General features: G+C 54.1%; 40 protein-coding genes (1 of these 40 running past the window's edge). 4 read left to right on the plus strand and 36 right to left on the minus strand.

Features of this window, described 5'->3' with window-relative positions; all coding sequences use genetic code 11:
• Positions 1-175 precede the first annotated feature (175 nt).
• The 15 genes from RB620_RS15895 to RB620_RS15965 all read right to left on the minus strand — a co-directional run bounded on the left by RB620_RS15895 (position 176) and on the right by RB620_RS15965 (position 27,097).
• Positions 176-895, minus strand: a complete 720-nt coding sequence (locus RB620_RS15895) for a hypothetical protein (RefSeq protein ID WP_308095894.1) — start codon at positions 893-895, stop codon at positions 176-178.
• A gap of 290 nt (positions 896-1,185) precedes the next feature.
• Positions 1,186-5,643: an Ig-like domain-containing protein gene (locus tag RB620_RS15900; protein WP_308095896.1), complete on the minus strand. Its 4,458-nt coding sequence runs from the start codon at positions 5,641-5,643 to the stop codon at positions 1,186-1,188.
• Between the two features lie 168 nt (positions 5,644-5,811).
• The gene (metK, locus tag RB620_RS15905; protein WP_308095897.1) at positions 5,812-7,020 is read right to left on the minus strand and encodes a methionine adenosyltransferase; all 1,209 of its coding nucleotides are present in this window, start codon (positions 7,018-7,020) and stop codon (positions 5,812-5,814) included.
• Between the two features lie 184 nt (positions 7,021-7,204).
• On the minus strand, positions 7,205-7,486 hold the full coding sequence (locus RB620_RS15910) for an alpha/beta-type small acid-soluble spore protein (protein ID WP_308095899.1): 282 nt from the start codon (positions 7,484-7,486) through the stop codon (positions 7,205-7,207).
• 199 nt (positions 7,487-7,685) lie between these two features.
• Positions 7,686-8,225: a hypothetical protein gene (locus RB620_RS15915; RefSeq protein ID WP_308095901.1), complete on the minus strand. Its 540-nt coding sequence runs from the start codon at positions 8,223-8,225 to the stop codon at positions 7,686-7,688.
• 66 nt (positions 8,226-8,291) lie between these two features.
• The gene (locus RB620_RS15920) at positions 8,292-10,775 is read right to left on the minus strand and encodes a hypothetical protein (protein ID WP_308095903.1); all 2,484 of its coding nucleotides are present in this window, start codon (positions 10,773-10,775) and stop codon (positions 8,292-8,294) included.
• A 125-nt stretch (positions 10,776-10,900) separates the two neighbouring features.
• The gene (locus RB620_RS15925) at positions 10,901-13,750 is read right to left on the minus strand and encodes a hypothetical protein (protein ID WP_308095904.1); all 2,850 of its coding nucleotides are present in this window, start codon (positions 13,748-13,750) and stop codon (positions 10,901-10,903) included.
• Between the two features lie 514 nt (positions 13,751-14,264).
• Positions 14,265-18,425 (minus strand): S-layer homology domain-containing protein, encoded by a 4,161-nt coding sequence (locus RB620_RS15930; protein ID WP_308095906.1) that lies wholly within the window; start codon positions 18,423-18,425, stop codon positions 14,265-14,267.
• A 344-nt stretch (positions 18,426-18,769) separates the two neighbouring features.
• Positions 18,770-19,915: a glycosyltransferase family 4 protein gene (locus RB620_RS15935; RefSeq protein ID WP_308095908.1), complete on the minus strand. Its 1,146-nt coding sequence runs from the start codon at positions 19,913-19,915 to the stop codon at positions 18,770-18,772.
• Between the two features lie 224 nt (positions 19,916-20,139).
• Positions 20,140-20,898: a WecB/TagA/CpsF family glycosyltransferase gene (locus tag RB620_RS15940; protein WP_308095910.1), complete on the minus strand. Its 759-nt coding sequence runs from the start codon at positions 20,896-20,898 to the stop codon at positions 20,140-20,142.
• Positions 20,899-20,905: 7 nt separating this feature from the next.
• A complete protein-coding gene (gene csaB / locus RB620_RS15945; RefSeq protein ID WP_308095912.1) occupies positions 20,906-22,063 on the minus strand; it encodes a polysaccharide pyruvyl transferase CsaB in 1,158 nt (385 codons plus the stop codon).
• A complete protein-coding gene (locus tag RB620_RS15950) occupies positions 22,027-24,141 on the minus strand; it encodes a DUF5693 family protein (protein WP_308096063.1) in 2,115 nt (704 codons plus the stop codon). The genes csaB and RB620_RS15950 overlap by 37 nt, the downstream gene beginning before the upstream one ends.
• 40 nt (positions 24,142-24,181) lie before the next feature.
• Positions 24,182-25,891, minus strand: a complete 1,710-nt coding sequence (locus RB620_RS15955) for a phospho-sugar mutase (RefSeq protein WP_308095915.1) — start codon at positions 25,889-25,891, stop codon at positions 24,182-24,184.
• A gap of 36 nt (positions 25,892-25,927) precedes the next feature.
• A complete protein-coding gene (gene fabZ, locus RB620_RS15960; RefSeq protein WP_308095917.1) occupies positions 25,928-26,356 on the minus strand; it encodes a 3-hydroxyacyl-ACP dehydratase FabZ in 429 nt (142 codons plus the stop codon).
• 180 nt (positions 26,357-26,536) lie between these two features.
• The gene (locus RB620_RS15965; protein ID WP_308095919.1) at positions 26,537-27,097 is read right to left on the minus strand and encodes a CDP-alcohol phosphatidyltransferase family protein; all 561 of its coding nucleotides are present in this window, start codon (positions 27,095-27,097) and stop codon (positions 26,537-26,539) included.
• 172 nt (positions 27,098-27,269) lie between these two features.
• Here RB620_RS15965 and RB620_RS15970 point away from each other — a divergent pair, with 172 nt between their 5' ends.
• Both RB620_RS15970 and RB620_RS15975 read left to right on the plus strand, forming a co-directional pair.
• Positions 27,270-27,887, plus strand: a complete 618-nt coding sequence (locus tag RB620_RS15970; RefSeq protein WP_308095921.1) for a TetR/AcrR family transcriptional regulator — start codon at positions 27,270-27,272, stop codon at positions 27,885-27,887.
• Between the two features lie 35 nt (positions 27,888-27,922).
• Positions 27,923-29,383, plus strand: coding sequence for an MDR family MFS transporter (locus RB620_RS15975; protein WP_308095923.1), 1,461 nt, complete (start codon positions 27,923-27,925; stop codon positions 29,381-29,383).
• Positions 29,384-29,546: 163 nt separating this feature from the next.
• Here the strand turns inward: RB620_RS15975 and RB620_RS15980 are convergent, their stop codons facing one another.
• The 10 genes from RB620_RS15980 to RB620_RS16025 form a co-directional block, all read right to left on the minus strand.
• Positions 29,547-30,020 (minus strand): DNA-directed RNA polymerase subunit beta, encoded by a 474-nt coding sequence (locus tag RB620_RS15980; protein ID WP_308095925.1) that lies wholly within the window; start codon positions 30,018-30,020, stop codon positions 29,547-29,549.
• A 20-nt stretch (positions 30,021-30,040) separates the two neighbouring features.
• Entirely contained in the window at positions 30,041-30,880 is an 840-nt protein-coding gene (locus RB620_RS15985) for a flagellar hook-basal body protein (RefSeq protein WP_308095927.1), read from the minus strand.
• A 31-nt stretch (positions 30,881-30,911) separates the two neighbouring features.
• Positions 30,912-31,778: a flagellar hook-basal body protein gene (locus RB620_RS15990; RefSeq protein WP_308095928.1), complete on the minus strand. Its 867-nt coding sequence runs from the start codon at positions 31,776-31,778 to the stop codon at positions 30,912-30,914.
• A 349-nt stretch (positions 31,779-32,127) separates the two neighbouring features.
• Positions 32,128-33,117 carry a rod shape-determining protein MreB gene (mreB, locus tag RB620_RS15995; protein ID WP_308095929.1) on the minus strand — a complete coding sequence of 330 codons (990 nt, stop codon included), beginning with the start codon at positions 33,115-33,117 and terminating at the stop codon, positions 32,128-32,130.
• A gap of 149 nt (positions 33,118-33,266) precedes the next feature.
• On the minus strand, positions 33,267-33,554 hold the full coding sequence (spoIIID, locus tag RB620_RS16000) for a sporulation transcriptional regulator SpoIIID (protein ID WP_308095931.1): 288 nt from the start codon (positions 33,552-33,554) through the stop codon (positions 33,267-33,269).
• A 176-nt stretch (positions 33,555-33,730) separates the two neighbouring features.
• On the minus strand, positions 33,731-34,459 hold the full coding sequence (locus RB620_RS16005) for a peptidoglycan DD-metalloendopeptidase family protein (RefSeq protein ID WP_308095933.1): 729 nt from the start codon (positions 34,457-34,459) through the stop codon (positions 33,731-33,733).
• A gap of 73 nt (positions 34,460-34,532) precedes the next feature.
• The gene (gene spoIID, locus RB620_RS16010; RefSeq protein WP_308095935.1) at positions 34,533-35,759 is read right to left on the minus strand and encodes a stage II sporulation protein D; all 1,227 of its coding nucleotides are present in this window, start codon (positions 35,757-35,759) and stop codon (positions 34,533-34,535) included.
• 455 nt (positions 35,760-36,214) lie between these two features.
• Positions 36,215-37,387, minus strand: coding sequence for an ABC transporter permease (locus RB620_RS16015; protein ID WP_308095936.1), 1,173 nt, complete (start codon positions 37,385-37,387; stop codon positions 36,215-36,217).
• A complete protein-coding gene (locus RB620_RS16020; protein ID WP_308095938.1) occupies positions 37,329-38,090 on the minus strand; it encodes an ABC transporter ATP-binding protein in 762 nt (253 codons plus the stop codon). Before RB620_RS16020 ends, RB620_RS16015 begins: the two co-directional genes overlap by 59 nt.
• Complete coding sequence (locus tag RB620_RS16025; RefSeq protein WP_308095939.1) at positions 38,087-39,559, minus strand: efflux RND transporter periplasmic adaptor subunit; 1,473 nt, start codon at positions 39,557-39,559, stop codon at positions 38,087-38,089. The genes RB620_RS16020 and RB620_RS16025 overlap by 4 nt, the downstream gene beginning before the upstream one ends.
• A gap of 199 nt (positions 39,560-39,758) precedes the next feature.
• On the opposite strand from RB620_RS16025, the gene RB620_RS16030 reads away from it, so the two are divergent.
• Both RB620_RS16030 and RB620_RS16035 read left to right on the plus strand, forming a co-directional pair.
• The gene (locus RB620_RS16030) at positions 39,759-40,433 is read left to right on the plus strand and encodes a response regulator transcription factor (RefSeq protein ID WP_308095940.1); all 675 of its coding nucleotides are present in this window, start codon (positions 39,759-39,761) and stop codon (positions 40,431-40,433) included.
• Positions 40,430-41,983 (plus strand): HAMP domain-containing sensor histidine kinase, encoded by a 1,554-nt coding sequence (locus RB620_RS16035; protein WP_308095942.1) that lies wholly within the window; start codon positions 40,430-40,432, stop codon positions 41,981-41,983. The genes RB620_RS16030 and RB620_RS16035 overlap by 4 nt, the downstream gene beginning before the upstream one ends.
• A 151-nt stretch (positions 41,984-42,134) precedes the next feature.
• Here the strand turns inward: RB620_RS16035 and RB620_RS16040 are convergent, their stop codons facing one another.
• The 11 genes from RB620_RS16040 to RB620_RS16090 all read right to left on the minus strand — a co-directional run.
• The gene (locus RB620_RS16040) at positions 42,135-42,383 is read right to left on the minus strand and encodes a type II toxin-antitoxin system prevent-host-death family antitoxin (RefSeq protein WP_308095944.1); all 249 of its coding nucleotides are present in this window, start codon (positions 42,381-42,383) and stop codon (positions 42,135-42,137) included.
• A 74-nt stretch (positions 42,384-42,457) separates the two neighbouring features.
• Positions 42,458-43,858 (minus strand): alpha-amylase family glycosyl hydrolase, encoded by a 1,401-nt coding sequence (locus RB620_RS16045; protein ID WP_308095946.1) that lies wholly within the window; start codon positions 43,856-43,858, stop codon positions 42,458-42,460.
• A 91-nt stretch (positions 43,859-43,949) separates the two neighbouring features.
• On the minus strand, positions 43,950-44,834 hold the full coding sequence (locus RB620_RS16050; RefSeq protein ID WP_308095948.1) for a carbohydrate ABC transporter permease: 885 nt from the start codon (positions 44,832-44,834) through the stop codon (positions 43,950-43,952).
• Positions 44,835-44,858: 24 nt separating this feature from the next.
• The gene (locus RB620_RS16055) at positions 44,859-45,713 is read right to left on the minus strand and encodes an ABC transporter permease (protein WP_374121415.1); all 855 of its coding nucleotides are present in this window, start codon (positions 45,711-45,713) and stop codon (positions 44,859-44,861) included.
• Positions 45,714-45,996: 283 nt separating this feature from the next.
• Entirely contained in the window at positions 45,997-47,709 is a 1,713-nt protein-coding gene (locus tag RB620_RS16060; RefSeq protein WP_308095951.1) for an extracellular solute-binding protein, read from the minus strand.
• Positions 47,710-48,321: 612 nt separating this feature from the next.
• Positions 48,322-49,698: a response regulator gene (locus tag RB620_RS16065; RefSeq protein ID WP_308095953.1), complete on the minus strand. Its 1,377-nt coding sequence runs from the start codon at positions 49,696-49,698 to the stop codon at positions 48,322-48,324.
• Positions 49,695-51,419, minus strand: coding sequence for a sensor histidine kinase (locus RB620_RS16070; protein ID WP_308095955.1), 1,725 nt, complete (start codon positions 51,417-51,419; stop codon positions 49,695-49,697). The genes RB620_RS16065 and RB620_RS16070 overlap by 4 nt, the downstream gene beginning before the upstream one ends.
• Before the next feature lie 352 nt (positions 51,420-51,771).
• Entirely contained in the window at positions 51,772-53,172 is a 1,401-nt protein-coding gene (gene murA / locus RB620_RS16075; protein ID WP_308095956.1) for a UDP-N-acetylglucosamine 1-carboxyvinyltransferase, read from the minus strand.
• A gap of 288 nt (positions 53,173-53,460) precedes the next feature.
• Entirely contained in the window at positions 53,461-53,871 is a 411-nt protein-coding gene (locus RB620_RS16080) for a DUF1146 domain-containing protein (RefSeq protein ID WP_308095957.1), read from the minus strand.
• Positions 53,872-53,889: 18 nt separating this feature from the next.
• Complete coding sequence (locus RB620_RS16085) at positions 53,890-57,183, minus strand: S8 family peptidase (protein ID WP_308095959.1); 3,294 nt, start codon at positions 57,181-57,183, stop codon at positions 53,890-53,892.
• A 210-nt stretch (positions 57,184-57,393) separates the two neighbouring features.
• On the minus strand, positions 57,394-57,671 hold the 3' portion of the coding sequence (locus RB620_RS16090) for an RNA-guided endonuclease InsQ/TnpB family protein (protein WP_374121416.1). 1,186 nt of this gene lie beyond the right edge of the window; the window shows 278 of its 1,464 coding nt (coding positions 1,187-1,464); the start codon falls outside the window, past its right edge; its stop codon occupies positions 57,394-57,396.

Genomic DNA, 57,671 nt, shown 5'->3' on the forward strand with positions numbered 1-57,671 from the left:
GATACGCTTTTACGCACAGATTTCGCCATACGTAAGTATCCAAGCTACGCGGGGGCTTGGCCCCTCCCGCGACCGGACTTTCACCGGCTAGAAGATGCGTGCTTAGCTGGGCACGCGCGATCTTAAAAAGCCTTGGCCCGATGTGTATCGGACCAAGGCTTTGCTTGGATAACCCTTATTGATTTTCCTCGATCGATTCATCCGGCAAAGTCATCTCGTTTGGGTTCCCTTCAAGCTGCCGTTCCAGGTGAGTTGCCAAGTCGGACAACAACTGTTCGGATTGCTCGTCCGTCAGCGTACCTTCCTGGGTAGCAGCTTCGATTGCGGCGGCAACGGCGATTGTCAATTCATCCAACAATGCTTCTTTGTCCATGCCGGCTTCTTCGGCAATCTCGAGAAGCGTCATGCCGCTATCCAGGGATGTCATTATCTCATCTTCGTCAAGCCCGACAATGTCAGCAGTTAAAGTAATGATATCGTAGACCGGCTGTCCCATCGGGCCGCCTGGTGCTTGAACGTCTGGCGATGCGTTTGGTTCGTCGGTTGTTGCATCTGTTTCCTCGGTTATTGCATCCGATTCGTCCGTTGTTGCATCTGTTTCCTCGGTTATTGCATCCGATTCGTCGGTTGTTGCATCTGTTTCCTCGGTTATTGCATCCGATTCGTCTGTTGTTGCATCTGTTTCCTCGGTTGTTGCGTCCGAATCGTCGGTTGTTGCCGATTCCTCGGTCGATGCGTCCGATCCTGCAGTTTTGCCCAGCCTTGCGAACAAGTCGTTCAGTATTTCTTGCAGCTTGTCCGTTTGCGACTCCGTCTGTTGTCCTTCTTCTGCATTACCGCCAAAAAACATATCAGAAGCGGAGAGAAGCTCGTCCAAGAAACTTGCTCCGCCCATTCCATCCTCCGCTATCTTCATTGCTTGATTGGTATCGTTCGAATCATTGAGCGCAGCTGCGTATGCTGTTGAGTTCGAGCTTCCCGCATATCCTGCACCTAAAACGATTGACGTCGCGATACTCCCAATTACAATTTTCTTACTCAGTGTGTTCATCGATAACTTCCACCTTTCAGCTTGTTTTTTATTACGTAAATAAGGATAACGCAGTTTTCTTAAGTGAAACTTAAATCGGAGGATGGTAAAAAGTCCCCGTCACTGCTTCGCAAGCAGGACGGGGACTTTAATGGTTATGGCGTCAGAAAATCCGCTTTGACCAGCAAACGCATGATCATGACGGCGCCTTCCGCCCTCGATGCGTTCGTGGTCGGGCTGAGCGTCGTGTTCGTCTTGCCGTTGATGATGCCGAGATAAATCGCCTGCGCTACGTTCGTCTTCGCGTAAGAGCTTACTTTGCTCTTATCCGAGAAGCCTTGCAGGTAGGAGTCGGTCGAGTTCGGCAGCGACACCGATAGACCCGCCACCTTCGCCGCTCGCATCAGCATCGTCGCCATATCCTGACGAGTAATGGAATCGTTTGGCTTGAAGGATGTGCCGCTTACGCCGTTAACGATGCCAGCGGCCGAAGCTGCTCCGATGTAGGCGCCCATCACCGTATCCTTATTGACGTCCTTGAACTTGGCCGCTGCCGTCCTGTCGCCGGTCAGGCCTAGTCCTTTCGCGATGTAAGTCGCGAACTCGCCCCGCGTGATGGCCTTATCGGGATCGTATTTCGATACCGTATGTCCTTCCACGATGAACTTTCGCGCCATCATCTGCACCGTGCCTGCCGCCCAATGCGTGCCCATGTCGCTGAAGGAGGACGTGTTCTTGACCAGCGCGTAAGCGCTATTGCCCTTGCGCTTGAAGGTAGCCCGCGTTACGCCGTTCTCCGTTTTGAACGTCGTCGGTACATAGGAGAGCGTGCCTGTCACAGGATCCAGCCACACGGCCGCGGATTGCCCCGTGTTCACGCTTGACGACGTTTTGAGCGTCCGGGATACGTATCCGCTGAAGTTCGTCAGGGGCGCCTTCGTAGCGCCGTTCACGACGAACGTCTCGAAGCTGACCGGACCTTCGATAACTTGCGCCTTGGACGAGTTAAGCGCGGTCGACAAGGATGATGTTTTGTTATTCGCGCCTTGGTCGATCGCGATCAATAGGTGGTTGGAGATTCCGTTGCCGCCGGCCATGGCGGACAGCTCGGCGAAGTTCAGCGTTCGTAGCGAAAGCTCGAACGTCGCGCCGTTATGATCGACCGCGAACGTGACGTCTCCGCCTTGTTTGCTGGCCATCTCAAGCGCGATCAAGTTGATTGCCACAATCGCGGCGCGTTCGCTGTCCGGCACCTTGAACGCAATCCGCGGGCTGGCGATACCCGCGTTCCGCGAAGTCGTAACCGCCGCAATAAATTTGTCGTTATTGACCGTATAACGATTGGCGGTTACCCCTGCCGGGGACGTGTCTGTCGAGATGCTGGCCCCCGTATATTTGATAGCGATGCCGCCGCCTTCAGACGCTTCATAGTCACCCGTCAGCGTGTCGAGCAAGGTTGTTTGGTTCGCAACGTTGGCGTTCGTGAAGCCGCTCACCGATTGCCCTCCGAGCGTCACTAAGCCTGACGTATTTGCAAAGTAGGATATCGTAGCCGATTCTCCTACATTCGCAGGCGTCGTTAACGTAAGGATGACCGATTGCCCCGAGATTTGAACATTGGAGACGGCTCTAACCATCTCCTTGACCCGGACGAGAAATAGGCTGCTCGCCGGTACGATAGTTGGATTGAGCGGTTCGTTAAAGCTAAGCGTCAAGGTCTGGCCTTTAAGAATGGCGCCCTTCATCGTACCGGGTTGCCCCGTCCCCGTACCCGTGCCGCTGTTTGCGGCGATGTTCGTGAACGAAGCGGCCGCGTTGCCTTTATAGTCCGTGACCGTATTGCTCGTGCCGATATACGAGACCCGAATGTTCTGGCCTGTCGTAACGCTTGCGGTCAAGGTCAAGAATACGGTATCGCCCGAAAGAATGACGTTGCTGACCGATCTCGTACTGCCATCTGCCGTTATGCTGTACTGGTAGGTAGCCGGCGCGGTGCTTAAGCTGAGCGCTTCATTGTATTTGATCGATACTAACGTCCCGCTCGCCGTAATGTTCAAGACGTTCGGAGACAAATTATCTCCCGCTCCCCCGCCGGTTCCGCTGCCGTTCAAGGTATAATTGCTGAACGCGCCCACCGTATTGCCCGACACGCCGATGAGCGGGTAGCTGATCGGACTGTAGGATACGCGCACGGTCTGGCCGGTGGTCATCGACGCGTTCACCGTCATTTGGATGACGTTGCCGCTATGCCAGATGGACGTCGGGCTATAATTGTTGCCCCCAACGTTGACCGTGAACTGCGTATAAGCATACGTACTCACCGTCATCAGCGCCTCGCTGAAGTTTAGGACGACCGTACTGCCGTATGCGGAACCACTGGTGACGACCGGAGCCGTACTCGTCGATCCGTTCGATACTTCCATGTTCGAGATCGTGGCCGCCTGATTGCCGGATACGTCTTGCACAAGACCCGTCGCGGGCCTCGTATAGGATAAAATGACCTTTTGATTGCTGCCGGCGGAGCTGGCCAGCGTCAGAACGACCATATTGCCTTCGACTTTGACCGCGGTTACGTTGCGCGGGGCCCCTGCTACCGTAACGTAGTAGCTTGCAGGGGAAGGCTTTAGATCCGGGTTCAGCGGTTCATTGTAAATCAAACGAATGATCGACCCGCTGACTTCGGACTTGGAGACGGTCGGCGCCGTCGTATCGCCACCCATCGTTAAGAACGTCCATTGGTAGGTGTTCTGGATGCCGATGAAAGAGTTGCCAACCAAGTCGAGTACCGCATTTTCTTCAATATTGACGTAGTAGTTAGTATTGGCTGCTAACGGTTGGCTCGGCGTAATGATGATCCGCTTGTTATTCGCCGGGTCGACGCCAAACGTTCCCGCTACCGTTGGCGCGGAGCTATTCGCGCTGGCCGGGTAGAACGCGATGCCGCCCGGTCCTGTCATGATCGGCTTGTCGAAAATAGCCGAAAATTGCGATTGCACCGGCACAGCCGTCGATCCGTTCGCCGGGCTTAACGACTGGAGCATCGGACGTACGCCGTCCTGCGTAATCGTAAACGTCCAACCCGTCGCGCTCGAAATGCCGCTGTAGAAATTGCCCGCACCGTCTCTGATTGCGCGATTCCCGATCGTCACGTAGTATCGCGTATTGTTCACGAATGACTTAGCCGGGTCGGATGACGAAATGTATTTGTTCGGATCCACGATTAGCTGCTTCGTGCCGCCGCCCGTCACGCGCGCCGACGTGATCGGGATCGAGCGGAACAACGTGCCGCCGACGGATTGGCGAATCTCGATATTCCCGCTGTTCGGGTACACTTCTTCGTTGAACGTTAACGTAAGCAGCGTGCTCATGCCGCTTGCCGTCCCGTTATACGTCGGCGTCACGCCCGTTAAGACCGGCGCCGTCACATCGTTGCCGTACCCCGTCGTGAAATTCCAGATCGTAGCCGCCGAGATGCCGTAGAACCATTCCGCCGTGTTCGGACTCGGACGGGTAAAGGCTCCAGGATCAATGACGATATAATAGGCCGTGCTTGCCGCCAGATTCGACACCGGGTCGATCGTTGCAGTCGTATTGCCGTTGCTCAGCGTGACGCGTGAAGAGTTCGCCTGAATGCGCTCCACGACCGAGTTGTCGCTGACGCGGCGAATTTCGATGTATTTGGTGCTGCTGCCCGCCTGTATCGGCTGATCGAAACGAATGGTCAGATTCATGTCGATCGGCACAAGCGTGGCATCGTCCGCAGGCGTGAATGGCAAGGAGCTTGCCAGGTTCACTGGCGCCGAAGCGGTCGAGAACGACCAGGACATGCCGGCGAACGTATTGCCCGATGCATCCTGGAAGTTGTCGCTTGCGATCGTTGCCGTATACGTGGTATTCGGGAGCAAAGCTCCTTCGGGAACGATCGTCATCGTGTTCGTGCCGCTGCCCGTCACGTTGCCCGACGTCACGGGGATGTACCGCGTGTCGTCGGCCGAGCTTAACGTAATGAAGCCGGCTGCCGCATAAACCGGCTCGCTAAATGTCAGCGAGATCGGCGAAGTGATGGCATGCGTGCCGCCCTCTGGCGAACGAGTCGTATAGGTCGGTCTTACATTATCCTCAGTCAGAACGGTTCGGAAATTCCATCTGGTCGCATTTTGAATGCCTGCATAAGCTGCGCTGTTCGACACATTGACGAAAGCTCCCGCATCGATCAGCACATAATAGGCCGTGTTCAGCTCGAACTTATTACTCGTTGCGCTTAGCGATGGATTGATTGTCACTTCGCTAGGATTAGAATAGTTAACAGACACTTGACCCGACGTCGCGCTAATGGTTTCGACCAAGCTATTGTTGGATGATTTGTATATGGAAATAAAAGCGGTAGAAGAGCCGGCTCTTACCGGTTCATCGAACGTTAGGACAAGATTGGCACCGAGCGGCACCTCCGTCAAGTTATCCGCGGGCGACAAGCTCACCTCGACGGGACCTCCGGGAGCGGCCGTAACGGAAGAAACGCGATTCGTCCATCCCGAGGCAGGCAAGCTTAACTGCATCAGCAAGGCAAAGGAAAGGAACAGGGACAGCTTGCGGGTTTGATTCATTTTCGTCATTCACTCCTTAAGCAAATACACTCGTACCCTATTTGTCGGTTTTTGAGCTTGAAAAATTTAGGTTAACGACAAAAAACGCCGTTCTCCCGTTATGGAACATAACGGAAAGAACGACGTTTAGGTTGCGATTCGTATATACGATCTAAGGAGCTAATGCATTAACCGATCTTAAGCGATTACGCCTGCTTCGGCTTTCAGCTTCTCGGCTTTGTCAACGCGCTCCCAAGGAAGATCAACGTCCGTGCGGCCGAAGTGGCCGTATGCAGCGGTTTGGGCGTAGATTGGGCGGCGAAGGTCAAGCATTTTGATAATGCCTGCCGGACGAAGATCGAAGTTGCTCGTGATCAGTTCAACAAGCGTTTCTTCGGATACTTTGCCAGTGCCGTAAGTGTCAACGTTGATGGAAACCGGCTTCGCAACGCCGATCGCGTAAGCAAGCTGGATTTCACATTTTTCGGCCAGACCCGCCGCAACGATGTTTTTCGCCACGTAGCGTGCCGCGTAAGCCGCGGAACGGTCAACCTTCGTTGGATCCTTGCCGGAGAACGCGCCGCCGCCATGGCGAGCGTAGCCGCCGTACGTGTCGACGATGATTTTGCGGCCTGTCAGACCCGCGTCGCCTTGTGGTCCGCCGATAACGAAACGGCCAGTCGGGTTGATGAAATATTTCGTTTGCTCATCCAGCCATTCCGTAGGAACAACCGGCTTGATGACATGCTCCATGATATCCTGTTGGATTTGCTCCAAAGTGATTTCTTCCGCATGCTGCGTGGAAACAACGATCGTGTCGACGCGAACCGGCTTGCCGTCCACGTATTCGATCGTAACTTGCGTCTTGCCGTCCGGACGCAGGTAGCCCAGCGTGTCGTTCTTGCGAACTTCCGCCAAGCGGCGAGCGATGCGGTGCGACAACGCGATTGGAAGAGGCATAAGCTCAGGCGTTTCGTTCGTCGCGAAACCGAACATCAGGCCCTGGTCGCCAGCGCCGATATCTTCGTTTTCTTGTTTCATATCTTTGCCTTCACGCGTCTCAAGAGCTGCGTTAACGCCTTGGGCGATATCCGCGGACTGCTCGTTCAGCGATGTCAGAACAGCGCAAGTCGTGGAGTCGAAGCCGTACTTCGCACGTGTGTAGCCGATTTCTTTGATCGTCTTGCGAGCAATCGCCGAAATATCGATATAATCCGCGCGGCTGGAAATTTCGCCGATGACAAGCACGAGGCCAGTCGCAACAGAAACTTCGCAAGCTACGCGAGCGTTAGGGTCAGCTTCCAAGAATGCATCCAATACCGCGTCAGAAATCTGATCGCAAATTTTATCCGGATGGCCTTCCGTTACTGATTCCGATGTGAATAAGTGGCGTCCTTTTACCGACATCCGTATCAACCTCCTACAAACCTTAGTATTCAATAAGTGCTTTTGTTTTACACAAAAAATGAACCTTTTCCGCGAAGGAAAAGGTTGTTAGACAACTCTTCTTCTAAAAAAACATGATACCGAAAATGTCGCTTAGTGTCAATGGAAGCCGGACTTGCCAATTAATGTTCGGAACCACAAAATCTTAAAGCGTAAAGCCTCCGCCCATCACTTGTTCCGCTTGCGCGACTAACCTTCTTGTTATTTCTCCGCCAACGGAACCCGCTTGCCGCGTCGACAGCGACGACCATTGAACGCTTCCCGCACTTCCGCCGCTATGGGCTCCCAACTCACCGGCAAACTCGGTGTCTGCACCGGCGCCGCTATAACCACCGCTTACAAGACCGAATTCGGCAGCGATCTCATATTTCATTTGGTTCAATGCGGATTTACACTGTGGAACTACAACTTTATTGGAACGACTCATGGCTTACACCTCCGTATGAAATGAGATTACGACCTTATTGTGCTTCCTATAACTACGGCTCAAGCGTATAACCTTTTGTCATTGCGCGCAGATTATGTCATGAGTGGAAGGCAATAAGAGGTCGGTCATCGTCATGATCCAGTAACAAAAAAACTGCCACGCTCTTTAATTGAACGTGACAGTTCCTTTATTTTCCGAATTATTGAATCACATAAGGCCCTTTAACAATTAACGTAAGCGGAATGATCTCATCAGGATGACCTTTAATGCCGCGACCGTCGCGAGGGAACCATATTAAGTGGTTCGTCGGCACATCCTTGCCGCTCTTAATGTCTACACCGCCGGTCAAATCCGAAATCCCATTCGTGTCCGAGCTATAAGCAATGGCCATGCCCACGCGAACGACAACTTCCGTTCCTGCTTTGGCCATCAACGTCTTACCCATCGGCAGTTCAACGACTTCAAGCTTCACGGCCGAACCGCTGCCCGATCCGTTCTGTCCGCCTTCAGAACCGGTTCCACCGTTGTTGCCGCCCGAACCATTATCACCTGTTCCGCCGTTCAGCAACTTCGCGATCTGCTCGTCGACGTAGCTCTTCGTCACGATGGGATCTTCGATCGTACCAGGTGTAACGGCATTCGAATTCGCCTCAAGCGGATTCCCGACAACCATCCCGACCCACACGCCTGCCGCAATCACGACTGCCGCGCCGGCAAGCTTCCATACCTTTTGTTTCACTACGAAGTCTCCTCCTTATCTAGTACTCTGTTTCAAGAATACTAGAATCACCGCGGTTTTACTAGCTTAAGAGGATGTAATAAACCATTCTAGTCGTTTTGAAGCCAACAATCTCTTATGTTTATCAACGGCATCATAGATGTTTAATGTGTAGTTTGTGAATTTCGGGATATTAACGAACAAATTAGGATCTTCAATAATAATCTCTTGTCGAGAATTCCTGGTTACGACAAGATCTTCGCCTATTTTGAAAGTTTTTTCGTATCGCTTACCGTTGTCATCTACTAACTCTAAGATGATATCATGGCTAGTCAAGTCTTTCTGTGAAGACTCGGAAATTTCCATAGCATAATTAAAATTAAGAACAATTCTTCTTTCGTCTAGGATACTTGCTAGAACTCTATTAAAGCTCAACTTGTATGGATTTAGCTCTAGGTTCTCGAATGTTGTTGCAGGCGCTATAGATGTATAATCTAATTTTGTAATAGAAGGATGTAGATACGCTGTTGCTTTGTCTGTTGGATTAGCAAATTTAGATTCAACAATCCCCTCACCTAAAATAAGTTCAAAATCATCATACCCCACATTTTTCGGGATCAACGTATATGCATACGTGCTAACTTTCCCGAACGGATTGATCAAATCTGCGGTAGATCCAATAATTGCAGGGAAAACCATTCCCGCTTTGTTCCGGAAATATCCCACCCAGGAGTTCAGCTGATCAACACGGCTGCCTTTGTTCGTTAGTTCAAGATCAACATAAACCATGCTTGTATTCTGACCTTCATAGATCTTTATTCCTTTTGCCGTTATATCCGATTTTTTATCTTCTCTTTGCGATAAGATCGTGCTGCCTAATTTATAGCTTTTTGGTGTTTTGATCGCATTTGTGCCTGCAAACGTTCCAATATGAATCGCATTTTCCGCAACTTTTTCGTTTACTTTAATTTCAACTTTTGAGAACTCTTGCAGGTAAGGGATTTTTGTTAGTACTAGATACTTAGCCGTTTCACCCTTGCTTAATGTGATTTTGTTATTCGTTTTTATAAGTTGTACTTGCTCTTTTAACAATACGCCGTCCAAATAGACACTGGCCGTTAATTCAGGTGCAGGAAGACTAGTTGTCGTAGTCATTGTATTAGATACCTGTATTTCAGCTTGAATAAGATCTTCATTGTTCCATGGATTTCTATATAATTGATCGATCGTAACTTGATAGGATCCTTGCGTGTTTTTATAATCGACCTTTTTACCGAATGCTGTATTTTCTGTTACTTGATTTGAAGCGGTAACCGCATGTTTACCAAGCAATCGTTTGACATCCTTATTATTGACTTTAATCGTTTCATACACATACAATGTACCCTTATTAGTTGTTTCAGAGGAAGGAATTTCAACCGAAACATCCACAGACTTATTAATTCCCGGATTGATGGAAATAGTCCCAGCCGCATCCTTTACTTCCATTGGGTAAGTTGCACCGCTTGCCGAAGTGTATTCAAATGAAAGTGCAGGCAGAATCACATTTTTTTTGCCGGTATTTAATAACTGATACTCTATGGTGAAACGATTTAATTTATTCGAAATCGATGTGGTTACAACCTCATCTGGTTTTCCTTCCACGATCTGCGTTCCAGAATTTATCTTAATAACTGCAGTTTCCTTCAAATCCTCGGCTTTTGCTTTTATTTCATGATTAACTATAGGCAGTCCATAGGCCATGGTTTCCGTTTGTTGTACCCAAACAAGCTTAGCACCAGTCAATGATACAGAAGCGGGAATAGTTGCGCTAAGAAGAAAATCCTTTTTTTCGCGTGCAGCTACGGATTCGGTAGCTAGATCATATTCAATCGGATAAATTAAACCTTCAGCAGTCTTAATTACAAACTTCGTATTTGCAAACTTGACAGGAAGAGTTCCGTTATTGACAATTTGCCAAGTAAAAGAAACATGCTGTAATTCGCTGTCTTTCGCTAAAATACCGTTAGTCAGTTTCGTTGTTACCAATTGATTATTCCACTTATATTGTTGGGTCTGACCATAAGGCGTCACATTGTTATAGTTTTTAGGAATCGAAATTAATCCAACTCTTCTTTCGTAAGTGGATACACTGAAGTCCCACTTAATAACTTCAACATTGAGATCAGACAACTTCGTATTTTCATCTATTTCAGCGTAGTATGTAAAATCACGATTTGATTGTGCTGGAATAACTTCTTTCACATTAGCGTCGGCCGCTTTTATTTTAAAGTTCGAACCGCTTTTATTTTTTACTTTAAACCAATAATCGATAAGATCAACCGTCCTGCTTTCGCCATTATAAACGGTAATGGTAAAGACAAAGGCACGACCTTTTTCTCCTTCTACAATATCGGCAGATTTTAACTTCAAATAGCTTTTCCCCGTCAAATAGACCGCATTAAGTTTTGTAGGCGAAAAGTGACTTGCGGCTGGCGCAGCTTGTGCTGCTAGTACATTTGTTGGTACCGTAACGCTAGATGTGGCAATAAGAGTACCTACCACTACACCAATAGCCATGCGACGAAACATGCTGTTCACTCCCTTTTTACTTCTATTATCCATATAGACGTAATTAAGTATAGCAATGTTTCGTGAACGACTCATGAACAAAAAAAGAAATCCCCCGGAGGGGATTTCTTTTTAATCATGTTTAATTATGGTGCAGGAGGAGCAGTTACAGTTACTTCAACCGTTACCGATTGAGTACCGGAAGATACGTTAACTTTCCAAGTACCAACAGCGTTAAATGTTACAGCGCGGTCAGTGTCAAGCGCTACTGCGCCAGCTTGGTCAGTTACGAAGATTGCAGTTGCTGGGCCATTAGCAGCACCATCAGCAGCAACTCCGTATTGGTCTTTCGCTTCGAACCAAAGCGTTGCGTTTTTAGCAAGAACGTCAGCAATAGCTGTGCCAGTTGTAACTGTTACTTTAGTAACTGCATCGTCGTTCTTCTTAGCTGTAATAGAAGCAACAACTGGAGCAGCTTTGGAAACTGTTACGTCAGCAGTTTGAACAACTACTTCGCCGTTTTGCTTAGCAAGGTAGAGGTTGATTTTAACAGTGCCTTCTTTGTCCGTTACACCAGCGACTTTCCAAACACCGCCATCTGTGTCGTTAACAACCAGAGTGGAAGAGTCAGCAGAAGAAGCCGTTTGGATTACGCCGGATTGCAGAGCAACTTTAGCGCCGCTAGCATCTTTACCTACTACTTTGATTTCTTTTGCGTATTTGCTTGTAGTCAAGCCTGCAGCTTTTGCAGCAACTGTACCCAGAGCTTCAACTTCGTAAGTCAGAGCAGCGTCGGACTTAACGGAAGCAAGGTCAACAGTAGCAGTGTCAAGCAGACCAGTTGTTGTATTGTTGTTAGCTACATAAGCTGCAGCATTAGTAGCTGTATCAAACAATTTGAAAGTTACTTTCGTAGCTTTGTCATGGTCAGCAGCAGTCAATGTGATACCAGTATCTTTAATAGCTGTTACAGAGTAAGCTGTGTCTACAACAGTACCGAAGTTTGCGTTGTCAGCTTCAACAACAACAACAGTAGCAGCGCCTGCTGTATATGCGTTACCGTATTGATCAGTGAAAGTGCCTTTCAGCGTGATCGCTGCGCCTTTAACTGCTTTAGTAACACCGGAAGCTACGTTGATTGCAGCCGCGTACTTAGCGTCAACTACAGTCAGGGAAACATTTGCATTGTTGGAGTTAGCTTTTACAGTTACTAGCAGCAATGCAGTTCCCTTAGTAGCGCCAGGGCTTGTTACTTGTACATAAGCCTTGTCGCCATCTTTAACTACGGAACCAACTTGGAATACGCCTGTGTTTCCGGAAGTGATAACAAGCTCAGCAGCCGCTTTATCGGCAATTTCTTGTGCAGTCAGAGCATTGCCATACTGGTCATTAGCTTGGATTTCAACTTTGTAGTTAGCTTGGCCAAGACCAAATTGGTCAGCTGGAGCTACCAGGCTAACAGAACTAATGGATTTCTGGCCATTTACAGCAAATTCAATCTTGCTGGATTTGCCAGTTGCATTAACAATCACTTGAATAGAAAGAGTTTTAGGACCATTGAATTGAGCGATATCGAATTGAAGTTTCTTCTTGTCTCCAGTCAACTCAATATTCGAAATTTCATCACTCTTAATGAATGTCAAACCAGCAAAACTTGCATCAGTCAGGTCAACTGTGTTGCCATACTGATCTTTTGCAACGTATGGAAGTTTGATATCCGATTTATTGGACTCAAGAGTTTTTCCTGCTTCTACTTCAGGAGTGCTTAGTGTTACTTCTGCAACATGCTTAGCAAGTTGAACAGCAACTGTTTTTGTAGCAGATTTAGCAAATTTCAGATCAACTACAGTCAGGTTCAGAGAAGTTGTAGTGCTAGGCACGCCTGCAATTGTAACTTTTCCGCTTGCAGGAGTTCCAGCAACACCAACTGTGGAAGTCGCAGTCAGCGAACCAGCTACACCAGCACTTACTTCTTCACCGTATTGGTTAAGAAGTTTGTATGCCACTTCTACATCGTTAGTCCCTGCAATCGCAGCAGTGCGGTAACCATTTTCTTCTACCGATACAGTCTCGATACGCTCAGCAGTAGTGGAGAATGTAGCAACATCCTTACCAGCAGCGAATCCCAAGCCACTTACTGTTGCTGTGTAATCGCCAGCAGCAAGTGCGATGCTTGTTTCAAGAGTAGCAGCAGTTTTCGCTTCATTGAAAGTAACTTTAGAAACGTTAACTACTGTTGCGCCTCTTTTCAGAGAGAAAGTAGCTTTAGTCGTGTCAACAGCAGAGTTGAATTTAACTTCAACTTTTTTCACGCCAACTGCTGCAGCGGAGGAAACTTGGCTAGCAACTTCTACCAACCCGAGTTTTTGCTCAAGCGTTACGCCTGGCTCAACTTCAGTTTTCAGAGCGCCAACGATTGCAACGTAAGTTTCGCCACGAAGCGGAACTGCGTCGAAATCAGTGTCTTCTGGTGCAAGACCAGCTTCAACTGCTACTTCGTCAACTTGGTCGTACTCAACGTCTTGACCAAGAGCGCGAAGGATCAGCAGGTAGAAGTCGCGAGTTTCGAGTTCGTCGCCGAAGCCGAATTCTGTTGCGCTTTTACCTTGTACCAGACCTACTTCTACTGCCCAGGAGATGTAACCATCGTAGTTAGCGTCAGTTACGTCTTCGAATTCATGCGTTTTTTCAGCGTCTTTTGCTTCGTCTTCAGCGCCGAACAGGCGGGACAGAAGAACGACTGCGTCTTGACGTTTCCAAGTTTGGTCTTCTTTCAGGTCGCCGTCAGCGTTACCCAAAATAACACCAAGCTCGTTCAAATATTCACCAGCAGTTGGTTCTTCTGCTGCGGATACTACAGTTGCGAACATGGAGAATACCATTGCGATCGCAACTAACAGGGATAAACTTTTCTTCATAACCTTTTTTTCTCCTCCTCTAAATTGCTTCGGTTGTTGAGAGTTTTGTAGAGATAATGAATTGCTCGTTTCCCTCATAGCCGATTCACCCCCTTCCCAGAGTTGAGCATAAATTTGTATAAATGATGTCTACGGACATGGTTAACCCTATGTAAGCCGATGTCGTAGAAACTTGTAAACCATGAAAGAATAGATGCTAGACTCGCTGCATCACTATAACATTATACAATGGGCTATTGCCACCGTAAAGAGGAACTTGTGAAATCATGGCAGTCGTTCCCTGTATAATGCCTATCCGGAGCATCATTTGTGCGCCCTTGTGACAACGTCATGTATTTAAACGTTGGTTACGCGGAAAAGTTGCGATTCTTACGAAAAACTTTTCGAAGTTTTTTGCGTTTTGGTCGCACTTTCTCCAAGGCACTTCGTTAGTATAGCTCGTTTTCATGCGGACCGTCGATGCTTAACTTTTTCCATGGATAAGTTTGCACCTATGAATCTCGTACAAGCCTTTATACTCATTGCAAGACGCATTAAAACAATTACAAATAAACGAAAGAGACCGGCAAAGCTGCCGGCCTCCATCTCACGATTAGTTATAAATTTTCGGTAGCTTATCCATATCGTTCATAACACGCGACATAATGATCGCCGCGTCACTGCGAAGCAGACGTGCCTTCGGCTCGAATACCGAACCTTCCTTCGGCTCCAGCGGATTGATCAGCTTGCCCTGGATAAAGGCTTTTTTCTGAATCGCAAGAACCGACGGGATGGAGTAGAAATCAAACGTACCTGAGTCCTTGAAAATCTTATCCAGTGACTTCTTAGCTTTCGTCGAATCGGTCTCTAGCTTAAGCTGCAACGCCCTCGCTAGAATAACCGATGCTTCTTGCCGCGTGAGCTCCACATCCTCGTCGAAGAAGCCCGGACGTTTGCCGTTAACGATGCCTGCTCTTGCAGCGGTCTCGATATATCGATAATCATAGATGGCGCTGGAGTTGTTCGCATTCGTTATGGTCTCCGGATAATAGGAGAAGTGATGGGCCCCTTCATAATTGAGCGGAAGATCCATCGCTCTAACGATCATGCGCGTAAACTCGCCGCGAGTCACGTAACGGTCTCCGCCGAACACACCGATCGGATCAATTGCATTCATAATTCCTTTGGCGAAAATAGCATCCATGGCTTCACGGGCATACGGATGGTCCGTGATATCATTGTAACCGCGCGTCAGCTTCACGGCCACGTAGTAGCCGAATTTCGTGAACGGAACGGTTACAGTCCGCTTTTTCTCGTCAACGACGCCGCCGATATTCTCCCACGTGCTGTTATACGGATCGAATCGGAATACCGTAATGGTCGTTCCGGCGCTTTGCACTACATTGGAATCGTAAGTAATCGTCAAGCTGCCCGGAGCGCTTGGTATCAATTCACGGTCGAACTGGTTCCAACGGCTGGCGAATGTTCCCGTATGCTTGCCGACCAAATTAGGGAACGGGAACGGATCAAGTCCGGTTGTGATCGGGTCGTACGCCGGCGAAGAAGGATCCGGGTTATCCGCCAATCCCGCGTCTATCCAAAATAACGGACTCGCCTTGATGAACTGTCTTGCTTGATCCTGGAACCGGTATCCGATATGCAGGTTACCTTCCGCCTGACTGTTCGCCGAATAGTTCGGCGGTTGGCTGTCGTACAAATGGCGATCGACGATGCCGTCATTCGGGTTGGCGATCGCGAACAGAATATCGTTTCCATTATAAACTTGCGTCGCATGGCCCGACGAGTTGTTGTATTTCGGGCGGATAAGCTGCGTATTTTTGCCGAAAGACAGCGACAGCGCATTATTGAACAGCTTATGGGACGACTTCATCGTCTCCATCATTTGTGCGCCCGGTATATTAGTAGGGACGTATTTCACGATCAATTCTTGCTCAATCGTATCATCGCCGCGCGTAATCTCAAATTCAATTCCGGTTTCTTTTCCGGCCCGCAAATCTTTGACGACAAGACGGAATGCCTCGATTAGATTTTCGTCGCCTTCGCTGTAGTTAATATAGGTCACTTTCTCCGCCACTTGTTTATCGATTGTCACGGAATCCGCGCCCGGCGAAGAAATAATGACTTCCACGAAGTTTTGGTTCGTGATCGTTTCTTCTTTCAACGGCTTTTGAATCGTGTACGGAATCGATACGGAGTCGATCTCCAAGCGGTGAGTCGCTCTTGGTCCTGCTTCGCCCGCATTAAATACGGTCGTGACATAAACCATGGAACTTCCGTCATCCGGCATGACCTGACTCAAGATTTTGTAATAGAAATATTGCCCGTCCACATCGTAATAGAAGGCGACGTCCGCATCCGCAGTTGTAGGGTTGGAGTTCGTTCCTTTGTTGAACGGGGTATTCTCGTAACCGGCTAGCGGAACTCCTTTGCGTGTTGGCGTAAACTCCATGCCAAGGTTCCATACGACGTTCGTCTTCCAGTTCGGGGAAGCGATTGTCACGATGTAGTTTTGTTTATCGCCCAAAGCGGCGTGTGCCGTATTGGAATTGTTGTTGAAGTCGCTACCCAGGTCAACGAAGTCGAACGTTCCGTATACATTGTAGTATGCTTCTTTGGTTGTAAATACAGTCCCTTGTTTCGGGAAGCTCGGATCGTTCGGCAGCGGTGTCGCAAGGTTCTGGCTGTAAGGATAAACGCCATCCGTGTTCGGCGCCGGAATGACCGGCAGGTTGCTTGGCACGATCGTAAATTTCAACGTATTCTCATAATTGTTCTTGGCAGAACGGAAGACGAACTTGATCGTGTTTTCCCCCGCCTTATTTAATACGCCGAAGATTCTATCCCGAGCAGCCCCGTGCAAAGTCGCATCCGAATTGCCTAGGTTCAACGGTTTGAATTTGGAGATGGTGCCATCCGGCGCTAATGGGATTTCTACATTATTAATGTAAAGAAAAACGGATGTACCATATACAATTTCGGCGCTGTTGACGACGTTGAACAATTGACCTTTCAATTCGCCAAGTTTGTTGATCAGGCTGTCCTTCGATTCTCTCACGGAGTCGAATTCGATTTTCATGCCGTCCACGACTTTATCGAACTTCATATGCGGTCCGTAGAGCAGCTTGGCAATGATCTGTTTCGTTTCCGTAGACACGTTGGCGGTACGATTAAGCGCAAACCCTATTGTGTTCGTCCCGGATTTCGGAAGTTCGTTGATTTGGACGAACGTCCGCAGGAACGGTACGGATTGACCGTTAATCGTACGGTACACGATTTCGGACAGCGGCGTGGAGCCCATCGAATAAATCTGCTTAAACGGAGCTCCCGTCGTATCTTCGTCAATTCCGTTCATTTTGAATAGATCATTATGCGTCCCACCGAGCACGGTATAATTCCCGACCAAAATTTCCACCGCCATCGGCATGGAGAAGACGTTAACGCCTTCGCTCGGGATGTCGGCCCCTTGAAGACCCAAGATGCGGGATGCGTTCGTCGCCGGATTTGTCATCGAGTTATCAAAGCCAGACAAGTAGTTAATGTCATAGATATAAGAAACGTTGCTGTTGCGTACAGTGAAGCTTGTCCAATTGGAATAGTTGAACACCGCATTGTTCGGTGCGATAAAACGAATGCGATTGGATTCATCGAATGTTAGATCCGGAAGCGTATACGAGAAATTAACGCTAATGAATTTCGTGCTTGCGTCAATTGTCGATGGAGTATACGTTACGGTGCCCACCGTTGGGCTGAGCGTTTGCGTTGTTCCGTTGCCTTCTTGAAGCTCCATCTTGAGACGGTTGGCTAATTCGGTGGAGAAATTAACGCCCGCACCGTTCGGATCGATCGTATTGTTCGGATTAGTTGGCAAATCGCGAAGCGGCAGCGGGATAATCGCCGTTCCATCGATCTTGATCTGGCCCGTAGCCACGCTTGGCGTAAGGAAGTTCAGATTATTTTCCAAATTTACGATTTGCGGAGTTGTCTGGGAATCCTTGATTTTCAAATTATAGTACGTTACTTCGCCGTTATAGAAAGCGACCTCGCGGGTTGTCTCGACGACCTGCCCGCCGTTTAGGACTTTAAATGTAATGATGTTGATGCCTTTGTCGATGCTCAGCTGGGAGGTGCTAAAACGGCTTTCGTTCGTCGACGTGGATACGTTGAAGTCGTAACTGCGTCCGTTGATGACGATCGTTACTTTCGTGGCGTTAGGCGCTTTGCCTGTAATGACGATTTGTCCTTTGTCCTGAATGACCGGAGCCGTGGAATAAAGCATCGTCGGCTGGTTTTCCGGCATTTCGTAATCTTTGTTCTCAAAAGTAATCTTCATATCGTACAGCATCGGGCTGTTACGGTAATCAATATAAATGGATTCGCTGACTTCAGAGGAACCAGCGATCCCTTTGAACGTGATTTTGTTAAGGCCCGGGAATAGGATCAGGTTGCTGACGGTAATTTTGTTATCACCGGTCGTTGCAATGCCTGTCGTGATTTCTTCCGTCGTGTTCAGCACCGTGCCGGATGCCGTGACTTGCTTCACGTTATAGCTGATGGAGCTGCCCACTACGCCATTGATCGTGCCCTGGAGAGAGATCGATTCCGTCGATACGATACGGGCATTGCCCGGCGTATCATGTTCATTCGGGAACAAGAAATAAGATCCCGCCGCCGAAGCCGTCTGCGGGGCAACGTAGGTTGGGAGCAGGGTGATGAATAAAGCGATGGTCAAGATCAGTGCTAATGCTCTTCTCAAAACGGTGTTCCTCCTTTATGTAGATCTAACATTGTCATCGATGTGGTTTGTCGAACTTGCGTAAAATTATTCCTCCCTTTTCCTCTTTAGTCAGATTTATCTAATCAGACTAATAGACGCACTGACCGCAGAAAAGTTCCGTATTTACTTTATCGGTCACTGGCGGGCAGATGTTTAGTCGCGAACGCGATTAGATTGCCGGGTAGGCTTAGGGTCCCGTATCGCTCATCTCGGCGGCATGGATCATGCTTGTCGAACGGAGGGGAAAAGGAAGGCAGCAAAAAGAAAAACCCCGCAGCCTGCAATTAAGCAGGTACGGGGTTTAGGATCGAATAATGATTGCGTTACTTGCGCGATTGCGCTTCCGCTTTGGCGGCTCTCAAGAGGCCGATGCGCGCCAGGAAGTTAATCAGCGGACGGCGCGTCTTGTCGACGATGCCCGTCACTTCGGCGCCGATCTGCAGGAAGAACATCAACATGCAGATAACGGCGAACGTGATCCAGTTGGCCGCGCTGGACTGCACGACGGCGGATTGGATGATGGCGATAACGCCGAAGATGGCGGCTACGCCCCAGATGATCAGAACCGTGCGGCGGTGGCTGAAGCCAAGGTCGCGCAGGCGGTGATGCAGATGTCCGCGGTCCGGCGCGAAGATCGGTTTTTTGTTCACCCAACGTCGTACGATCGCGAAGAACGTATCCGACAGCGGCACGCCGATAATAAGCAGCGGCGTAACGAAGGAAACGATTGTCACCTGTTTGAAGCCGAGCATGGACAAAGTGGCCAAGCTGAACCCGAGGAACAGCGAACCCGAGTCGCCCATGAAGATCTTCGCCGGGTGGAAGTTGAACACCAGGAAGCCGATGATGCCGCCGAGCAGCAACGTGCTAAGCAAGATGACGGGCTGGAAGCCCATCAAGGAAGCCATGACCGCGATCGTAGCGATTGCGATGCCGGATACGCCGGCCGCAAGGCCGTCCAAGCCGTCGATCAGGTTGATGGCGTTCGTCACGCCGACAATCCAAATAATCGTCAGCGGAATGCCGATCCATTGCGCGATTGGCTGCATCGTATCGCCGAACGGCACGTTCACGAGGTCGATATGCACGTTGAAGCCGAACACGACGACGCATGCTGCGGCGATTTGGCCAAGCAGCTTAACCTTCGCCGAGAGCTCGAAACGATCGTCAAGCGCTCCCAAAATAATAATGATCGTCCCGCCAACGAGCAGCGCGTTGATCATGTTCACGTCCCGCGGACGAAGCAGCCCCTCCGGTATGAAAGGCTGTACAAGCAGGAACGCGCCTACGAACGCGACGTAGATCGCAAGCCCGCCCATACGCGGCATGATGCGCGTATGTACTTTGCGGTGGTTCGGTTTGTCGATCGCGCCGACCTTAAACGCGAATTTCTTCACGAGCGGCGTCATCGCAAGCGCCAACAATAATGAAATTACGAATCCGATGGTATACAAGAAGCCGATAGGCATGTGTACAACTCTCCTTTTTCCGAAAACGTAAGCAGCCGCCCATAGAGCTATACTCCGCTTAGCTTTCACTGCGAAACGACCGCTTATTCGGACAAGCCCCGACCGATTTCATTCGGTGCGAGCCCGCGCATGTCGTTTCGTTTTGCTCCAGAGTGAATTATACTCCGATCGAAAAAGAATTACCAACACCGTTTTCAACCAATTTTCATTAAAAAAGCGGGGTTTTACGCGATTGGACGAGATTTTGTTACATTTTCTTTGTTACGGATCACTTTCACGACGAATTTCGGCAACGCAAGCATTCTTTTGTAGCGCGTTGGCTCTTGAAGAAGCCGATAAAGCCATTCCAGGCGAAGCCGCTGAAACAGCATCGGCGCTCGCTTTAGCTTGCCTGACACGACGTCGAAGCTGCCCCCGACTCCCATGATGAACGGTACGCCGAGTTTTTCCTTATATTGGACGTTCCAAGCTTCCTTCTCCATACCTCTCGCGATGAAAAGCAGATGCGGCTGCAGCTCCCGAATTTCGTCCACGATCTCCGCGTCGTCGTCCGGACCAAAAAATCCGTTGCGGTACCCGACGATTTTTACCTGCGGATATTGAAGCTGAAGCTTCTCCGCGGCCGCTTCGATAATTTCTTGCGATGTGCCGAGCAAGTACGCTCTCCATCTCCGCTTCTCGCCCTGCTCCAGCAGGCGATGCATGAGATCGAAGCCCGTCACGCGCTCGGCGACGGGGTTACCGCCGTATTTGGCAGCCCATACGACTCCCGCACCGTCCGGTACGATGAGGTCGGCTCTCTTCATGATGTTAGCAAATTCAGGGTTGTCCAAAGCCGTCATAATCATAATCGGATTAGCCGTAATGACATGCGTCTGGCGCCCTTCCTCGATTGCCGCCGTCAAATAACTGACCGTCTCGTCCATGCTCATCTTCGAGAACGGTATGCCAAAAATCGGCACGGTTGGTGGTTGTTTCGACATGAGGAAATCACCTCGATCTATATTGACGCAATTTAGTTATGATTTGTTGCGCCGGTTGTTGCGATTGTTGTTTCAAAAGCGCGATGGCAGGCCCATGCTTCAGGCGCCAATCGTCAGGATAATCGAGCAAAGAACACGCCGCATCCGCAAAAGCTTCGGGGTCCAGCGACTCCGTGGAGCCAATGGCCGTTAGTCCGATGCGGTGCAGAAACTGGTCGATCTTCGGATCGTACGACAGGCCGAGCATCGGCACCATGCGGTTCGCGGCATAGATAAGCGCATGGAGGCGCATGCCGAACAAAGCGTCGCACCGGCTGACCTCCAGGAGCATCGCCTGGGGGTCGTCGCCGGGAGCGGCAAGCTCGGCGGAGCTTCCTTCGCCGAGCCTGCCGCTCAGCCGTTCCATAACCTCTTCCGACGTCACCCGGTCGGAAGGGGTATGGAACGGCAGGAAGCGCAGCCGCACGGGCTTGCGCTTCGAAAGCGCGACTAGCGCCTCGGCGGCGCGCGCCATGTCGGCGCCGTCCTCGCGCCAGCGGCGCAGCGAGACGCCGACGACTGGCGTCCGCGAGGCGTTGTCGGCAGCGCCCATGCCGAAGCAGGCCTCAGCCCCCGCCGGCAACGGCAGCCCCATGACCGGATCAGGCACGATCTCGATCCGGTCCTGCGCGACGCCGATCCGCCCCAGCAGAGCGGCGGATTCCGCGTCGCGCACGGACACGTACGCGCTTCGCCGCATGACGCCGCGGATCAGCGGATCCATCCAGCGGCGGTTCACCGGCCCGATGCCCTGCGCGTACGCGAACGTCGGCTTGCCCAGCAGCTGGGCAAGCCTCATGATTCCGGTGTAATACGGAATCGTCATCGCGCCAGTGGCATCTTGCAGCAGGCTCCCGCCGCCGCTAATGAGGCCGTCGCAGCCGCGCAGCGTCCGGAGAATTTCCGCCGGACGCATCCGGTGGGCGGCTTCCACACCGTACATGCGGTTCGTCCAGTCCGGGTCGGCGCTAAGCACGACCGGCTGAACGCGCACGCCCTGCTCGGTGCCTTGCTCTTCCAGGGCAAGCAGGATGGAGCGCAAGACGGCTTCGTCGCCGCTGTTGCTGAATCCGTAGTACCCGGATATCGCTATGCGGACGGTTTGCGAATGTGAGGCTGAACCCATCTGCGCCAAGCTCCTTCCAATACGATCCACGCGCCGATGCACACAAGTCCGATCAAGACGCCGGCGCCAAGACCCAGCAGCGTGCGCACGATCGAGATGTAAAGAGGCGTGTGCAAATGCGTGAACGTGCTAACCATCGACAGCTGCCCCATCGTGCCCACAATAATAAGTACCCAAGCCGCGCGATATCGAATCGCAAGGAATAATCCCAGCAGCAGAGGCGGGTGGCCCAACATAAATTCCTTAAATCTTGGACGAACGCCGAACGTGGATTCCAGCCAATTCCGGAACAGCAGCTCCAGCGCGGACACTTGGCCGGCATTGCCCGATCTCGAAATATAGTAGAACCCGATCGCGCCAAGCACGATGGCGCCGACAACCCATAATAACGTAATCGGACGGGACAAAATGCGAACCGCGCGTCCGATGACGCCATGCGCGCCGTTGCCTTCATAGAGGAAGACATAGATCGCGACCAGGAACAGCGGTCCGAAGAACAGGACGCTGACTCCGCGGAATTGCTCCAGCACGAGGCTGTAGGTTATGTTGTGCAGCAATCCGAACACGAGCGGGACGGCCGTCAACGTAATCAACGTGCCGACGACGAACCAGTTCAGCGCAATGCCGATACGGCGGCTCAGCGATACGCTCGGGAACACCCATTGCGTCTTCAATTCGCCTTCATAAGAGGCGCCGCCGACCTTCCACGTCTCTCCGCCAACCATGCGGCGATCGCCGATCGTGCGGGAGTAGATGCGGTTCATAACCCAGATCATCGCGAGCGTTGGTCCGCTGACCGCGGCTCCGAGCGCCAGTGCTTGCTCCATAAGTGAGCTGTTCAGCACGTAAAGTCCGGCCGAACCCACCAGGCCGAGCAGGAACACCGGGATGGCGATCGCCGGCAAGAAAGCCGCGACGAGTAAAGTGATGATCGCGATTGCCCCGAGCGCGACAACTGCCCGAACAGGCTTCTCCCAAGATGCGTCGACGCGATCGAACGCTTTCGCTTCTCCCGAAGGGAAGCCGGCTTTCTCGAGCTTCGCGATAACTCCGTCCTCGCCGCCCATGGCCAGCGCGAGCTTGTCCACGGAATGATTCAGCTTGCCGGTATCCATGCTGGCTTGCACCGTCGAATTCAAGAAGAACAAACGAATATTGCGATCCTTCGCGGCAAGCTGGAACCGGTCCGCAATGCCTTCCGGCGTCATCTCGATGCTGTCTTCCGGCGACAAGGAGTATACCCTTACCACGTTATAATCCGTCAAATAAGCCAATTTATTAATGCCTTGCTGCGGCTTCTTCAAATTTTCGATCGCCGTCAGCCCGATGCCGTATTGATTCAGCAGCTCGCCGAAGCTATCCAGACTTTTCAAATCCGACTGATTGCTCGCGCCTTTGGCTTTCTCTCCGTCGAACAGAAGCCTCGTCACGCCGTATTCCTTCAGCATCGCGAGTTGCGCATCCGCTCTCGCCGCATCGTAAGGGAAAATCCGATCGGAGAACCGAGCCAGAATATGGAAGCCTGCGTCGCGGATCGTATCCAGCGACATCGGATCGAAGTCCATCGTCTTCAGCTGCATAGCCGCCAGTGATTGCTCCGCGACGATGCCGACACGTCCGCCGAACGTCCAATCGCGGTAAGGCACGCCCGAGCGATCGAGCGCGTCGCGCACGACCGGTCCGATCTTCTCCTCTTCTTCTTCGCCCGCGAACAGGATGTACGTATGATTAACATGCTCGCTCGGGAACTTGCCTTGCAGGAGAGCCGCGTCCTTCTCGTTGTAATACGTCAGCCTGCCCGCTTGGCTAAGCTCCTTGAGCGAGCTCTCGTAGACGGCCATTGTATTAACGCCCGCATCCTTCAGCAGCTTCAGCTGCTCCTCTACGAATAGCTGGGGCGCGGCCTGTTGCTCCGCCACCTCGATAATATCCCTATAGTCGAAAGCATATTCAACCGTATCGGCCGAATCTTCCATGGCCATTCTTTGCGCACCCAGCGGCAAAGCCGCCACGACGCCGATCAGCGTAATGACCCATAACCATACTTTCGCTTGTCGATTCCAACGCTGCCATAACATACGCACGTAAATCCTCCGTTCCAAATCGTAGCTTGCCCGATTATTGCGCGCCGTCCACGCGGGTCATCACGGCATCCTTGAGCGACTGCAGCGCGGAGACGGCCGATTCCGGACGATCCTGCTTCACCGCAAAATAAACCTTGATCTTCGGCTCCGTGCCCGAAGGCCTCAGGCAGAACCAAGAGCCGTCCGCGCAGCGGTACTTCAGCACGTTCTCTGGACGAAGACCATCAAGACCTTCGCTGTAATCAAGCACTTCGGTTACTTTGACGCCGCCGATCTCGGAAGGAGGATTCGAGCGCCAGTCGTTCATGATCGCGCCGATCTGCTGCACGCCGTCGATTCCCTTGAGCGTCCGGGATTCGAGACCTTCCATGTAGCAACCGTGCTCCGCGTACAACTCGAGCAGCACGTCGTAGAGCGTCTTGCCTTGGCTGCTATAGTAAGCAGCCGCTTCGCAGATAAGCAAGGAAGCGACGACCGCATCCTTGTCCCTGGCGTACGTGCCGCTCAGATAACCATAGCTTTCCTCATATCCGAACAAGAATTCGTGTTCGCCGGTTTGCTCGTAACGCGTCATCTTCTCACCGATGTATTTAAAGCCGGTCAACGTATTCTCGACTTCCGCGCCGAACGATTTGGCGATGTCCGCGCCCATCTCGCTCGTCACGATCGTCTTGATCACGACGCCGTTCGCCGGAAGCAAACCGCGCTCCTTCAGCATGCTTAGCTTATAATGAACCATGATCGCGCCGGACTGATTGCCCGTAAGCACCACGTATTCGCCTTCGTTATTCTTCACAACGGCGCCCATCCGATCCGCGTCGGGATCCGTCCCGATGATGATGTCCGCGCCTACCTTCTTCGCCAGCTCAATCGCCAATGTGAAAGCTTCGCGTTCTTCCGGATTCGGAGATTTCACCGTACTGAAGTTGCCGTCGGGCTGTTCCTGCTCGGCTACGATATGAATGTTGCGGAAACCCGCGCCCTTCAGCACTTCCCGTACAGGCAGATTACCCGAACCGTGCAGCGGCGTGAAAACGACGCCGAACCGCTCGCCAAGCTCGCCTTGCAACAGCTCCCGGTTCAAGCTTTCGCCGACGACCGTCTCCACATAGCTGCGGTCCGCTTCCTCGTCCAACCAGACAAGCAGCCCTTTTCCTTCGGCTTCCTCTTGGCAAATCCGCTTCACTTCACCGAAATTATCGATCTTCGCGATCGCGGCGATAACCTGCTCGGCATCTTCAGGGATCAGCTGGCAGCCGTCCGCGCCATAAGCCTTATAGCCGTTATACTCCGGCGGATTGTGGCTCGCGGTCACGACGATGCCGCCCGCGGCGCCAAGCGACCGGACCGCATAAGACAGCTGAGGTGTCGGGCGGAGCGAACGGAACAGATATGTCTTGATTCCGTTCCCGGCGAGCACCAGCGCGGAGCCCAGCGCGAACTCCGGCGACATGCGGCGGGAATCGTGCGCGATGACGACCGAAGGCTCTCCGCCCTTCGACAGCAGCCAATTCGCAAGGCCTTGCGTCGCTTTGCCGACCGTATGAATGTTCATTCGGTTCGTGCCCGCGCCCATCACGCCGCGCAGACCGCCCGTACCGAATTCGAGGTCGCGGTAGAAGCGATCCGCGATTTCTTTGTCCTGGCCCGCGATTCCGCTCAATTCTTCTTTCGTCGCGCTATCGATCAACGGATCGTTCAGCCAAGCTTCATAACTCCCGATAATCTCTTCATTCGATTTCATGCAGATCTCCTCCACCACTCTATTTTGGAATGATATTTATCTATCCGACAACGCAAACATCAATTCGCCTTCGGCAACGACTTTGTCTCCGACCTTCGCGGTTGCTTGTCCCTTGCCGATCGGGCCTTTCAGCCGCGTGATCTGCACTTCCAGCGTCAACGTATCCCCGGGCTTCACCTGATCCCGGAACCGGAACCCGTCGATGCCCGCAAAAAAACCAAGCTTGCCCTTGTTCGCTTCCACCATCAGCATGGCGACGGAACCGACCTGCGCAAGCGCCTCTACGATCAATACGCCGGGCATGACCGGATATCCCGGGAAGTGGCCGACGAAATGAGGTTCGTTCATCGTGACGTTTTTGATTCCCACGGCTCTGACGCCCGGCTCTACCTCGACAATCCGATCAATCAGCAGGAACGGCGGGCGGTGCGGAATAATTTCTTGAATCTGGTTAATATCAAGCATCCAAAAATCTCCTCTCGTGTCTAAATCCGTATAAAACTTCGTTTTGTTAGGGAAACTAGAAGTATCCTTCATGAAACTGCAGTTTGTGAAGGTTAAGATAAGGGGGCTTGGCGTGCGAACCCGAAGCGTTCGGCGCCAAGCCTCTTTCTGTAGAAATCAATGTTGTTAATGATGGATCGGCTACGCGGAAGGCGTCTTCGGCTGCGGCGTATTCAGCGTTCGGTACGACGCCATGTAAACGAAGGATGTCAGGAACGAAAACGCGATGACGATCCACAGGTATGTATCCGCGAAAGGCGCTTCGAAGAAAATGAACATGATGGCCGCATAAAACATAGCCGTCGTCAGCTTCCCCATCCAGTTGGCAGGCACGTTTTTCTTCTTGCGGAAATGAGCAACCAATCCTCCCGCAATCATCCCCAGATCGCGCAGAAACATCGCTCCGGCCGCCCACCAGGAAATATAACCCGAGACAAGCAGCGAAACGATGACTGTAATAAGCATGAGCTTATCCGCGAGCGGATCCAGCATCTCTCCTGCCGGCGTGATCTGCCCGTAGCGGCGGGCGATATGTCCGTCCAGCACATCCGTAACCCCGGCAGCAACCACGACGAGAAATGCGGGAATCATGTGACCGCTGGCGAATATTCCAATATAGACGGGAATCAAGACGAAACGCAGTGACGTCAATAAATTCGGCAGATTCAATCGATCACGCTCCCAGCGGATTTTCTCGGGCATGGCCTACCTCGGCTCCCAAACTATTATAAACTACCGCTTCGAAAATGAAAACAAATCCATATCGGGCTCAGTCCCGGGACTGATTGCCTAAATGCTTCCAGCCATGCTACACTGACTAAGCGTTCAGTATAAGCAGTCGGCCCGGAATGTTTGCTGGAAAACGAGGTGAATTTTGAGCAAAAAACAACTCCAAAGCGAAGAAACCAAACAACGTATCGTCGATGCCGCCAATGCCTTATTCGCCAAGAAGGGCTACCACGCCGCCTCCTTAGAGGAAATGGCCGCCGCCTCCTTCTGCAGCAAGGCTAATATTTATTACCATTTCAAAAGCAAGGAAGAATTGTTTCTCCACCTCTCCGAACTGTACGAGAAAGAATGGTTCGAAATTTGGGAGGAGCAGAAAAAGGCCTACTCCACGATCTCTGAACAACTGTACGGCGTGCTCGACTTCGCCACGAATCACGGCTTTGCCCATCCGCTTTACAGGGCGGCGTGCGAGTTTCTCGACGACAGCGTCCGGGAATCGAGCGCCGTAAAGAAGCTGATCGCGGCCAAGATCGAGAAGAACCGCCTCTTCTACGAGAAGCTGCTCGAAGAAGGGATCGATAGCGGCGAATTCAGGCCAGGAAACGCCAAGCAATACGGCATTATTTTGGAAGGCATGATCCGCGGCATCAGCGAAACGACGAGCGGCATGGACCCTCGTCAAGCGCTTGAGCTTTACCGCACCGCTTTGAACGTCCTTTTGTATGGAATTGCAGAGGATCGCCAAGGCAACACTAGAAAATAAATTAATTATTTATAATGAACACGGAGGTTCCTTTTATGCAAAGCGCAGCAGCCGCACCAAATCCCGGATCAATTGATCTGGGTAATATTAAACGACTGCCGATTCTGATCTCGCTGATCATCGGCGCCTTTTTCTCCATACTTAACGAAACATTATTGAACATCGCTTTCGTCGATCTTCAACAAGAATTCAACGTGGCTTATACGACTATACAGTGGCTGTCAACCAGTTACATGCTCGTCGTCGCCGTCCTGATTCCGGCATCGGCCTTGCTCGTGCAATGGTTTACGACGAGGCAGATGTTCCTAGGAGCCATGATTCTATTTTCATTAGGCACGCTTGTATGTGCCATTGCGCCGCAGTTCGAGTTCCTGCTCGCAGGCCGCATCGTTCAAGCGTTCGGCACAGGTCTTATGCTTCCGGTCATGATGAACACGATCCTCGTCCTGTATCCGCCGGAGAAACGCGGCGCGGCGATGGGCAGCATCGGTCTCGTTATCATGTTCGCTCCCGCCATCGGACCAACGCTATCCGGTCTTATCCTGGAGTCGCTGACGTGGAGATGGCTGTTTTATCTCGTGCTTCCGTTCGCAATTTTTGCGGTCGTGTTCGCCTTTATCTTCTTGAAGAACGTCACCGACGTAACGAAACCGCGGGTCGACATTCTGTCCATCCTGCTCTCCACAATCGCGTTCGGCGGGATCGTCTATGGCTTCAGCAGCTTGGGCGAGGTTGAAAACGGCTGGGCGAACCCGCGCGTCTATGCATTCGTAACGGCCGGCGCCATCGCGCTCGTGCTGTTCATCTGGCGCCAGCTCGTATCGAAGTCGCCGATTCTGGATCTTCGGGCCTTCAAAGCTCCGATGTTCTCCTTCGCGACGATCCAAATCATTATCGTGATGATGTCTCTCTTCTCCACGCTCATGCTGCTTCCGATCCTGATGCAAACGGGCATGGGCATGACCGCTTTCGCAGCTGGTCTCGTATTGCTGCCCGGCGGTATCTTGAACGGCTTCCTCTCGCCGATTACCGGCAAGCTGTTCGATAAATTCGGACCGAAGGCGCTCGTTATTCCAGGCTCCGCGCTGCTCGTGCTTGTCATGTGGCTGTTCACGCGGATCACGCTCGACACGAGCACGTCCACGATCGTCCTGCTTCATTGCGCAATGAGCGTGGCGATGTCCATGATCATGATGCCGGCGCAGACGAACGGCTTAAACCAGCTATCGCGCCAATACTACCCGCACGGTACGGCAATCATGAACACGCTGCAGCAAGTAGCCGGAGCGCTAGGCATCGCGTTCTTCATCAGCGTCATGACGTCGGGAACAAAAGATTACCTGGCGGGCTCTTCGGATCCGACGTCGAAAGCGGAAGGCGCGTTGGCCTTAAATGCAGGCATCCACGACGCGTTCCAGCTCGGCATGATCTTCGCGATCGTCGCGCTCGTATTGGCTCTCTTCATTAAAAAGTCAACGCCGCCGAAGGAAGCTTAATTAATCTTTCGGTATCGATGATTCGCGCATTCAACAAAAAAGCATCTTCTTCCGGCGATTGCCGGGGAAGATGCTTTTTTTGTAGCGCTTAAGCAATATAGCCCTCCCGCATTCGGGAGGGCTTTTAAATAGGCGATTGCCTGGTCGATTTATCTTAAGCTGATTATGATTCCGCGAATACGAGATCGTATAGATGCTTCCAGGTTGACCAGTCAAGCACTTCGTCCTTCGACTGCTTGCCAAGGAACACGTAACCGACATATAAGCCGACTACGAGCATAACAACCATAACGACGGGTACGATGCTCTTGCGGAACAGCCAGAACGACACGCGTGCCCATTTCGGGTAGGTGCGCTCCTCGTCACCATCTTCGTCCATGCCCTCTGCGTCAGACGACTTCACCGGCTCTTCCGGCTCTTCGTGTTGCTTGTCGAACTTCAGCTTGGCTGTCTTGGCGGGTACCGTCTTGACGGACGTTGCCTGGGACTGGGAGCTGCCATGGCGCTCCATGCGGGACAATCCGCTGCCGCTGCCGCTCGTTCTCAGCTCAGCAGTCGCGCCGCCGGCTCTAACGCCGCCGCTTGCCGGCACGCTATCGAATTCGGTTCGGCCCAAATCCCTTCGTTCATCGGCCATACTATCACCTTCATTCCATCCTACGCGCGCATCGTGTTTGCAATACCCATCATCGTATCGCTGGACGATAACGCTCTTGCTGCCAATTGATAAGCGCGCTGGACATTGATTAGCTCTGTCATCTCGTCTGTCAGCTGTACATTAGACTGCTCTAAGTAGCCTTGACGCAGAGCGATCCGATTATCCATCGTCGGCACAATCTCTTGAACGACGTCGTCGACGTTGATGCCGTCCGCGATCGTATACAGATTGTCTGCCACCGGTGTCAGCGCGGCAGGACGGGAAGCTTGCAGCAGCTTGATGCTGCCCAGCGTGATCGTGTTATCGGACGAAACGCCGAGTACCGTGCCGTCCGCGTCTACGCGCAGGCTGTAGCCCTCGGGCAACACGATGTTGCCGGGCGCGTTGCCGCCGTTGCCGTCAGGCACGTTCGCCACGACCGGATAACCGTCTTCCGTTGCCAAAATCGTATCACCGTTTGCCCGCATCGTCAACTGGAACGCCCCGTTGCGCGTATAGGCACGCGTTCCCGCGCCGTCCACTTCGACCTCGAACAAGGCGTTGCCTTCGATTGCGAGGTCCGTCGAATTCTCCGTCGCTTTGAGCGGGCCTTGGGACAGATTCGGCTGTATCATCGTTACTTTCGCGCCCCAGCCTTGGTTGAAGTCCAGCGGCGTCAGCCGACCCGGTTGGTTAAACGATTCCGGCTGGTTCTTCATGTTCGTCAGCAGATCCTCGAAGGAAGCTTCCTTCTTCTTGTAGCCAACCGTATTCACGTTGGCGATATTGTCCGAGAGCAGATCCAGCTTCTGCTGGAGAGCGTTCATCGATACCATCGCGTTAATCATCGATGCATTCATGCCGCGTAAGTCCCCCTTAACCCCTTAGTCGTTAGACGCGTCCAACCTCGTTCGCCGCTTTCTGCAAGCTCTGATCGTAGAATTGGATTACCTTCTGGTTCGCCTCGTAGGCCCTGAGCGCGGCCATGAGATCGACCGAGGCTTGCGCCGCGTCAACGTTGGAGCGCTCGACGTAACCTTGTCTCACCTCGATGCGTTCGCCGGCTGCGATCGGCTGGACATCGCCTTCTTCGCCGTCCTTGAAGCGGAAGTTGCCGTTACCCTCGCGCACGAGGTCGTTCGGATTCTCGATTCGGGAGATCAGCAATTGGACGCCGATGTCGTTGCCTTGCGTGTCGACGAAGCGCTGGTCTTCCGTCAGCACCAGGTTATCGAGACCTATGCCTTGCGGCAACACGATCGGCTGCCCGTTCGCGCCAAGCACGTTCGAGCCGTCGCCCGTCATAAGGAAGCCATCACCCGTCACCGTGAACTTGCCGCCTCTCGTGTATCGGATCTCTCCGCTCGGGTCCTGCACCGTGAAGAAGGCCTGCGGCTGGAATACGACCTCGCCGTCCTCCGATAACGTCTTGCCCGAGGCGTCGAACGATAGGCCGTCCACTTCGATGTTGGAGATCAGCGCGAAATCTGAGGCTTGGTTCGTCTGCGTCAGATCGCCCTGCAGATGGATGGACAAGCTCTCCTCCGCGAGAACCCCGCTCGTCCAGCGGCCGACTTCCGTCCGCTCGGCGTTCTCGAGGCCCGTCATCGCAAGAAGCATCTCCGGGAATGAACGCGTCACGGCGTTCGACTGTTTGTATCCCGGCGTATTGATATTGGAAATATTGTTCGTCACCGTATCATGGCGGCGCTGCTGCGCGATCATGCCGGACGCTGCCGTATATAGACCTCTAAGCACGGTATTCCTCCTCGGATCCTGCCTTATGTGTAAAGAGGTAATTCAAAAAGTCCGCTTTTGATCACGATGTATTTCAGGTAGCGTATTCGACATCGAATATTGAATTCAGCCGAAACTTCCGGTGCTCACGTAGCTCTGCTACGCTCCGCTCCTCATTTTCTAGCTTCATCCAATCTTCTCGGTGCTGAAAACCGTACTTTTTGAACACTCACTTCTATATTTATCGGACCGCGATCGGAACGGCTGAATAGCCCGCGCATGCGACCGGAGACCTAAGTTTCGCCTCGGCGCGCCCCCCTAAGGCGCCCTACCCGCGAAACGGGCTTGTCCGGTCTTCGAGCCCTGACGGTTACTTCTTCAGCTTGTCCAAGTGATCGAGCAGAATGCCCGTCCCCTTGACGACGCAGTGCATCGGATCTTCCGCGATAAGCACAGGCACTTTGAGCTCGTCCGCCAGCAAGGCGTCTATGCCTCCCAGCAGCGCTCCGCCGCCGGTCAGTATGACGCCTCGGTCGATGATATCCGCCGATAGCTCCGGCGGCGTCTGCTCGAGCACGAATTTCGCCGAGGAGACGATCGTCATGACCGAATCCCACAGCGCTTCTCGTACTTCGTTCGAACGGATCGTGACGGTGAGCGGCAGGCCGGACACCATATCCCGTCCGCGGATGTCGATCTCGTCGTTCCGGCCGTCCTCGTAGACGGTCCCGATCTTGATCTTGATGTCCTCGCTTGTCCGTTCTCCGATCAGGAGCTTGTACTTATTTTTGATATACTTCATGATGGCGTCGTCGAACTTGTCGCCGGCCACCTTGATGGAGGAAGCCGTGACAATGTCGCCCATGGACAAGACGGCGATGTCCGTCGTGCCGCCGCCGATATCGACGACCATGTTGCCGCTAGGCTGGAATATGTCCATTCCAGCCCCGATCGCGGCAGCCTTCGGCTCTTCTTCCAGATACACTTCCTTCGCGCCGCTCCGTTCCGCGGCTTCGCGGATCGCCTTCTGCTCGACGGACGTAATGTTCGTCGGCGCGCAGATCAGAATGCGGGGACGGCTGAACCACTTGCGGCCGTCCACCCGGTCAATAAACGCTTTCAGCATGATTTCCGTAATTTCGAAATCCGCGATGACGCCGTCACGCAGGGGACGGATGGCCACGATGTTGCCCGGCGTACGTCCGACCATACGGTGCGCGTCCTCGCCCACCGCGAGCACCTTCTTCGTGTCGCTTTCGATGGCCACGACAGAAGGCTCGTCAAGCACGACGCCTCTTCCTTTCACGTGAATCGATACGTTAGCCGTCCCAAGATCAATTCCGATATCCTTGCTTAGCATAAGGCTTAAGTCCCCCAACCAATAATGTGTGCTTCAACGTTCGGATTGGTTCCCCGTATAGGAAAAACCCCTAACGTACATTATTCGTCAAAAAAGACCAAAATCCTCTATGATTCTAAGCAAAAATTAATGAATTCCTCGCGGAAACATCAAGCCTTGCCCGCGGTGAGCACCTCGCGTTTCTTCGAGCTCGTTTTCTTATACTTGATCTTGGTCGCTTCGCCTCCCCTTAGATGCCTGATCGACTTGTGGTACTCGAGAATGTGCTTCACCTGGTCGGCCAGGTCCGGGTTAATCTCCGGCAACCGTTCGGTCAAATCCTTATGCACCGTGCTTTTGGACACACCGAACTCTTTGGCGATCGTTCGCACCGTATGCTTCGTTTCCACGATGCAGCGGCCTATTTTAATGGTTCGCTCTTTGATGTAATCGTGCACGTTCCCGCCTCCCTACTCGAGATAGTTTGGTACATTATATGAGTCGAGTGGGTATATATTCGTTATGTCCAAGCGTGACAAGCCCGGAAAGTGAATATTTTTGCAAAAAACGAAACAGGCAAGGGATAAATCCCTTGCCTGTACGCGGTTTCGAGCTACTTTCGTCCTAGACGAAATTACTTAGTGATATAATCCGCCGGGTTGACGGCTTCGCCGTTCAGGCGCGTTTCGAAGTGGAGGTGGACCGCTTGGTCACGCTCCAGGTCGCTGCGGCCCGCCTTGGCGATGACCGTGTTCTGCTCGACCTCGTCGCCTTCTTCGACTTGGACGTCCGCGAGGCTTTGGTACACCGTCACCAGACCGTTGCCATGGCTGATCTCGACGATATTGCCGTTAGTCGGATGCTGGGAGACGAGCGTAACCTTACCGGACAGTGCCGCCATGACATCGAACGTCGCGCCGTTCGGATCGACGAAGTCGATGCCCGTATGCGCCGTGTACGTCGTGCCGACTTGGATGAGCGCCGCTTCCTTCTCGGCTTCGCTTGCTTCCTCATCGTAATAAAGCGTTTCTTTCTGCAGTGCAGCGGAATCGGCGACCGGCCACTGCATTTTCTCTCCGCTTGCGATCACGTCGACTACGTCTTCTTCTTTGCCTGCTTCTTCGTTCCCTTGCGTCACTTCAGTGGAGTTGTCCGGACCCATTGTGGCTTTGTCCGGGTCACCCGACCCCTGATAGATCCACATTAAGGTAACGATAATTGCTGCCGCAGCCATGAAGATCGCTGGAGAAACCCATCGCTTTGCGAATAGTTTCTTCAGTCCGCTGCTAGAGTTTGCGGCAGACGCGCCTCCCAGACTATTTTTGGGAGTTTCTTGCTTCTTGTTTTGGTTTTGTTCATTCATTTGATATCACCTCACTAGCCATTGTTGCCACATCTACTAGGTTTATACGTGAGAGATATCATTTTTTGAGAGTTTATCCGGATGGTAGCTTCGAAGCTTGTTCGACCCGCGTTCCGGTATAGTAGTGGAGGAGTATATCGGCGGCCTTGCCGCCTCCCTTCGCCATGCCGTTCGCGCCCCACTGGCTCATGCCGACGCCGTGTCCGAGCCCGTAGGTCGTGAAGGTAATCGTGCCTCTGCCAATCTTCCAGCTGAATTGCGAGGATGCGAGGCCAAGCCTCTCTCTCACTTCTCTGCCGGTGAACAGCTTTCCGTTAATCTTCATCTCTTTGATGCGTTTGCCTTCTGTCCTCTCGATTACCTTCAGCGCAGGCTTCGAACCAGCTGCTTTGCCCGTGATGCCCATCAATCGGTAAAATTGCGAGAGCTTCATCGTCTCTTCCTGTTCATATCGAGGAGACAGCTCCTTGTCCCACGGGCTTGCGACGCTCCGCAGATAGGGCAGCGTCAGCGTCCAGTACTCCTCAGAATTTTCCGTATAGCCGTTGCTCGTCGAGAAAAACGCCGCTTCGATCGGCTCACCTTCGTACGTAATGACAAGTCCTTCCGTCTCTTGCACCGCCCGCTTCAGCTTGGCGAGATTCGCGGACTTCGCCTCCCCGCTCCAGCGCCGGGCCAGCTCGCTTTTCGACACGTACACTTGATGCTGTATCGTATCGGACACATCCGCGCCTTTACGCGCCATATCGTTGTCGGCCGCAGCCAATCTTCGAACGATATACGTCCGCGCCGCGACCGCCTGCGCCTTCAGCGCCTCGAGCTCGAAGTCGATCGGCATTTCGCCGGCGAGCACGCCTATCACGTACGTTTCGATCGGCACCGTCTCTACCTTCCCGGTATCGTTCAAATAGACACGAACGCGGACGCCTTCCAGCGCGCTCTTCCCGCTTGCCGCGGCTTGTACCGGTTTGGGAGATTTGACTGCTCCAGAGGCGGCCTGCGGCACCGGCTGTTTCGGTTGATCCGCAAGCGAATCCTTGCCAGCACTTCCTGCGGTCGAATTACCCGTGCCCGGCTTGTCAGCCTTGTCCGACTTGGATGACGAAGTCGCCGGGCTTTCGAGACGATGATCGGGTTCAAATGCCGCTTGCCCGTCTTTGCCGCTTATACCGTCGTTCGGAATCTCGGGAATCGGAATGTCCGCGCGGCGATCTGCTGCCGCCGGGCCGTCTCGTGCCTCGACCGTCGCCCGGCCGTCTTTCGCGCCGCTCGCATCCGCCTCCGCCAGAAACCATCGCATGCCGAAAACGAAACATCCGAGCACAACCCCTACCGCGAAGATCGACCACCATTGCCTGCTTCCCGGAACTTCGAACCGTCCCGGCCTGTTTTTCCAACCCTCTACCCGTATGCTTCTCTACGCCCCTTCCCATCACGGCTGCGCAGCCCTTCCCGTCGTTCAGAACCGAAGAGAGACCGCGACGTCAAGCGCCCCTCTCTTAACTTGTCCTGTACTTCATTCTATGAGCCCGTCTGGTAGGGTAGAATCGAAAAGAATTTTCTTTAATGAATCTCTAGCGATCGCTAGCCTCAACTACTAGAAGCAGGTACTAAGCCCAAGCCTTAAACAAATTGCGGGCCGCAAGGCGCTCAATAGACCTTTACGAGATTGTCCTTCGGACAGCAAAAAAAGAGAGAAGGGCCTATCGGTTGTCCCGATAAGCCCCTCTTGATAGGGTGAGTCTGTCATATGAATTAATCATGTCTTAGCGCTTCTACGGGCCTTAGCCCCGCCGCCTTATAAGCCGGGAAGAGACCGAACACGATGCCGACGCAAGCCGAGAACAAGAACGCATACGCGGCCATGTCCGAAGATACGGCCGTCGGCGAATCCATCGCCGTCTCGATGACAAACGACGCGGCGTACCCGAGTCCGACGCCGAGCGCACCGCCCAGCGCGCTGATCGACATCGATTCGATCAGGAATTGGAACAGCACGTCGCGGCGCTTGGCGCCGAGCGACTTGCGAATGCCGATCTCCCGCGTGCGCTCCGTCACGGAGACGAGCATGATGTTCATGATGCCGATGCCGCCGACCACGAGAGATATGGCCGCGACGCCGACGAGCATCGTGTTCATCGTCTCGTTAACCGCGTTCAGCGTGTCCATTGCGTCCTGCTGGTTGAACACCCGGTAGCTGTCCGTGTCGCCGCGGAACAGCTCCGTCAGCTCCGACTCGAGTCTGGCCGTGACGGCGTCCATCACGTCCATATCCGTCGTCTGGATGTAAACGGACCGGACGCCCTCGCTGTTAAAAATCCTCTGCGCGACCGAGAGCGGAATAAGCAGCTTCTCGTCGTTCGAGCCGGCAAGCGAGCTTCCCTTCGGCTCCAGCAAGCCTACGATCGTGAAGCGCATGCCGTTCACCAGCACAACCTTGCCGAGCGGATCGTCGCCGCCGAACAGCTCGTCCGCCGTCGTGACGCCGATCAGCGCGACCTTCGTTTTATTGCGTTCATCCATGGCCGATAGATATCGGCCGATCTGCACGCTGAAGTCCTGCACGAACTCGTATTCCGATGTAATCCCGTCTACGGTTACGTCCGTGCTGGTCTTCTCGTACTTGACCGACGCGGAAGAACTCACGACCGGCGAAACGCCGGCCACACCTTCGATATCGGCAAGCGCGAGCGCCTCGTCCTTCGACATCGTCGTATCCGTCCCCCGCCCGGTTATCGTCACCGAGAGCATATTCGTGCCGAGCGAGGACACCTGCTCCTCGACCTGCCTTGAGGAGCCTTCGCCCATGGCGACGAGGGCGATCACGGTCGCCACCCCGATGAGAATGCCGAGCATGGACAGAATGGTCCTAAGTTTGTTCGACAGGATACTGGAGAATGCCATCCGAAAGCCTTGAGACAGCTTCATGATCCACCCTCCTTTCCTCTTCGGTCAGCCAGCCGTCCCTCATGACTACGGTGCGGGACGCTCGCTTCGCCACTTCCTTGTCATGCGTAATGAGCACGATGGTATGGCCTTCCGCGTTCAACTGCTCGATAAGGCCGAGCACCTCTTGCCCGGTTTTTGTATCCAGCGCGCCCGTCGGCTCGTCGGCAAGCAGAATAGGCGGATGTCCGGCGAGCGCCCTCGCGATGGCAACGCGCTGCTGCTGGCCGCCCGACAGCTCGCTCGGCTTGTGGAACATGCGATCCGTTAAGCCGACCTGCCGCAGCGCTCGGCTCGAACGCTCCCTGCGCTCCTTCGACGACATGCCGCGGTAGATAAGCGGAAGCTCCACGTTCTCGACCGCCGACAGCTTGGGCAGCAGGTGGAAGGATTGGAAGATGAACCCGATCTTCCGGTTGCGGATGTCGGCGAGCTTGTTGTCGCTAAGCCCCTTCACTTCCGTGCCGTCCAATTTGTAGCTGCCTTCCGTTGGAGCGTCCAGACAGCCGATCAAATTCATGAGCGTGGACTTGCCCGAACCCGAGGGCCCCACGATCGCCACGAATTCGCCCGGCATTACCCGCATCGATACGGCGTTCAGCACTTGCACTCTCTCTTTGCCCATCACATAGCTCTTCGAAAGCTCCTTGATATCGATTAGAGGTCCCATGCTTTCTTCGTTCATCGCGCACCGCCGCTTTGCGTCATCGCCCCGCGCATGCCTCCGCCTTGGCCGCCGCCCATGCCGCCGCTTGGGAAGTTCATGCCGCCCACGCCACCCATGCCGCCCGGGAACATCATCTGCTGCTGATTCGACGCCGATCCCGTTCCGACCGCGCCTTGCGGCAACGGAACCAGTACCGTGTCGCCCTGTGCCAAGCCCGAGACGATCTCCACGTACGTCTCGTCGCTCACGCCGACGGTCACTTCCTTCAGCTGGCCGCCGAGCCCGATCCGCGACGCCATGGCATTCATTCGAGCGTCGGCCGAGCCGCCCGCTCCGGGGGCTTGCCCCCGGGTAGCGCCTTCGGCACCAGCCGGTGCTTGACCGCCAGCGCCGCCCGAGGCCGCACCGGCTCCGGTCCCTGCGCCTACTCCGGTACCGCCGCCGGTTCCTGTTCCTGTGCCGGCTACTCCCCGGCCTCCGCCTTGATCGCCTGTACCGCCAGCCGCACCTGCTTCTGTGCCGCCTTGTGCGCCTCCACCCGCTCCGGCACCGCCTTCGCCCGGCACGCGGACATACGTTTTGCCCATCAGCTCGACGACGGCAGCCACGGGAACGACGATGACATCTTCGCGCGAAGCGATAATCATATCCGCTTGCCCGGACATGCCCGCCAGCACGCCCTCGAGATCCTTCAGCGCGATAGCGACCTCATAGGCGGCGACGCCGCCGGATACCGAACCTTCCTTGGCGAGCTCCTTGATTTCGCCTTCATACGTCTTGTCCGGGAATGCGGTTAGATAAACCTGCGCCGCTTGTCCCTCGCTAATCTGCGGCATATCCAGCTCATCCACCTGCACGTTGAAGGTGAGTGAATCGTAGTCGACGATTTCCGCGATGATCGCATTCGCCTGCACCGTATCCCCGATGGCAACTTCGCTGACCGTCACGACGCCGTCGATCGAAGCCTTCACCTCCAGCTTCTCGGCCTGCTGCTCGCGCAGCTCCGCCAATTCGTCTTCGTTGTTCGCCATCTCCAGCTTCAGCATTTCGATATTCAGCTCTATGGACGCCAATGAAGATTCGTCCGCCTCCGCGGCTGCCGCCGCTTCCTTGTATTGCTTCTCGTATTGCTCCATCTGAAGCTCCTGTTTTTTGATGTTAAGCTCCGTTTGGTCAATCTGGCTGCTTACATCCTCTTGCTCGAATACGGCCAGCACCTGGCCCGCCTTTACCTTGTCGCCGACCTTGAAGCTAAGCTCCGAGATCGTCCCGTTCATTCCGGCTTGCACCGATTCCTTCGTCTCGGCAGCAACCGAACCGGAACCGCTAACCTTCACGACGATATTCCCCCTGGCCGCGTTCACCGAAAGCGACGTCGCTTCGGCTTCCTGCGCGGCCGGGCGCTGCCCGTTCCAATAATAATAGCCGCCGGTGCCAGCCGCCGCGACGATAAGCACGATCCCGACGCCTATCATCCACTTCTTCATGTCCATTCCACCTTCCGCCTATCGGTTTCAAGAGGGACTATAGCACGGGTTCATGAACGGCATATGAACGTCCTGAGCGGAGGCAGCAGGCGGCATGGCAGCCAATTTTCAGCTTATTTTCATGTCCGGTTCAGCTTCGCCTCAGCTTGTTCATGTACGCTCAGCTTAAATAGAAACGAAGAGGACGGAGGAGCTTTGCATGCCCAAAATCGTAGTCGTCGACGATGATCCCAACATTCGCGAATTAATCGGATTGTTCCTTAGAAGAGACGGGCATCAGGTGGTCGAAGCTTCGGATGGCGTCGAAGCGCTCGAGAAGCTGGAGTCGGTGCGCCCGGATTTGGCGATCATCGACGTCATGATGCCCCGCATGGACGGCTGGGCGTTATGTTCGGCCATGAGCGGCGTATACGATTTCCCGCTTCTCTTGTTGACGGCCAAGGGAGAAACCGTGCACAAAGTGAAAGGGCTGGAGCTGGGAGCCGACGATTACATGGTCAAGCCGTTCGACCCGCCGGAGCTTCAAGCCCGCGTGAAGGCGCTGCTGCGGCGGTATCGGATCACCGCCTCCCAGAACGTCGATCTGGGCCAGATCAGCATGAACTATGCCGATTTTCGGATTTCATCCGGAGGCGAGGCCATGTCGCTGCCGCCGAAGGAGTTCGAGCTGCTTTTTAAGCTGGCGAGCTATCCTGGCAAAACCTTTTCCCGCGAGGACCTGATCACGCAGCTGTGGGGCGTCGACTACGAAGGGGACGAGCGGACGGTTGACGTCCATATCAAAAGGCTGCGGAACCGTTTCCCGGAGCAAAGCTTCGGCTTCCGCATCGAGACGGTGCGCGGGCTCGGCTACCGGCTGGAGCATGCCGGATGACGCGCAGCCTATACGTCCGGATCGTAGCGACCTTCCTGCTAATCGTCGTCCTTAGCATCGCGCTCGCCTTCCTGCTGACGAATCAGCTTTTTAAGCAGTCGCGCGGTTCGATGAAGCAAGACTACGATGCCGCGTTCGAGCGAATCAAGCAGTTGCACAACGTCGCCGAGCCGTCCTCGCTCCCGCGTTTCCTTGAAGAGATCGCGGACATCGAGGATATTTCCATCTTCGCGGTAAATACGAAAGGGGAGCGCATCGCGGTCGGCGAACACGGAGAGGAACTGCAGCGAAGGTTGGAAGGGATTCGCAAGTCCGCCCCGCCATGGCCGGGGCAAGCGGAAGGTGATCGTGACGATGTTGGTGACGGGGTCGGCGGTGGATATGGAGTTGGCGGTGAAGTTGGCGGTGAAGTTGGCGGTGAAGATGGAGTCGCAGATGGAGTCGGTGGTGGCAGCAGCGATAGCGTTGAGGCTGGCGGCGGCGTTGTCGAACGTCCCTTCGGCGTCAGGCCGGGGCCACCTTCGCTAAGCGAATCCATTGGCAGACTGGTCACGCTGGACGGCGAGCAGTGGTCGCTATTCTTGCAGCATAACCGCTATCCGCGCAACAGCAACTTCATCCTGACGGCCGCCACGCTTCTTCTCACGTTATTGGCGATCGGCTCGGTGCTAATCTTATTCGCGGCACGATTCCTTGTTGGCCCGATCAAAAAAATAAACGACGCCGCCCTTCGCATGTCCGCCGGTAACTTCAGCGTCCGGCTGCCGGTCAAACGGCGGGACGAGCTTGGCGAGCTGGCGCTGAGCATGAATACGATGGCCGACGGTTTGTCCCGCATCGAGACGATGCGCCAGGACTTCGTCGCCAACGTGTCGCACGAGATCCAGTCGCCGCTCACGTCGATTCACGGCTTCGCGGAAGCGCTCCGAGCGCAGGAGGTCACCGATGAGGAGAAGGAACGGTATGTCGGCATTATTCAGCAGGAGAGCAACCGGCTGTCCAAGCTCAGCGAGAACCTGCTCAAGCTGTCGTCGCTCGATTCCGAGCATCACCCGTTTCACCCCGCGCCGTATCGTCTCGACCGCCAGCTGCGGGAAGTGACGCTTGCCTGCGAACCGTCCTGGCAGCGCAAGTCGCTTCAAGTCGAGCTGCTCGCGGAAGAGCTCACCGTCATGGCCGATGCCGAATTGTTAAACGGCGTCTGGACGAATCTGCTGACCAACAGCATTAAATTTACGCCGGCCGGCGGGGCGATCACGATAACGGCGGCGGAAGAAAACGACTTGATCGTCGTTGCCGTCCGCGACACGGGGCCGGGCATCGCGGATGAGGAACGGGAACGCGTCTTCGAGCGGTTCTACAAGATCGATCCGGCCCGGAACCGGAACGTCGGCGGCAGCGGTCTCGGCCTGTCGATCGCCCGCAAAATCGTGGAGCTGCACGGCGGCACGATCGCGGTCGAGTCGGAGCCGCTCCAGGGAGCCTGTTTCGTCGTACGGCTGCCGCTCTCCCTCTCACCCTTGCACGAGAACGGCCGCGGCTTCACCTAATAAAATTCAACGAGTGCTCGTGCTCATCAACAATAAAAAAGGAGCTGCCACACGGCAGCTCCTTACTCATTAATGGATTGATTCGTCAGTCATCGTGATACTGTCCATGATCCGTTGGCAATAGCGGATTAACTCGAATCTTTCGCATCAACTACACACCTAAACGATCTTTCACATCTTCCGAGGACAACCAGCCGCCGTCTTTCGCTATCGTTTCTGCTTCCGACAATTTGGACAACAACTTTATGGTTGCTTGCGTTTTCTCATATTCCTCTATATCCACAAGTACATAAAGGCCTCTTCCATTTTTGGTCAAAAAGACAGGCTCATCCACTGCAATATCTCGCAGCACCTCATTATAGTTCCTTAGGTCAGAAACAGGCTTGATATTGGGCATCATTACAACTCCCCTCTAAGTTGTAATTATTTTACCCTTATTATTCGTAAAATAACACATCACATTTATCATCAAATCTAATGCTTCACATAAATCTCGAACGCCCACGGCGCCAGATCGGCCGCGTGCTCCGCCGGCAGCTCCACCGCGGCGCCGTTCAGCGCTTGGTACTTCCCTGCGACGTCGCCTAATTGCACGGTAGACGTCACCGGCTCGGCGGACAGGTTCATGACGGCGACGACCGTGTTGCCGTCCTTGGTCCGCTCGAACGCAAGCAGACGGTCGTCGCCGGTCTCCAGCGAGCGGTAAGGACCGCCGGCGCTGCCGTTCCACAGCGCCTTATTGTCGTGCTTCAACTGAACGAGCTGCCGATAAAACGTCTGCATCGACAAGTCGTCCCAAACGATTTCGTCCTTGTCGAAGAACAGGAGACGCCGATCAAGCCCCGCCTCCTGACCCGAGTAGATCAACGGCATGCCGGGCAGCGCGAAGCTCAGCGCCGCCATCGCCTTCACCGCGCCGCCGAGCCGCTCGTACTCCGTCCCGACCCACGAATTCTCGTCGTGGTTGGACGTAAAGTTGAGCGGATAGGTGCCCGCGGGATAACTTTTGGCCAGACGCTCCGCGTACAGCCTCACTTGCTCCGCATTGCCCATCCCGTTGGCAACGCGGTTCATGACGTTATACAGCTGCCAGCCGTAATTGGCGTGAAAAGCATTGCGAAGCAAGCCGATCTGCTGATCGTCTTCCGCCAGCATATAAACCGGCTTCACCTTTTCCAGCTCAGCCCGCGCTTGCTCCCAGAACGGCGTTGGCACGCCGCTGGCGTAATCGGCTCGATAACCGTCGACGTCGAACTCGCGAACCCAATAGGTCATCGCGTCGATCATGGCCCCTTGCATGTCAACGTTCTCGTAGTTCAAATCAGCGACATCCGCCCAGTTCGTGCCCGGCGGCTGGACGATGTTGCCCCCTTCGTCCGTCGTATACCAGCCGGCATTGGCCGTCCAAGCGTTATCCCAGCCCGTATGGTTGGCGACCAGATCCAGCAGCACCTTGAAGCCCATCTCATGCGCTTTGTCGACCAGTGATCTGAAGTCATCTTCCGTACCGAACTCCGGGTTCACCGCTTTAAAATCATCCACGGCATAATAGGACCCGAGCGTGCCGTTCCGCTTCGTCTTCGAGATGGGGTGAATCGGCATGAACCAAAGGATGTCGACGCCAAGCTCCTGCAATCGCGGCAAATGCGCCTCGAATGCCTTAAACGTTCCTTCCTTCGTAAACTGCCGCAAGTTCACCTCGTACATGACGGCCTTCGCGGCCCACTCCGGCGCCCCTACGCCTTGCTGAACAACCGGAACCGCCGACTCGGCTGGCTTCGCCGGCTCCCCGCCGTTTCCCGCCGAACAGGCGGCCAGCCCTACCAGAGCAGCGGCAATGGGAATGGCGAGCATCCGATTCACGCTCTTTAACATCGATTCACTTCCGTTTCATGAGGAATGGCACTACACCAGCAATCTATCACAGCGCCGCTCCTCCACGGAAGCGGCGTAATCGTCGACGTCGTTAGCCCTTAACCGATCCAAGCGTAATCCCCTTGACGAAATATTTCTGCAAAAACGGGTAAATCACGAGCAGCGGCAGCATGGAAATAAAGATTTTGGCCGCGTTCAGCGTCTGGTTGGACAACACCGACATTTGTTTGACCGTCTCCGCATCCATCGTCGTCGGGTCGATGACGACCGCCACCTGCTTAATATACGATTGCAGCGGATACAAATCCGATTTGTTCATAAGCACAAGCGCTTGGAAAAATTCGTTCCAATGATACACGATCGTGAAGACTAGAATCGTCGCGAGCACCGGCACGGATAGCGGCAAACAAATGCTGAATAGGATGCGCCACGGCCCCGCTCCGTCGATCATCGCGGATTCTTCCATTTCCTTAGGCATGTTGCGAAGGTAGTTCATGACGAGGATGACGTTGAAGACCGGCAGCCCCCCGCCAAGCACCAACCCCCAAATGTTGTTGATCATGCCAAGCGATTGCATCGTGAGATACCATGGCACCAAACCGCCGTTAAAGAGCATGGCGAACACGAGAAGCCACATGATGACGTTCCTCGGCTTGAACTCTTTCGCGTTCTTGGACAATGGATAAGCCATCAGCAAAATAATGAAAAAAGCGATCCCCGCTCCGTACACGACCCGCTGCACAGAGATCCAAAACGATTGGAAAAATTGGCTGTCTTCCATGATGGTCGCATAAGAGCCTAACGTAATCCCCTTCGGCCATAGGAATACTTGCCCTGCCGCCGCCGCGGCCTTATCGCTTAGGGAGATCGATAAGGTGTACCATACCGGAGCGAGGCATAGCAGCATGATGACGACAAGCAGTATGATATTGAGTCCGTTAAACAATCTGGAAGCCACCGAACGTTCTGTTATCATTTCGATCCACTCCTGCCTCTCTTTTTAGAAAATCCGATAATTGGCGAACCGGTAAGCCAGCGTATACGAAACGGTGATCAGGATGAGGCCGACGACAGATTTGAGCAAGCCGACCGCTGTAGCCAGTCCATGCTGGAAGTCGATAAGACCCGCGCGGTATACCCAGGTGTCCACGATATCGCCCGTCGAATAGACGGATGGATTGTACATCGTGAAGATTTGGTCGAAGCCCGCGTTCAGGATGTTGCCTAAGCTGAGCGTGGCGAGCAGCGCCGCGACCGGCAGAATGCTCGGGATCGTAATCTTGAGCAGCCGCTGCCATTGCGATGCGCCGTCGATCGCGGCCGCCTCGTACATCTCCGGATTGATCGACGTTAGAGCGGCGAAGAAGATGATGGCGTTAAAGCCGAATTCCTTCCAAATATCGCTGCCTACGATGATCGCCGGGAATACGTCCGCGTTCGCGAAGAAGAGGATCGGCTCCGCTCCCAGCCCGGACAAGATCGCATTGACGGGACCGGTATACGAGAAAATATCCAGCATCATGCCCCCGACGATGACCCAGGACAAGAAATGGGGCAGGTAGACGACGGTCTGCACCGTGCGGGTGAACAGCCTGTTCTTCACCTCGTTCAGCATGAGCGCGAAGACGAGCGGCACGATGAGGTTGCCGACCATCTTGGAGAACGCGATGACGACCGTATTGCGGAAGATCAGCTTGCTGTCGTCCAGCTCAAACATGTAAGCGAAATTCTCCATCCCGATCCAAGGCGATTTCCATAGGCCAAGGCCGGGGTTAAATTCCTTGAACGCCGTGATGACTCCGTACATGGGATAGAGGTTAAAGAAGATTAACCATAAGAGTCCGGGAATCAGCATGATGTAGAAATGTTTGGCAAAGCTTCTAGGTATCACTCTCTCTCCACTCCCCTCTTGAGGTAGTTCAAAAAGTCCACTTTTGATCACGATGTATGCCAGGAAGCTTTTCGACATCGAATATTGAATTCAGCCGGAACTTCCGGTGCTCACGTAGCTACACTACGCTCCGCTCCTCATTTCCTAGCTTCATTCAATCTTCTCGGTGCTGAAAACCGGACTTTTTGAACACGCATTATGAGAAGATCAAGACGAGCGACTAACGCGCCCGTCTTGATCCATTGTCCTATTTAAGTTCGTTGACTTCTTCCGTTACCTTGTCGCCGCCTTGGTCTTTCCACTTCGCGACGAACTCGTCGAACGCGCTCAGCTCCGCGCTGCCCATGATGATTTTCAGGAACGTCTCGTCCTCGAGCTTCTTGAGGTTGGTCCAACGGGATTCCATCGTTTTCGTCTGGGCGGTCGCGATGCTTCGAACCCAGTTGATGTCCGCGTCGACGAACGTGGAGCCGCCGTTTAGATGCGCGTAGATGTGCGTGAAGAAGCCGGCATCCGTTTTTTGATCGAAATATTGGATATCGTAGTTATCAACCGGCTCAAGCTTCACGGCTTTGGCGTGGTTCGCCATTTCGTGCGCCCATCCGTAATTGATGTTGTCGATGTCCTCGAGCTTGATTTCGTCCTTCAGGAATTTGCGCAGCGAGTCAACCGCGTATTCCAATTGGTCGCCCGCGCCCAGGATGAGGAACAATGGCACCTGCTGGGATGTCATTTCTTTACCCGCCGTCAGCGTCTTGTATTCTTCGTCCTTGCCCCACTTGTGAAGCGACGTCATTTTGATAACGGCTTCCGGATGTTTTGCGTTTTTGCTTACGACGATAAAGCTGCTGCCCGTCGCTTGGTTAGAGTTGAACTGGCCCGCATCGTTCAGAGGCGCGGCATATGGTCTCCAGTTGGCGTTCGGATCGTTCGTGATGGAATCCGTCAAGTTATAAGCCGACCACCATGGGCCGAAGAAAATGCCGGTTTGGCCGCTTGCCACGACTTCGGCCGTGGATTTGCGAATGCCAAGCTCTTTGTCGAGAATGCCGTTCGCGTACCAGTCTCTCATCATGGACAGAGCGTTCTTCGTCTCTTCCGTCGTGGAGCCGTATACCGCGTTGCCGTCCTTATCCTTCACCCAGATGCCCGGGAAAGCATCGTTCGCGAAGAACAGCGGCGAGAAGTTGTACCAGTGATCGGTCGACGCAAGGAAGTTGGAGGACAACGATCCGCCTTGCTGCGTGCCGACGATGCCGATCGTGTTTTCTCCGCCCAACTTGTTGTCGATGAACGCTTTGGCGATGTTGCCGAGGTCTTCCAGCGATTTCGGCGCTTCAAGACTCAGCTTGTCGAGCCAATCCTTGCGGATCCAAGTCATCGGAGCGGATGGCAGCGTCGTCTCCGGCAGCGCGTACAGCTTGCCGTCGAACGTTACGCTTTCCAGCAAGCCGGGGTTGGAGTCGTAAACCGCTTTCAGTTCCGGGCTCGCGTATTTCTCGTATACTTCGTTCAAGTCCGCGAGCTGGCCGGCTTTCACCATTTGGCGAAGCTGCGTTTCGTTCACGACCATCGCGTCCGGAAGATCGTTGCTGGAGATCGCCAGGCTGACCTTCTGCTGATAGTCGTTGCCTTGAGCCGCTTCCCAAGCATGCTTCACGACGATGTTGAATTTATCTTTGAGCCAGCGCGTGTACACGTTGTCTTCCGCCGTGTCGCTGCCATCGAACTTGAAGTTCGGATCGATCGCGCGTCCGAGGGAAACTTCCGTCGGCTGCTCGAATTTCGCGAACGGATCAATGACTTCCTCTGCCGGCGGCGCTTCCGTGGACGTTCCCGCGTTATTGCTTGGCGCTGCCGTTTCGGAAGCGTTGCCGTTGTTGCCGCCGTTACCGCTGCAAGCCGTCAAGCTTGCCGTAACGACCAGCATAGCCAGTGCGGAGAAAATGGCTTTTTTCATGTGTATCCCCCTTAAGTGATCTTCATTGTCTTCTCGACAACCCAACTATATCACGGGTTCTTTGGGATCCGGGATAGAGAGCGTTCCTGAGTCAGGGTAGAACATTTATCGCTAAAAAAAAGTTCACGCCCGGCTTCGCATCTATGTTCACTTTACATCGCGCTAATGGGGGCGGGAAAAAGAAAAATAGGGTGACATCTTTAAAATTTTTCCCTATTTCAGGAAAAACACAAAAAAATGTCTACCCTATTCGCTAAAATGGTGGCGAGAACTACGCAGTTGCTAGATCCGGCGTACTCTGGCAAGCAATGTGTACGAAATTTCGTACTCGTTTGCTGACTTGCTCCGTCTGACACGTCATTGTGTACGAAATTTCGTACTCATTCGCTGACTTGCTCCATCTGACACGCCGATGTGTACGAAATTTCGTATTCGTTCGCTGACTATGTCCGTTTGACACGTCATTGTATTCGAAATTTCGTACCCATCAGCCAACCTGGCCCCTCTGACGCACCATTGTGTACGAAATTCCATGCTCATCCGCTGACTTGCTTCATCTGACACGCCGATGTGTACGAAATTTCGTATTCGTTCGCTCCCGTCGGTAGCGGACTACCCCTGCCCCTTCCCACGCTGGTTCTCCGGTAGCTGCCGGTATTCGCTCGGCAATACGCCGGCATGCTCCCGGAACAGCCGGCTGAAATATTTTTCGTCGTTGTAGCCGATCTGCTCCGCCACCCATCCAATCGTCTTGGTCGTGCTGCGCAAATAGTCCTTCGCCCGCTCCATCCGGATATCCCGCACATAGTCGGTATACGTCTTGCCCACATATTGCTTGAAGCATTGGCTGAAATAGCTGCCGCTCATATTGACCATCTGCGCGATCTCCGAAGAGGGGATCGACTCGCTAATGTTCTGCTGGGCGAGGCTCATCGCTTTCACGATGCTGTTCTGTATCTCCTGCGAGAACAAAGGTTTCGTACCGGCGCGCCGGATACGGTCGCGCACCCCTTCCAGCCATTCCGCGAAGCGATACCAGCCCGGGAAGAAGTCTTCGATCGTAATCGGCTCCTCCAATAACGCGTGATACAGCCTATTCCATTCGTCGGTTAACGAGTAGAAGATTCGGATGAGCCGGACCGGCGGCATCCGGAGTTCCTTCAGCCGGGCTAGCTGCTCCCCGAAAGCGGCATCCTCGGAGATCCAGTCGGCCGCCGACCATTCTTCCTTAAGCTGCTCGATCGGAGCGGCGCTTCCCGACTTGTCCCGGGCCATATAGGCCGCGGCTTCCACTTGCGTATAAGCAACGTCTGGCTGATATTCGTAAAATAAATCTTTTTTGCCGTACGCCCGAATAAGCTGCATCACAGACTTGCGGTCCATGCCGCCCAGTCCGGTGAACCTCACGCCGGCCACGTTCGGCGTCGGAAGGACGCGGGACGGCTCCGCCGAATACCAAATGCCGGGCTCCGCTTCTTCCGCATGCTCCGGGATCGCCCAGTCTTGCTGCGATTCCTCGGGATTCGGGTTTAGCGAATAATAAACATACAGTTCTCCTCCGCCCAAAGCGCCTGCTTCTTGGTGTTCGGCGCCCCCTCTTGCGACGTCCTTCCGTTCCATCAGCTTGACGACTCGGCCCAGCACCTCTTCGAATTGCTCTTGCTCCAGTTGGATCTTCGCGATGTAGTCGATCGCCCCGAGCCTCAGTGCTTCTTGCACGTATTCGAAATCCTGATGCAGGGACAACACGACGATCTGCACGAGCGGATATTTCTCCCGAACGATTCTCATGAGCTCGATTCCGGACATGACCGGCATGGACAAATCCGTCATCAAGAGGTCGATCGGGTTCGACTCCATGAACTTCAGAGCATTCTCCCCGTTATTGGCTTCGCCTACGATCTCCATGCCGAAGGCTTGCCACGGCATCGATGAAGCCAATCCTTTGCGCACGAGCTTGTCATCGTCTACGATTAATACGCGAATCATGGTTGCTCTCCTCCGGTTGCTGGCATTAATGGCGTTGCGGAAGCGATGGCCGAAGCATGTACGGGAGCGGTAGCGGGCAACCGCAAGGTAACGACCGTTCCTTTGCCAAGCTCGCTGCGGATGTGCAGCCTTGCTTCTTCGCCGTAATTGGCCCGCAAAATCCGCTTCACGTATTTCATGCCGATTCCCATCCCGATCTTATGGCTGTCTTCCGTATCCTCGTCCATAAGTTGGTCGATCATCTCCCGGCTCATCCCCGCTCCGTTATCTTGAATCGTAATTTGCAGACCTTCCTCCTGAAGCGCTACGCCGACATAAATATAACCGTCGTCACTTACGCCGTGATAAAGCGCGTTCTCCACCATCGGCTGAAGAAGGAAGCGCGGGCTGGACAGTCCGAGGCTTTTCTCGTCCACGTCAATGTCCACGTCGAATTGGAAATCGTACCGAATTTGCTGCAATTGAAGATATTCCTTAAGCGCCTCGATTTCATCCCCGATCGTAGAAGTCTCGCCCATCTTGCCAAGATTATAAAACAGCAGCTTGTTCAAGCTGAGTACGAGCTTGTCGATCTCCTTCTGCCCGTTCATGAGCGCCAGCCAGTGCACCGTATCGAGCGTGTTCATCAGGAAGTGGGGATTGATCTGGTACAGCAGCTTCTCCACCTCGAGATCGGCTCTTCGTTTCTCTTTCTGCTCGATCTCGTCGTAAAGCGCCCAGATTTTCCGTTTCATGCTGCGGGTCTGGTAGAGCAAATAATCGAACTCGGGGATATGCGTCAGCTCTTCGCGTTCCCTCTTGTCCGAATGGATCAGCGACTTGATCTCCTTGTGGAACTTATCCAGCGGACGGTACACCATCTTCCAGAGCAGCCAGGCGACGAATACGGCAAGGATCAGGAAAAGAAGGAAGATGCCCGATATTTGGATCAGCCAGCGGTTGCGCTCCTGATTGATTTCATTCTCCGGAATGACGGACACGAGGCTCCAGCCTTGATTGCTCGTTTCCTTGTTCCAGAAGTAGCCCCCCGCATTGCCGGATTGCGTTGCAGGATCCGGATTCGGGAACATGCCCTGCTCCGCAAAGGCAGCAGGCACCTCGCTGAACGCGATGCGTCCCGCATTTTCGAGCAGCAGCAGCCTTCTCGAGCTTTCCTTCCGGTTCTGCGGGGCGAACAACGTCTTGAGCGCGTTGCGGCCGGATTCGATGTACAAGTACAGGTTCTGGTCCGGCAAGTTGACCTTGCGCATGATGCTGAACACGTACTGATTGATGGATCCGTTGTAACTGAGATGCGGTCCGTAGTAGGAGATCTCCGGATATTCCGCCATCAGCGGCAATTTCTCCGGATTGAAGTCCCCGCGGATGCGGAAGTTCTCGAATTCATAGAGCCTCTCTTCCGGATCGTAATACATAAGCAGTCCGATATTCGGATTGGAGAACGTAATATTGTTCAGCTCGTTGCGAATTTCGTTGTTCAAGCGAAGCCTCTCGTAAGGCTCCTCTTCCAACTCGAGCTGCTCGATCAGCCGATTGGTGCCGCCGCCGTAAGCGAGCTGCTGCGACACGTGGCTCAGGTTGTTCAGCGTATTCTCGAGCGTCATCAGGTCCTGCTTGAGGTTGCTCTGAAGAGCGCCTTCGACCTTATTGCCGATAATGGAATCGATTGTATAGAAGGAGATCAAGCCGAGGCATACGAAAGGCGCCAAACAGCTGATCAAAAAGATGAAGATGATCCTGTTTTTGAAGGTAACGTTGTGCAATCGTTTGGTAGGCATATGCGCGATGGTTCAACCCTTTCCTGGTCGTCTCATGCAGGTTGCTTGCGGTCGCGGGATAAACTCCGCCCATTCTATCATAACGCGAAAGGACGCGCCCCGCGTACGACGATTTGTTCGGATTAGGTGGATAGATTTTTGGACCGCGCGATATGCGACGGTTTGGTCGCGGCTTGGACTGTGCTGCTCGGTGCGGCACGAAAAAAAAGCGGGAGACTCTCTTCCATCCGCCAAAGCCCATAGGCTTTGGCGGCGGCAAGATTAGTCTCCCGCTATGTTGTCTGTTGGAAGGCGGTTACGCCCAGGTCGGCTGCACCTTCAGCACGACTTCCTTCTCCCGCTTGTAGGCTACGACAGGCTCGCTTACGGCCGCAACCGCGGCAACCTTGCCGGTTACGGCATGCGGCTGCGCTTGAATCGCGCCTACCGGTTCGGAATCCGCGGCGACGCGGCGAATATCCGCCCCAAGGGAAGCCAGCTTGCCCGTAATGTCGATATACCCGCGGTCCACGTGGTGCAAGCCCGTCACTTCCGTCTCGCCGTCGGCGCGAAGCGCCGCGCAGATAAGCGCCGCTCCCGCGCGCAGATCCGTCGCGGTCACCTTCGCTCCCGAGAGAGGAACGCCGCCGGTAACGATCGCCGAACGGCCGTCGACCTTAATGCTTGCGTTCATCTTCTGGAATTCCTCGACATGCATGAAGCGGTTCTCGAACACCGTCTCCGTCACGACGCTGGTCCCTTCGGAAACGAGCAGCAGCGCCATCATCTGGGACTGCATATCCGTCGGGAAGCCCGGATGCGGAAGCGTTTTGACGTCGACGCCTCTAAGCACCTTGGAAGCCCTCACGCGAATGCCGTTATCGCTTTCCGTAATCTCCACGCCCATCTCTTGGAGCTTCGAGATGACCGGCGTCAAATGGTCCGCGATCGCGCCTTCGACGAAGACGTCGCCGCCCGTAATGGCGGACGCGATCATGTACGTGCCCGCTTCGACGCGGTCAGGGATGACGTTATGTTTCGCGCCCGTCATCCGGTCCACGCCTTCGATGCGAATCATGCCGGTACCCGCGCCGCGCACCTTGCCGCCCATGGCGTTAATATAATTAGCGAGGTCCACGATTTCCGGTTCCTTCGCCGCATTTTCGATCGTAGTCGTTCCGCTAGCCAGCGCGGCGGCCATCATAATATTCTCGGTTGCGCCTACGCTTGCAACATCCAAATAAATCTTGGCGCCCTTCAAGCGATCCTTCACGCTCGCTTCGATAAACCCTTGGCCGAGCGTAATCTCGGCGCCCATCGCCTCGAAGCCCTTCAGATGCTGGTCGATCGGACGGGTTCCAATCGCGCATCCGCCCGGCAGCGAGATCCGGACTTTTCCGATGCGGGCGAGCAGCGGGCCCATGACCAGGAAGGAAGCGCGCATTTTGCGGATCAGCTCGTAAGGAGCTTCGTAAGAATGAATAATCGGTGCGGATATCCGCATTGTCTCGTTGTTGTAAGTAAGCTGAGCGCCTAACGAAGCAAGAACGCTCTGAATCGTCATAACGTCGTCGAGGAGGGGCACGTCACAGATGACGCTGTCTCCTTCCGTCGCTAATAATGAGGCAGCAAGAATGGGGAGCACTGCATTTTTGGCGCCGCTGACGCGGACCGTACCCGATAAGCGCTGGCCTCCGCGGACGATAATTTTGGTCATCTTGTGTCCCTCCGCGAATTGCAATTTCTGAATCGTAAAATGTACTTTTTCTGTCCTTATTTGACAGACTTCGAGCAATCACTAAACTTCATCTTAACATCCGTCCGCAATAATCGACAAGGGTAAATTTATTTCCAACTTCTTCTGAGAATTCCCATTTACCCGCAATTCTGCCGTGTCGGAGCCTATTCCTCCCGACCATTAAAATTGCTTCATAAAATTGTTATCGACAACTGCGTTCAAGTTATGAAGTTATGTATTACCCATTGTTGACATGTTTCGCGCATGTTATTCGACAAAACTGCGCAGCATCACGCTGTAGCCCCAATATTGCAAAATGAAACCAGCAAACAAATGTCCGATGGCGACGGCGAGCAGCACTTGCAGCATTCGAGCCTTCGGACGGCGGGGGAATTGGAAAAACGTCTCCCACTTCACTTCCTGCAGCAGCATCCAAGCGAAAAAGATGCTAAGCAGCTCCACTACGATCGAGAACAGTCCTTCCACGCCAGTTATGTTCCACATCCCTGATAGATCCGACAAACGTCTCACTCCATCCTTTATCCGCTTCTGCTCTCGCGTTTGCCGGGCAAACGCGCTCATGTCCAAGGTGAACCGGCTGTCGCCGTCTCTTGGCGGCGTGGCGAGGTTCATTCCGAAGGCCGCGTCATAGCTTTGCTCACGGAGGCATGCCGTCATGCCTCCGCATAACGTACGTTACGCATATCGATACAGCAGCGTTGCAAACGAAGCGCGGCTCGCCGTCTGATTCGGTTTGAACACGTTCGGCTCTACGCCGCTAAGCTTGCCGTCCTGCTTCATGGCGCTTAGCATCGGGGCATACCACTCGTACGGCGATACATCGTCGAATGGCCGGGTCGATGTCATCCGCGTCTTCATGCCCTCCGCGTAGCCGATCATGACCGCCATCTCCGCTCTTGTAATCAGATCGTCGGGCTTGAACGTCCCGTCCGGGTACCCCTTGACCCAGCCTTTGGCAACCGCCTTGGCAATCGATTCGCCCGCCCAATGCGAGCCGACATCCTTAAACGTCTTCGAGCCCGGAGACGCCACGACCGGCTTGTAAGCCTTGACGATCATTGTAACGGCTTCCGCGCGCGTGATGGACCGGTCAGGCTCGAACCGATATTGGCCCACGCCGTTCACGATACCCCTGCCCGTCAGACTGACGATGGCATCCTTCGCCCAGTGATTCGCGATATCGCGGAATCCGGCGACAAGCTCATCCGCCATTAGTTTTACACGGTAATAGCTGTTTTGAAACATATGGTTGGCCGAAATTTTCACGTAATAGACACCCGGCACAAGCACCTGGTCCTTCGTCTGCAGCTTGCCGAGCGCGCCAGACTGGCCCGATCCTGCCAGCTTCATTCGTTTGTCGTAATACTCGAGCTTCAGCGTAACGCCCTGAGGAACGCCACTGACCGACAGCCCCGCCATGCTTTCTTTCGTCAGGCGGAATTGGAACCAATCCGTATCCGTCGCCTTGTCGATCACCCCTACATATTCGGTCCCCGCCTTCATAAGCAGCGCTTCGTACGATTTGTCGTTCGGTTCGTTCGGATCAGAGAGTGCCGGCTGGAAGTCCAGCTTCAGCGTAAACGTTCCGGCAACGGGACTCGCGTCCAGAGCGATCGCGTTATGAACACGAATATAATATTTGCCCGGGGAGACGGATATGACTGGCGTTTCTTCGTAAGCGCCTTCTCCGTGATCATCATAGATGACAAGCGATTGTCCCTCCCGCTGCACCGAGATGCTCGGATCGATCCGGACCGTATTCGTGCTCATGGACAGCTTCAGCTGCCCGCTCTGCTTAAACTCCGCGACGAACCAATCCCGGTCGGCTGGCTTATGGAACGTACCGGTTAGAGACTGCGAACGCGGCTCAAGCGGATAGGCATCGGCAAGCCGGTCATTCGGCTCGTACAGGTCTTCGCCGATGGTGAAGGAGGACGTCAGCGTATAGCTCAGCGCCTGGCTCTGGGACGGATTGCTGAACTGTACCTTGATCCGGCCTCGGCCTTTGTTCGCGGCGAATTCGATCGCCTTGCTGGATAGCTTCGTATCTTCCTCGCGCACCAGCTTGCCGCCTTCGTAGTAGCCGATCCTAACGGTAGGCGTCGGACTGCCGGCCTGGACCTTCCCCTCATACTGGAGAGTCAGCTTCCCGTCGTAGGGCATGTCGACCGTATACCAGTCCTCGTCCTTCGACGACGTTAGCTCGGCGCCCAGCATGGCGCCGACCGGCAGCGGTCCGGCCGTACCGCTCGTATTGTTCGGCTCAAAATCATCCTTGGAAAGCGTCGCGAGCACCGCCCGGTCGACTTGCAGCAAGCCGTAACCGGACGCCGAATCGAAGCCGGCCAGTCCCATGTCCTTCGCCGTCTGACGGAGCAGCGCCCTCACCTCGTACGGCTTGAAGGACGGGTTGCGCGCAAGCACGAGCGCCGCGGCGGCAGCCGCCTGCGGGGCCGCCATCGACGTTCCCTCTTCCTTCTTGTACCCGCCGCCGACGGCGGTCGTGTATACATGCCAAGGCGCCATAATATCCAGCTCCGGGCCTGGGTTGGAGCGCGCATCGGCGGTTCGGTCCGCTCGCGCTCCGCCGACGGCGAGGACCGTCGGATAAGCGGCAGGATATTTCACGGCGGCCTTATTGCCTAATGCCACGCCGTCGTTGCCCGCGGCCGCGACCAGGAGCACGCCCTGCTTCTCGGCGTATGATACGATGTCCTGCATATACGGCGATTGGCGGTGCAGCCCGACGGACAACACGACGATCTTCGCCCCGTTCTTCACGGCGTATTGGATCGCTTCTCCGAGATCCTCCTCCGTGCCGTCGCCCCATTCGTCGAGCGCCTTGATCGGCATCAGCTTGGCATCCCATAACACGCCGACTACGCCGATGCCGTTATTGCCAGATGCCGCCAGCACGCCGGCTACGCTCGTGCCATGCCCGTTATCGTCTTCCGGCGGCTTGCCGCGCTGGACGAGATTGACGCCCGGCACAAGATTATCCTTGAGATCGGGGTGGTCGAGATCGACGCCGGTATCGACCAGCGCGATCGTAAGCCCGGTCTGGCCGCGAACCGTCTTCCAAGCCTCGGCCGCTCCGATCAGGCTAAGATGCTGCTGCTTCGACAGCTCCGGATCGTTCGCCTTTGTCGCTTGCGGCTTCGCCGCCAGATTTTTATCCGGCGTTGCGGACGGCTCCGGTGAGCCGGCCGGCGCCGCTGACGCAGCCGTCTGCTTCTGCTGCTGCGATTGAGATTCTGTTTGGCCGCTCTTAGGCGGAACGGCCGATTGCTTGGCACCTTCGCCCGCACCGGCATCAGCAGCTTCGGACGGGACTGCCTTGCTCGATTGCGATTCGGGAGACCTGCCGCCAGCAATCGCATCCGCAGCAGAACTGGCGGATTCTCGGGACGGCTGAGCGATCGCCGCCTCATCCTTCGCGTTCGCGGACGCGCGCCCTTGCTGGGCCTGGGCCGCTTGTTCATCCGCCGCGTCGGAGAGGACGTGCACCCCGTTGTTCGGGTGCACGTAAGCCACGCCCGGCTCGCCGCGCAGACGGCGCAGCCAAGCCTCCACGTCCTCGCCCGCATCCGCGGCGGGACGCACCACTACAACCGCCGCATCGGGCTGGCGGCGGAGCACCTCTGTCCCGCGCAGCTCATGCGCCTGCGCGGGATCGGTCCAGCGGAGCAGCCAGCTATGCGGCTGCTCCTCCAGATTGGCGCCTGCCGCATGCGCGGCGGCAGGCGCGGCGCTGCCGGGAGCGAGCGCCAAGGCGGGGACTGGGCCGATACCGGCCAGTCCTCCGAGCGCGACGCTCCCGAGCAGCAGCACGAGCAGCCCGCGGCGCAAGCAGCCTCGCGCTTCTAGGGCAAGACGGCTAGCGCCTCCCCGAGGGGCGAGGCGCTCGCGGCGCGGCTGCGCCTTCGATGGCGATTCTTTATGTATCAACCTATTGCTTAATGGATTCATGGTATTCTGCCTTTTTGCGTATTTCAATAGTAGTTGTTCAAAAAGCCCGCTTTTGATCACTTTTTAAACACGTATCGATACTAGTTCGACCCTTGAACACGCAACCCCTTCTTTTGATGGCGCAAGAAAAAGGAAACAGCCGAATGAATACTCCCGCCACTTACCGATACATTCGTATCGACTGAAGTGGGGGTTTCTGATGTACATCCCTTATTTCAGGATACTTAACACCAGTGGAGTTGACACGTTGATGGTCTTTTTGCCATCCAACCCCTCTATCCCATTCGTTCCTTGGGGGGATACGTTTGGGAATACTTTTCGCATAATGTTGGCTGCGCCGTTCACATCGGCATGAATCAAGCCCTTTGCGCTCTTATACAGCCCGCGATATATTCGCCTGCCAGAGAAGAGATGCATGCTTTGTTCACCAAGCCGCGAAAACGACCGTAAATCTACTAATGGGTCATGATCCAGGAAGCTGGCTTTCG

The organism is Paenibacillus sp. LHD-117, assembly GCF_030929555.1.
GTDB lineage: Bacteria > Bacillota > Bacilli > Paenibacillales > Paenibacillaceae > Pristimantibacillus.

Bases quoted from the DNA above. Each gene is read 5' to 3' on its own strand.
- RB620_RS15895 (WP_308095894.1), bottom strand. From the start codon at position 895: ATGGGCGGAGCAAGTTTCTTGGACGAGCTTCTCTCCGCTTCTGATATG.
- RB620_RS15900 (WP_308095896.1), bottom strand. From the start codon at position 5,643: ATGACGAAAATGAATCAAACCCGCAAGCTGTCCCTGTTCCTTTCCTTT.
- metK (WP_308095897.1), bottom strand. From the start codon at position 7,020: ATGTCGGTAAAAGGACGCCACTTATTCACATCGGAATCAGTAACGGAA.
- RB620_RS15910 (WP_308095899.1), bottom strand. From the start codon at position 7,486: ATGAGTCGTTCCAATAAAGTTGTAGTTCCACAGTGTAAATCCGCATTG.
- RB620_RS15920 (WP_308095903.1), bottom strand. From the start codon at position 10,775: ATGTTTCGTCGCATGGCTATTGGTGTAGTGGTAGGTACTCTTATTGCC.
- RB620_RS15925 (WP_308095904.1), bottom strand. From the start codon at position 13,750: ATGAGGGAAACGAGCAATTCATTATCTCTACAAAACTCTCAACAACCG.
- RB620_RS15935 (WP_308095908.1), bottom strand. From the start codon at position 19,915: ATGCCTATCGGCTTCTTGTATACCATCGGATTCGTAATTTCATTATTG.
- RB620_RS15940 (WP_308095910.1), bottom strand. From the start codon at position 20,898: ATGTCGAAACAACCACCAACCGTGCCGATTTTTGGCATACCGTTCTCG.
- csaB (WP_308095912.1), bottom strand. From the start codon at position 22,063: ATGGGTTCAGCCTCACATTCGCAAACCGTCCGCATAGCGATATCCGGG.
- RB620_RS15950 (WP_308096063.1), bottom strand. From the start codon at position 24,141: ATGTTATGGCAGCGTTGGAATCGACAAGCGAAAGTATGGTTATGGGTC.
- RB620_RS15955 (WP_308095915.1), bottom strand. From the start codon at position 25,891: ATGAAATCGAATGAAGAGATTATCGGGAGTTATGAAGCTTGGCTGAAC.
- fabZ (WP_308095917.1), bottom strand. From the start codon at position 26,356: ATGCTTGATATTAACCAGATTCAAGAAATTATTCCGCACCGCCCGCCG.
- RB620_RS15965 (WP_308095919.1), bottom strand. From the start codon at position 27,097: ATGCCCGAGAAAATCCGCTGGGAGCGTGATCGATTGAATCTGCCGAAT.
- RB620_RS15975 (WP_308095923.1), top strand. From the start codon at position 27,923: ATGCAAAGCGCAGCAGCCGCACCAAATCCCGGATCAATTGATCTGGGT.
- RB620_RS15980 (WP_308095925.1), bottom strand. From the start codon at position 30,020: ATGGCCGATGAACGAAGGGATTTGGGCCGAACCGAATTCGATAGCGTG.
- RB620_RS15985 (WP_308095927.1), bottom strand. From the start codon at position 30,880: ATGAATGCATCGATGATTAACGCGATGGTATCGATGAACGCTCTCCAG.
- mreB (WP_308095929.1), bottom strand. From the start codon at position 33,117: ATGCTAAGCAAGGATATCGGAATTGATCTTGGGACGGCTAACGTATCG.
- RB620_RS16005 (WP_308095933.1), bottom strand. From the start codon at position 34,459: ATGAATGAACAAAACCAAAACAAGAAGCAAGAAACTCCCAAAAATAGT.
- spoIID (WP_308095935.1), bottom strand. From the start codon at position 35,759: ATGCGATGGTTTCTGGCGGAGGCGGATGCGAGCGGCGCGAAAGACGGC.
- RB620_RS16015 (WP_308095936.1), bottom strand. From the start codon at position 37,387: ATGAAGCTGTCTCAAGGCTTTCGGATGGCATTCTCCAGTATCCTGTCG.
- RB620_RS16020 (WP_308095938.1), bottom strand. From the start codon at position 38,090: ATGAACGAAGAAAGCATGGGACCTCTAATCGATATCAAGGAGCTTTCG.
- RB620_RS16025 (WP_308095939.1), bottom strand. From the start codon at position 39,559: ATGAAGAAGTGGATGATAGGCGTCGGGATCGTGCTTATCGTCGCGGCG.
- RB620_RS16030 (WP_308095940.1), top strand. From the start codon at position 39,759: ATGCCCAAAATCGTAGTCGTCGACGATGATCCCAACATTCGCGAATTA.
- RB620_RS16035 (WP_308095942.1), top strand. From the start codon at position 40,430: ATGACGCGCAGCCTATACGTCCGGATCGTAGCGACCTTCCTGCTAATC.
- RB620_RS16040 (WP_308095944.1), bottom strand. From the start codon at position 42,383: ATGATGCCCAATATCAAGCCTGTTTCTGACCTAAGGAACTATAATGAG.
- RB620_RS16045 (WP_308095946.1), bottom strand. From the start codon at position 43,858: ATGTTAAAGAGCGTGAATCGGATGCTCGCCATTCCCATTGCCGCTGCT.
- RB620_RS16050 (WP_308095948.1), bottom strand. From the start codon at position 44,834: ATGATAACAGAACGTTCGGTGGCTTCCAGATTGTTTAACGGACTCAAT.
- RB620_RS16055 (WP_374121415.1), bottom strand. From the start codon at position 45,713: ATGCTGATTCCCGGACTCTTATGGTTAATCTTCTTTAACCTCTATCCC.
- RB620_RS16060 (WP_308095951.1), bottom strand. From the start codon at position 47,709: ATGAAAAAAGCCATTTTCTCCGCACTGGCTATGCTGGTCGTTACGGCA.
- RB620_RS16065 (WP_308095953.1), bottom strand. From the start codon at position 49,698: ATGATTCGCGTATTAATCGTAGACGATGACAAGCTCGTGCGCAAAGGA.
- murA (WP_308095956.1), bottom strand. From the start codon at position 53,172: ATGACCAAAATTATCGTCCGCGGAGGCCAGCGCTTATCGGGTACGGTC.
- RB620_RS16080 (WP_308095957.1), bottom strand. From the start codon at position 53,871: ATGACGGCATGCCTCCGTGAGCAAAGCTATGACGCGGCCTTCGGAATG.
- RB620_RS16085 (WP_308095959.1), bottom strand. From the start codon at position 57,183: ATGAATCCATTAAGCAATAGGTTGATACATAAAGAATCGCCATCGAAG.